Here is a 57671-nt window from a genome sequence, read left to right as displayed (position 1 = left end):
TTCTGATTACAATTGGCGTTACAATCCTTGGAAGTGTAATTCTGGTGCGTACTTTATCGTCTGGCTTCAATGTCATTATAGCTGAGTCAGGAACTGGCACAGTCACCAAAAAGAAAGAAGTTATAGAGGTAAATACAAAGCAACCATGGCTCGAAAAAGTTATTGATCTGTTGTGTGTATCTTCGGTTGAGAAGATGGGCTGGGCATTTACCATGAGCCATATTAAAAGTGATCGGAAGTTGAAGCAGCAGTTATACCCTATGTTTGCCTACAGCATCATTATGGTAATTGTTTTTTTGAAGCCACAGGTAAATAACTTTAGTGAATACATAGCAGAATTGGGGCAAAGCTCTAAGTATGTGATGTTTTTTCTGGCAGGATTTTTTGGAACCATTGGTACATCCATCATACCGTATACTGATACGCCTAAGGCCGCCTGGATTTATGAAGTGGCTTCCACCGATAAAAAATACCATATGCAGTCCGGGGCCATAAAGGCAGTTTTGTTTACCTTCTTTTTGCCTTTGTATGTACTTTACCTGGTGCCTATTATCTGGATTTGGGGGGTAAGTGTATTGCCACACATTGTATTAGGAGCGAGTCTGAGTGCTGCTTTAGCCATTTTACTGGTGAAGTTGCAAAAACAACCGCTACCATTTTCACAGGCTCGTGAAATGGTGAATAAAGGTGATTATACCCTTAAAATGTTGTTAGGTATGGTAATGGTTGGTGTCATCATAGGATTGGTTTACCTGGTGTCTCTGGCACACATTGGCGTATCAATAGGTTTGTGTGTAATGATGCCGTTTATAATAGTACTATGCTACCGGCTGATTCGGTCACAAAAAGTTGCAGTCAGTCACTAATTTCTCGTTGTTAGGTGATTTGATTAGTTCGTTTGTTATCCGCTTAAACCTATCAGTCCATTTTATTTTCACCATTAATGGCGATTGATTGATGAAGTACTTTATCCCATATTCGAAAGAAAAAAGATATGGATAAAGTGCTCAGTCAAACGCCAAACGGACGTGTGTTTATTTGTCCCAATTGCAATAAAATTCATGTAGAGTTTCATAATTTCCTTTTTTCCTTCGATGATGAGGAGTACCGTTATTTTCAACGCTGCTTTGCCCGTATGGATGGGTGTTACTACGAAGCTGTTAACTCTGATATTGTTTATACGCGCAAGATAATTGTACCCATTGGTCATAAGAATGCATCAATGATGTTGAACCGTTATGAGTTGCACGAATTAAAGTCATTGCTCAAAGGTAGTGGAGCATCAAAGTCGCCTTCAGTTTTCTTATCGGTTAAGGAAATTGGTCTCGAGGTGGGGAGTAATTAATGGAGCTACTCATCATCAGTTGTTAACTATTTGTTGGGATTAAACGTTTGTAAGCTAATGAAAAAGAGATTTTTATGGTGATTTTATGAGCAGGTTGCCTTGAAACTATTGGTTGAAAAGCCCCACTAATGGCGATTGATGGGCATGCTTCATCAGGATACATTTGTATCAATCAAAACAATCAGTAAAATGAAGAAAACAGCAATAGTTTACGGCTCCAGTACCGGCAATACGCAGGCTGTAGCCGAAATGATTAATTCGCAATTAGATAACCAGGCTGACCTGATAAATGTAGATGAAGCATCCGCTTCTGATTTGGCAAACTATGATTTTCTGTTTTTAGGGACCAGCACCTGGGGTTTGGGCGATTTGCAGGACGATTGGGAGGGATTTATTACCGAGCTGCAGAGAGTTGACCTGGGTGGTAAACAGATAGCCCTGTTTGGTTTGGGCGATGCCGATGCTTATCCTGATACTTTTGTGGATGGTATGGGAACTATCTATAAGGCCATTGCCGGTAAAGGCTGTGAGGTGGTGGGCATGGTGTCGGTTGATGATTACAGCTACGATGCTTCAACAGCCGAATTGGAAGGACAATTGGTAGGACTGGCCATTGATGAAGATAATGAAAGTGATAAGACCCAAAGCCGTGTTGAGAGCTGGATAGGTGATTTACGGCCTCATCTTGATTAGAGATAAATGATGGTGGTGTCTATTATAGAGTTGACCTTTGACCATTTTTGCTTCTGCCACCAGAGCAAATAAATGAATAAGCCATAAAGCCAGTTGATTCCAATGTTCATTTGTAAAATACCGGATAAACGTATCCGGGTAAGTTTATTAATGGCTTGGCTTATTCATTTTTACTAGATTTTAAACCATCAGATTGCATGAAAGTATTTTGCCATCATATTTATGAATATAAAAAAGGCCTGCGTAACCTGATACTGCATACAATGGCCAGCAGCGATGTGTCGCTTGCTATAAAGAAGTTGGAAGCCAATGACATTCAATACCTCGTTCAGCCAGTGACTAAAAATAAGGTGAATGTGTTTTTTGGCGCGAATGAATGTGTGGAGGTAATCAAGTGCTTTTGCCACAAGCGCCTGAATGAACTATCGGCCGAAGAAGATTTTATTCTGGGGACGTTGCTTGGTTACAATCAGGTTATTCAATGTGCGCGCTATCTGAAAAGAAAAGAAGAAGCCCCTCTATTAAAAGAGGCTTCGTAAAATATTATAGTTTAATCTCGTTCAGATTCAAACCATCGGACTGGATGGAGCGTGCATACTTAACGGCTGGCAAGCCATACACCATGATGTAACCAATACGGTGATCATCTGGTATGCCAAAGGCTGCTTTAAGTTCTGTTGCAATTTGTTCCATCACAGCTTTCAGGAAACCGTTCCAAAGGGTGCCAATGCCCATGGTGTTGGCCAATAGTTCAAAGTAGCTCAGTGAAATAACACAATCGGCCACACCATTGCTGTTCTTTTCTGGTGCAGTGGCTATTATCAGGTGAGGGGCATCTCTGAATATCAAATCAATGCCTTTTGTTTCCCACATTTTCTGAATGGCTGCATACATCGACAGTGAACCTTCCAAAGGTGCTTTCTCATTAGCCTTTTTGATGGCATCATAAACAATGTTGCGCACCTTATCCATCTCCTCGCGGGTGTGAGTGAGCGACAGCAGTACCTGGTTTTTGTTATGGCCTGTTGGGGCGTGTGATGCACTTTTGAGCAGCTGTTCGATTGTTTCAGTCTTAACCTCTTCCTGTTTGAATTTACGAACAGAACGACGTGTGAGAATCAGGCGCTCCATATCATCAGATGATGGTATCTGGCTTGTTACCGGAATACTGTCTTCGGGATTTTTGCCGAAGATAGAGAGAGCTCCGGTTGGGCAGATAGCCAAACAATGCTGACATCTGATACAATTCTTTTCCTTACCCTCTTTAATGGCCGGTATCCCATTCTTACCGTCTATAATTAGAGTAGGACACTCCTTCGAGCAGAGGCCGCACTGGGTGCACTTAGCCTCGTCAATTTTAAAATCTAGCATTTGTCTTTACTTTTTGGGACGACAAATGTAAGCAATCCATTTAGCTTGAAAATATATTTTTATTTAAAGACTGTTTAATTGTGATGCCCTAAGTGTCAGTGTTGACTGTCCAACAAGTATTTGATTATGCTGGTATAACATCCTTCGGACTAACACCTTTAATCTTTTTAAACATCTGGGAAAATTTGGACAGGTTACTATAGCCCAAATCATAGCCTACCTCCATCACACTGTACCGACCGGTTTTTAGTCGACGGTAGGCTTCATCCATTTTGGCATGGGTAAAAAACTGATAGACTGAGCTATTAAACAAGGTTTTAAAGTCGCGCTGCAGTTTGGATACACTAATAGCGAACTGGGACGCCAGCTCTTCAATGCTGATTTTACTTTCTATCTGGGTCTCTATTTCCTTTTTAATAAGTAACAAGCGGTTGTTTTCATAAGGATGATTCAGGGCTGCTGATACAGCATTAATATAATTGAAAACACTGCCTTCTTCGATGTGTAGTTGTAGTTGCTTATTCTTTTCGTTCATTATTTTATAATTGGCTCTTAAAAATAGAAGAATCATTTGGTGTTAGCAACTTCATTCGTATACGCTGGTGCCGTTAGTTGAAGCTTATTTGACCCGATTGGGTATTTTGTTGACTTAATAGGGTTACAGTATCAGCTATACGCAATACAATTTTGTAGCTGTGAATTATTTTTAAAGTTAGAGTCATGAGTTACGAGATTAGAGCCCGTCTGAATTTCAGATATTTGTTTGTGTTATGGTTGCTGTTTGTTTCTGTTACTAAGGCTTTGGGGCAGGAGCCTGTAAATGAATCGCCGACTGTATTCCGGCCATATATTTCACGTGTACATTCCAATATAGAGTTCTACAATTTTAATCCCAATGAAGATGGCTTATACTGGGTAACTAATGCAAAATTAAATCTTAGTCAGCGTGACTTTATCAATATTGAACTCATTGGCGTATATCATCAGCGAGGTGGAGAGACCATCTGGACACCAGGTGACTTCAACCTGACGTATACGCGCGACTTTACACCTGCCAGCAAAACGAATCAAGGATGGCAAGGACTTTCTGCCTCAGCCAAGCTGGTAATGCCCACCGGTAAGCCTGAAAATGCGGGTTTATTTGGTCACTGGATATTGGAGCCTGCCATCCAGTATTCATGGCGTTTGAGTGATGAACGCTTTTTTATAAGTAACAAATGGCGCTATAACTTTCCGTTGGCCAACACGGCTGACTGGCCCGAACCCCCAATATTCATCCGTTTCGAGCCGCAGTTTGGCTATCAGGGTAACAGGTGGTCGGCCTCAGTAACAATGGATAACCGGATGGTGTACAACAGGGATGCTTTTGTCATATTTGCCCGCCTGGATGCCGGCTATAAGCTTAACTCCCAATTGGGAGTGAATGCCTTTTACACCAGGCGTGTCAGGCATACGGAATTGTTCAATACTTATGCTGGTATTGGCATTACCTATAGCTTCTGATAATTATCTATCTACTTGACTTATTGAGGAAAGGTGAGCCTAATTATCCTATTCGACTTCCCTTTTTGATTTTTTTGGATAAGTGCTTGACTAGAATGGGATAAAAGCTGACCTGAAGAAGTCGGATATTTGTATCACAATTTACAATGAAAGTAAAACTATAAAAAATATAATCATGAAGAAGATTCGTTTATCTTTTTTAGCAGCATTGCTAGGCTTTGCTGTTATGGCAGGCGCACAATCGCCTCCAATACAAGACATGCAAGAGGTAACACCTGAAATTGCTGAAGAGCGTGCAGAGCAGGAAAAAGCTAAGGCTGAGGTGCCAGATATAAAAGTGGGAAAGCTGTACTTTACACCTATTCCAGCATTGGCAGCAAACCCTGCATTTGGTTTTGTCTATGGTATGGCAGCATCTGGTAGTATCTTTTTAGGAGATCCTACAACCACTAAAATGTCAAATGCCTTGATGACGGCTACCTACACCACCAAAAATCAGCTGATGCTGGTGATGCGCGGTAATGTATATACCAACCAAAACAATTGGTTACTACAGGGAGACTATCGTTTTTTTGATTCATCGCAGCCAACATTTGGTTTAGGTACCGGAGCAGATGGTAATACGCTCATGCCTGGTGTATCACCGTTTGGCGATGATGAATTATACGAGGGAGAAGGCATGGAGTTTAATTTCTACAGGGCACATCAAACAGCACTAAGACAGGTGAAGCCTTCATTCTATCTGGGTGGTGGAATTCATTATGACCGTTTTTCCAATATCGACGATAACTTGTTGGATATAGAAAACGGCGTTTATACCAATCACTATGTATACAGTATGAAGCATGGATTTGATCCAACAGGTTATAGTCTGGTAGGTGCATCAGCAACAGCATTATATGATACGCGTGATAATATGGCCAATCCGTATACGGGGCGTTTTGCCAATATTTCGTATAAATACAATGCCGACTTTTTAGGGAGCGACCAGAGTTCGTCGACCCTGTGGATGGAATACCGCGATTACTTTAGTGTGAATAAAGAAGTACCACGTAACGTGATTGCTTTCTGGACCTATGCCAATGTAACCACACATGGGAACTTACCATATATGCTGATGCCGGCAACAGCCTGGGACCAGATGGGCCGCTCAGGTCGTGGCTATGCGCAGGGACGCTGGCGAGGTGATGATATGTTCTACGCTGAACTGGAATATCGCTTTCGATTACCACTTCTGGCTAAAAATCCCGACTTCTTAGGAGGGGTAGTATTTGCCAATACGACCTCTGCTTCGGCACGCGATGCAGATGTAAAGCTATTTGATAACTGGGCACATGCATTTGGTGTTGGTTTACGTATTCAAATCCAGAAAGCTACACGCACCAATCTGGGAATTGACTATGCGTGGGATCATAATGGCAATGGAGCATTGTACCTTAACCTAACAGAGTACTTTTAAATAGTATAATTTGTTCATCTAGATAAGTTTTCAATTCGTAAAGAGCCTGTTCAGTATCGTCTGTTCAGGCTTTTTTTGTGGTCGGACATTAAAAAGGATTTGGAATACAAGCATTAAATTAATGGCTACCTATAAAATTTCATTGAACCACCTCATCCCGGCCTTCTCCTCAAGGAGAAGGTGACATCACTTAGAAAAGCAACTGCCTCTAATCTAGAATAATATTATGTTTAAGTAAGGGCCTCCTCTCCTCGAAGGAGAGGACTGAGGTGAGGTGTTTTATTGCGAATTATACGTTTACAATTATCTTTTTAAATATCCGGATTTCCTCTTGAGGTGATGTGTTTTTACGATTTATAAGTTTGCTATTATCCATTATTGATTTACACTGCCCATAGGGGTATTTGATATTAAGTCATTAATAGCTAATTTGTTCTTCAAACATTTAATAATGTCGCAAGAAAATTTTGACAATCTGTTTTATGGTGCTAGTTCTGTTATTAGACAATTCGCTAAAGATATTAGAACTAGAATGACCCCTTCAGAGAAAATACTATGGTCTGAGTTAAGAAACAAAAAACTGGATGGATTAAAATTCCGACGACAGCATCCAATTGAGTATTACATCGCTGATTTTTATTGCCATGAAAAGAAACTGGTTATTGAGATTGATGGAGAAATTCATCTTTATCAGAAGCAGTATGATATTGGACGAACTGCAGAGCTTGAGAGGTTTGGTATTCAGGTAATCCGATTTAAAAATGAGGATGTTCTTTTTCGGGTTTCATCAGTTTTAAGTCAGATTAGTGATTGTTGTAGTCGCATCAACATAGAAGTTTAAGCGTATTACCTCATCTGGTTTTCAATTCGTAAAGAGCCTGTTCAGTATTGTCTGTTCAGGCTTTTTTGTTGTCATGGCAACTGTCATGGTCACACATTCTTAGCTTGTCCAATGTTTTGACTGTTTACGGCTCTCGACTGATAGGATAGGAGCCTTTTTTAGCTGACTTGCAACTTACTTTTGAAATGTAAACACAAGATTATTAATTTATAAAACATACGATGATGAGAGTAAGAAAATCGATTATTATAGGGCTGTTTTGGGCCCTTACATTTGGAGTTGGTATAAATGCGCAAAACTCCTTTTTTAATCCGGAAGTGCCAGATGTCGTTCAATACGAAGTAACCCCCGATGTTAAGTATGGAGAAGGGAAAGTGAATGCAAATGGTAAAGTTGCCATGAAAGACCTGACCATGGATGTTTACTATCCCAAAGGTGAATCAAGTGAACCTCGTCCTGCTGTTATTCTGACTTATGGAGGTAGCTTTCACCGAGGTAATCCCCGTTCTTCATATACTGGTTTTGGCGGACAGACTACATCAATGAGCCAGTACGCCATGCGTTATGCTGCTGAAGGTTTTGTGGTATTTACAGTTAACTATCGGGTAGCTCCCGACAATCCAATTGTAGACGAATATTCAGGATATACAGAAGATGATATCGATGTTAGCATATTCACAAACCCTGCAGCTGTAGCCCAAACAAACATGATCCGTCAGCAAATGGGGCTGGAAGCTTTAACCAACGAAAATGCTGAAGACGTTCTTAAAGCAGCTGTTTTGGCTGCCGGAGAGGACTTACGTACAGCAATTCGCCACATCAAGGCCGAAAGTGATGTTTATCAAATCAATCCTGATAAGATTGCATTGGGAGGTTTTTCAGCAGGAGCTGTTACTTCTATTAATGTGGCATATGGTATGCAGGAAAAGGTTTCTGCGGTTTTTACCAATTCAGGATTTGTAGCCGGATTGAAGATTGATAATAAACTTGCGACCGCTGAGAGTAATCCGCCAATTATGTTGTTTATGAGCGATAATGATTACCCGGTTGTAACTTTCTTAACTCAACCACTAATTCAGATTCTTAAGGCGAATGCCGTTGAATATCATTTTAACTGGGTGCCTGGATTTGGTCACTTCTATCCGGGTGGTGCCGTTACTTTATCAGATACAGGTGATAAAATCCCCTTAATTGAAAGAACCCTGGGTTTTTTGAAAGAAAAGCTCCAATAATAGTTGATTGTAAGGGTTTTGATACATGCCTAATGTGCCGTTATATTTTGACCGCAACGGATATGCAGGTGAACTAAATGGGTTAAAGGTTAAAGGGAATATATCGGTTATTTGTGATAAAAATAACGATAGTAATTCAACCAATTGATTAACCACAAAAAGACCGTTTACATATAATTAAGTCATCGGCTTTTTGTAAAAACAGTTAACACATGAAAAAGTATATTTTACTAGTTGCGACGACCCTATTAGCTTTCACTTCTTTTGCTCAGTCAGATAAAGAAGAGGTAAAAGCAATTAAGCAAGTTATTCAGACTGCATACCTGGATGGGACACAGAATATAGGCGATATGGATAAAATTGATGCCGGCTTTCATCCTGATTTTAGAATGCAGGTGCTTGAAGAGGATGGTAGTTTATCCAATGTCGACCGACAGGGATGGAAACAAATGGCTAAGGATAATTTGGAGAAAGGCATTTTGCCCCGCCCCGAAGGGAAACAGGTGAGTGTTAATATCTTGAATATTGATATAGAGAAGTATGCCGCAAGTGTTAAAATGGAATATATTCTGGAAGGTAAAACTATATATATCGATTATTTGCAATTGTATAAATTCTCTGATGGCTGGAAGATTGTAAATAAGATTTACTATACAGTAGGCCAATAGCGTATTTAAGCATAATGATTAAAAGCAGCTCTCAATAGTGGGAGTTGCTTTTATGGTTTATTGGGTATGCAATTTAAGCTTCTGCTCTATGAAACTACTTCAGGTTCTATTTTGACCAAAATGGGTAAGCAGATGAATGAAATGGGGTATAAACTAAAACCTATATATCGGTTCTTTGTGTATGAAGTAATTAAACCGAATTATAACCACAAAAGGAGGATTGGCCTAAGAAGTGATTGCCATCAGCTTTTTGATAAAACATTTAGACCGATGAAAAAATATATTTTACTGTTTACTGCGGCCCTTATAGGATTTACGTCTTTTGCTCAATCAGATATCAAAGAGGAAATGGCCATTAAGCGTGTTATTGAATCGGCTTATCTCGACGGTGTTCAGAATATTGGCGACATGGCCAAGATAGATGCCGGCTTTCATCCCGATTTTCGCATGCAGGTACTGAATAACAATGGCCGGTTGAGTAACGTGTCACTTACCGAGTTTAAGCAGCGCGTTAAAAATAATATGGTTGATGGCGTTTTGCCCCGCAAAGTAGGTAAGCATGTGAGTGTTGATTATTTGAGTATTGATATCAGCAACAATGCGGCGACAATCAAAATGGATTACATCCTGGAAGGAAAGTCGGTGTATATCGACTATATGCAGCTGTATAAATTTCCCGATGGTTGGAAAATTGTGAATAAGATATACCACACCGTGGAAGGATAGATAGGAAAATTGGTTTCCCAACAGGGCACCGCACTGCTGAATATCAGTTTTAACAATCATGGAGCAGTAGGTGCCCTTATTTAATTGGGAGCAACTGGTGATATAAGTTGCCAGTTCTTGCTCATTAATCAAGTTAATATACTTACTAAATAACAGTTGAACAGTTTAGTGTAACCATAACTAATTAACCATTACCACCAGCTCATGAAGATAAAGCTAGTAATTGCATTGCTTTTAGTGGTAGCCCTTAGCCAGGCACAGCAGTTTAATACACCATCTTCCAGTACTACTGCATTGGAAGAAACCGGTATATGGAATGGCCTGTACTTAAAAGTGCGCCTGAGTGATAAGATAGGCTACTATGGCGAACACCACTACCGGGTGCGCAACTCCCTCGATAATGTGACTTCGTTTTACGGACGTACCAGACAGGTTTATAACCGGGCGGGTATCAACATCTTTTTCAATAAGAACTTTGAGGCAGTGATTGGTCCAACTCTGGTGCTCAACTACACCCCCGAACCAGGTAATGACCAGTATGAAAAAATTACCTATGAGCCACGTATATGGCACCAGTGGCTGTTTAAAACACCCGATATGGGCCGGTTTAACCTGTATCATCAGTTCCGGTTTGAACACCGCTGGAAACGTAATAATAATGTGGGCGATGTGCACGATTATACCAACCGCTATCGCTATAAGTTTTTTGCCTATATCCCCTTAAACAAACCAACTATTACCGAAAAGACCTTGTATTTTTCGCCCAGTGCCGAAATATTTATGCATACCGGTAGTTCCATTGTGTATAATCCGCTGGAGGATTTCAGAACCTACAATGGCTTTGGCTATGTACTTAATAATAACGTCACCTTTTTTGTGGGGCACATGTGGACGCTCGGACAAAAAAGTGACGGAGCCTCTTATCGATCATCGCATATCCTGCGCTTCAATATTCAGCTGGGCTTTGATCTGAGAAAGCTGGAGAAGAAATTACCACGCCCTAACCTGGGCTATTAAACCAGTCAATACGAAGGCATTACCAAACTATCAAAATGATAAAACTAAAAGCATGAAACAATCCCTTAAAAATATTATTGCTGGCTTTGTATTATTAGTGTTTATGGCTCTTTGGCTGAAAAGTCATATGCAGATAAACGGACTAAACACCACCATGTCGCAGTACCGGGATGAACTGGCATTTTATCAATTGAAATCGCTGGCCGATTCCTTACTGAACAGTAAAGAGGATGCAAGGGCGCTGGAGTTGTTCGCCGTTATTGACAGTATGGGCAGTAGTAACCATTATTCAACCAGAGCGCGTGAGATAATTGAGGAGCGAAAGATGAATAATACCAGTTACACAAAGCTCGCTGATAAGTTGCGCAGAAGAAGCAATGCTATCAGGCAACTGCTGGCCAATAAACATGAGCTGAACGATAGCCTGGAGAGCGTTAAATCAAGTCTGGGTACCCTGCAGCATGAGAACGATTCTATGCGGATGTCCAATCAATATATCAGCCAGAAAGTGAATGAGCTGAGTGATAGTATAGGGGCCATTACCCCCATGGATGCCCTGGTACTGCAAAATGCCGATGGAGTGACCATACGCTATATAGGCGGTACTAACGATGGGCAGGCCGAGGGCTTTGGCTATGCCATATTCGACAGTAAAAGTTTTTATGAGGGCTATTGGCATAGCAACCAAAGGTGGGGCACTGGTAAATACCACTGGCCCAATGGCGATTTCTATGAGGGGGAGTACGCCAGCGACTTAAGAAATGGCTATGGTATCTACCACTTCAGCAGTGGTGAACTATACAAAGGGCATTGGAAAAATGACCTAAGGCATGGCCATGGTATTTTACTAAGTAAAGACGGCAAGGTGTTGTTTAGAGGTAAGTGGAAGGATAATGAGCCAGTCAAAAAAACGCCTAACCATTTATTAAACATCAGTCTGCTTGAGTAGCAGTTAAAAGCTCATCCCGGCCTTTCCGCTCTGGCTGAATAGATCCACCTAACAGGAGAAGATAAACGCATTTCAAAAGTTTTAGTATTGTAATCTGCTGTGTTTATGGTGTTGAGTTTGTCCGGCTCAGCCCTGCAAAAGATGCCATAAAAAAAGGAACTTCCGATGATGGAGGTTCCTTTTGTTGCTTTCAATAAACAGGGATTGTTTTTTTAAGCCATTTCTTCCACTTTATCAGTGCGCTTGCCTACCTGTTCGTTGTTGGTGGCAATTAGCTGCTCTACTGTTTGTGCGAAGCTGCTGATGGCTGTTTCATCAATTTTACCCAGCAGTTCAAGGTGTTCTGTTAGCTGGCCGTTGATGATTTTAATGACTTCCTTCTTCAGCAAGGTGGCATTGGCGTAGTTTTTCTCATCGGCCTTGTCCTCCTGGTAGTTGATAAATGATTCACTAAAGTTGGTCTGTGCCTGCTCAAGCGCCAAATAACTGGCTTCGGCTCCTGATAGTTGCTGTATGGCTGCCTGTAAGGCTGCATCTTTCAGGTCTTCAGTCAGCGATGTTGTTTTGGACGACTGTGTGGCGTAGTTATCATGCGTCATTTCCAGGCCGTAGTTCTCAAGTACAGTCATGATGCTTTTGGCTGCTTGTCTGATGGCTGCGTCAGGATGATGCGTAGCCCCCAGTACCAGGTAGTAGAAGCTGCGAAAGGCCTGGTCGCGGGCAGCATCTTTGTCTTCAAGTATTGATTTGGTCTTTAGGCGCTTTATCGCCTCAGTCAGCTGCTGCGAAACCGGTTGCAGGTTGGCCATTATTTTACTTAAATAGGGCATGGTAGCCAGGTTGCTATCCTTTGTGTAAACATCAAGGATATTACGCGCCAATGAGTCAGTTTCTGTGACGCGCGTAGATGGTGAAATCTTTTTCATTAGAATAATTTTAAGTTAATGTTTGGTGCTGTTTATTGAAATGTAGATTGAATATAAGTATAATATATTTATCATCATAATGGCTCAATAAAATTATACAATGATATTATTCATTAATATTATATGCTTGATATGCTGTATATAGTGCTATTTGTTGATTTGCCAGTAATCAGATTGTAAATTTTACCATACAAAATAATTGATGAATAGAATTAATTGAATGCATATGATTACTACTGAACAAAACTCCAAGGTATAATCGAAGTACACGTGCCAGAATGGGCACGTCACCTTTTTTGTTGGGCGGGTCGTGCTAGAGCTTGTAAGCCTTCCCCAACTACTTCGGCATCTCGTACTAGAGCTTGCATGCCTTCCCCAAGTGTTTCGGCAGCTCGTACTAGCGTTAGTAAGCCTTCCCCAAGTGCTTCGGCAACTCGTACTAGAGCTTGTACGCCTTCCCTAAATGCTTCGGCAGCTCTTACTGGAGCTTGTAAGCCTTCCCCAACTGCTTTGGCAGCTCATGCTGGAGCTGGCACGCCTTCCCCACCGGGGAAGATTCTCCACTCGGGGAGACACCCGCAGGGAGGGGGGATTTCAGGATAAAACACATAAGATGACGATAACTGGCATTATACAAGTGGATGACCTAATCGGGATAATGAATGCCCTGTATGGGAAAGTTTAAGGCTCAGTAACTCACCATTTTTGTGACTAAAGTATAATGAGAGTTTCAGGCTTGCAAAAGCCCATGTGCTTCAGAATTATTCATTTAAATATATAGTCATGAAAACAATTAGAAATTACGTATTAGTAGCACTGGCCATGCTTAGTGCCGGCCAACTATATGCCCAATCGGAGCAGGATGAGATTGCCCAGAAGTTACAAAATCCGCTGGCCAGCATTATTGCTCTGCCGGTTCAGTATAATATTGGTACAGGCACACCGGGGCTCGATGGTAATACCTTTACTGCCTCGTTTCAGCCCATTGTAGCTACCGATTTTAACAAATTCAGTATCGTTCACCGCGGGGTATTTGGTACCTCGTATGTGCCGGCAGCTGTTGGGGAGTCGGTAAGTACTACTGGTTTTACCGATTTAAACTACTCGTTCTTTATGGCTCCCAAAACCAAGGGAAAATTAAACTGGGGGGTAGGGCCATCCATTGATCTGCCAACTGCTACCGATCCCCTGTTAGGTAGTGGAAAATGGAGCGCCGGAGCCGGAATTGTAATGGTGTATCAAAACAAAAACTGGACCTTTGATATGGTCTTGCGTCAAACGCATTCGTTTGCCGGTGATAAGGATCGGGCCGATGTGAATCGTTTTGTGGGGCAAACGTTAGTAGCCTACGGACTGGGCAAAGGATGGGTCGTTAATACCTTCCCAACCATTACGGCCAACTGGAATGCTGAAAAGGGACAGAAATGGACCGTACCTGTAGGTGGTGGAGTTAGCAAACTGGTGTTTATGGGTAAGATACCTGTATCACTTGGCGTGCAGTATTACAACAATGTGATTCGTCCCGACTATGCTGGTAAGAGTGAGCTAAGGTTTGTAACAACCTTTGTGTTTGCTAAATAAAGCGGCAATAAATCAGTGATGATGCGATAGCTTATTATTTTAGTAGTTTTATATTGCCCGGTGTACAATGCCATTAAGTGTTGTGCTCCGGGCTTTTTTTATCATTAATAACCGGGTAAATCTATTCAACCTCGCTGAGGTTGATTGGTCATTTACATTGCACTTATCTGCAAATATTTATCTCCGCTGGAGATAATAAAACAACTTCGGAGAAGTTGAATATTTATAGAAATAATAAGCTTACCCTATTAATAACAATCCCGGCGGGATTGCATATCATATAGACGCTTCATTGTTTTTTTACATTTTTAATCGGCCTGTAATGTTTTTTTATATGAAATTACAACGGCACCACATCCTTCGGGTTAATCCCCTTTACTTTTTTAAACATCTCAGAAAACTTCGACAGGCTGTTGTAGCCTAAATCAAATCCCACCTGAGTAACGGTGTATTGTCCCGATTTAAGCCTGCGGTAAGCTTCATCCATTTTAGCATGGGTATAAAATTGGTATACCGATGAATTGAAAAGGGCTTTAAAATCGCGTTTAAGTTTAGAATCGCTTAAGCCAAATTCATTTGTAATATCCTCAATATTCAGTTTTCGGTCAAGATGGCTCAGTATGTAATGCTTAATATCCAAAAGTCTTTGGTAATCGTCATAATGTAAACCGTTTAAGCTATTCTTTTCCTGCTGGTTTTTTATAGTCCCCAGCAGTTGAGTGAATAGTTCCAGGCTACGCCCAATTACCAGTGCTTTACTACCAAATGCTGCCTTCTCAAAAAAGTAAATATCCCTTACCATATTCTCTAGTTCAACCAGAGCATTGGTATGATAGCCACGTGGTTCATCGTCGGGGAAGAGTGATTGTAATAAATCATTTGCTTCGGGGATTATTTGCAATAATGCCTTTCTGGAGAATTTAACAGATAATGAACGCATCTCAAGGTTAGCCGGGTAATGAGATGAAAGAGCAAACAGTCCGTTGTGAATAAATAAGCCTTTGGTCGTATCTGCATCCTCAAGTTCTTTATTTTGGTAGTCGCGTTCAATGTGCCCTTCTTTAATAAAAGTCAGGTGGTAAAAGTCTGTTCGTTCATCGGGTTGTCGATGAACATTCAATGCTTTACTAAGATTAACTTCTAACAGTGCCAATTCCAGGTCATCCAGAATGTTGTAGTGAGAAATATGAATTTTATCAAGCCCTTTCTTATAATCATAGGCATTTGTCGTTCGGGTACCACCGAATGTTTGTTCCAATAATTCTATATAGTTTCTAACACTACCTTCTTTTAGTTCTAAAGTGTATTGGTCTTCCTGCTCCATCAAACGATTAGTTTTAAATGTGAAATTAATAGATTATCGCCTTTTTAACAATTCTCGTAAATAAACAATGGCCGTGGAAGGATACCCTATGGGCGATAAGGGATAATAGCCAGCAGTTTTAGAACCTATATTTGTCATGTGAAAGTTCATAAAGCAATAGTGACTATCACCTTGTAACAGTTATAAGAGCATTTTATGCGATGATTGAAAAATAAAAATTTTTGTGTTATGAAAACGATAATTATAAATGTACGGCTGGCAAGCCTCATCTTAGTGGCTTTACTGATAACGAGCTTGAGTGTTTATGCACAGGAAAGCACTTTACCACAGAGTATTATTAAGCAAATGGAGCAGGCGATAGATAACAATGCGGATTATATCCATAATGTGTATAAGGATTTACATGCGAACCCAGAGCTTCCGTTTCAGGAAACAAGAACAGCAGGCGTTGTGGCTGATGAGCTGAGTAAGCTTGGTTTTGAAGTGCATACTGGCATTGGCAAAACCGGAGTGGCAGGAATCCTCCGAAATGGTGATGGGCCCGTGTTAATGTATCGGGGCGATATGGACGCATTGGCAATTAAAGAGGAAACAGAGTTAGCGTATGCCAGCCGTGAAACAGCCATTGGTCCCAATGGCCTTGAAGTTCCGGTATCGCACATGTGTGGGCACGATGCCAATACAACTTATGTTGTAGCATTGGCTCATACAATGAGCGCCATGAAAGAGCACTGGTCAGGTACCTTGGTATTAATTGCCCAACCCGCCGAAGAATTGGTTCAGGGAGCCCAGGCAATGGTGGACGATGGTTTATACACCAAATACAATGTGCCACAGCCTGATTATTTTTTAGCGCAGCATACAGGCCCTTTCCCAACTGGTACACTGCTTACAACCGATGGTCGTCTGACTACCGGAACCACCCATATGGACGTCACCTTTCATGGTATTGGCGGTCATGGTTCATCGCCTCATCATGCCATCGACCCGGTGGTAATGGCAGGTATGGCCATAGTGCAGTTGCAGACCGTGGTTTCGCGTTACACCGATCCTGAAGAGGTGGCAGTACTAACCATTGGAAGTGTTCAGGCTGGTGTGGAGCACAATGTGATTCCCACCGAATCACACCTGAAATTAAAGCTGCACTTCTCAACTAACGAAGTGATGAATAAGATGATAAAAGGCATCCATGATATTGTTAACGGTATAGCCATGGCAAATGGGGTTTCAGAAGACATGATGCCAACCATTACACAAAGTGGTTTTGGTCCGGCTATTTATAATGACCCTAATTTGATGGCCACCATACGAAATGCAAGCGAACGGGTAGATTTTGTTAATCACCGTCTGGATAATATTAGCCTGCCAGGCTCAGAAGATGCTTTTGCCCTGATTGATGGTTTGGAAAACGTAAAAGGAGCTTATTTATTTATTGGAACAGCAGAGCCTCAGCTTTTTGTCAATGCGCAGTCGCAGGGTAAAGAGTTTCCATTTTCGCCCCACGAGCCAAGCTACCAGGTCGACCTGAATGGGATAACCTTTGGCTCAAAAGTATCGGCTTTAGTGGCATTAGAGATTTTACAGAAGAAATAAGCAATAAAGCTGTTTATAACTTCACTACCTCGTGTTTTTGCACGGGGTAGTGTTGTCTAACTTATAATAGTTCGTTGTCATCTACAACGGCACCACATCCTTCGGGTTAATCCCCTTTACTTTTTTAAACATCTCTGAAAACTTCGACAGGCTGCTGTAGCCCAAATCAAAGCCTACCTCGGTTACCGAATACTGACCGGTTTTTAGCCTGCGGTAAGCTTCATCCATTTTAGCATGGGTGTAAAACTTATAAATAGATACATCATATAAACTTTTAAAATCACGCTTTAACTTCGACAGGCTTATGTGGTGCATCTCTGCTATGTTTTCGACTTTAATTATCTGGTTGAGGTTGGCCAGCAGGTAATCCTTAACTTCCACAATGCGATTGTAATCTTCCAGGTGCAGGCCATTGAGTTCATCCTTATCCAATTGCGTCTTTAACGATTGCATCAAAATGGGGAACAATTTCAGGCCGACAGACATAACATTGGGAGTACGTCCGTAACTGGTGTTTTCGTAATAAAATAAATCCTTTAGCTCCTTAGCCAATTCACTGTTGATGGCGGTGTGGTAGGCAAGTGGTTCTGCATCGGGAAACAGGCTGTTTAACAAGTCGAGTGATTCGGGCATTAGTTGATCAAACGCCTTTTTCGAGAATTTAAAGGCCATGGACTGCGTATTGCCTTTAGCCGGAAAAAATGACTTGAGCGGGAATAAACCATTGTAAATAAAAACACCATTAGAGGCACCTGCTTCGGTATATTGCTCTTTGTTGTCGATGTGTTGTTTTATCTGACCCTGATTCACCATGTTGAAATGAAAATAATCGGCACGGTCATCCGGTTCACGTTCAACTATCAACTTCTGATGGTAGTCCAGCTGGGCGAGTGTTACCTCAAATTCAGGAATTAGATTGTAATAGGAAATACTTAGGCGGCTATTGCCAACATGGTAATCCAGGCGATTTTCGACTCTTGTACCTCCAATTTTAGCTTGCAAAGCATCCAGGTAGTTCGAGGTAATGCCTTCTTTTACCTTCAAATGTAGAGTATTCTCGTTATTCATAATGTTTAAAAGTAGCATATACATTCAAATATACCTACTTTCATATTGTTTTTGTCTTTTTGAATTGATGCCTGAACGTTTTGGAATAGTGCAGGCAGTTATTCAGGTGCATCTTTGTATTAGAATTTTAAGAGTAAACAATCACGAATTAAAATAATGGTATTATGAAAACGAAAAAATTTATACCTGTAGTTGTGGCAACATTGCTTATTAACTTAGTTGCATGTGCAAATAATGATACCTTGAACGATGAAGGTAAAAAAGAGATAAAACAAACAGAGAAGCAAGATAAGGCCACGAAGCCTATTAGCTATTTTGCCGATGATATTGAAGCATCTGAGGCGCAGACATATCGCACAGCCTACCGGGCACTCAACTTTATTAAAGCTGATGATACCGGAACATACTCGTTCCTTAACCTGCCCGAAGTGTCGCCTACCGCCACCCTTTACCGCGAGGGGCAAGTAGCCATGCTCGAAGAGGAGTTGGATGAAAAGCTTTGGGATACCATGACGGATACCAATGCGGGTAAAATGCCATTGAGAGATTTGGTAGAGAATGACAGTGCACGTATGCAGGGGCTGTTAGTGATACACGATGGTAAAATTGCTTTGGAAAAATACATGGGTATGCGCCCAACTGATAAGCATGTGTGGTTTTCGGCTTCTAAAACATTAACCGGTATATTGGTGCACATGCTGGAAGAGGACGGTTTGATAGATTTTGAGAAAAATGTAACACATTATATTCCGGAGTACGATAGTGAAGACTGGCAAAAGGTGAAGGTAAAGCATTTGCTGCACCATGTTTCAGGAATGGATTATGTGGAGACCAACAAGAACTTTAAAACGCCTGGTCACCCACTGGCTGTTGGATTTGCCTATGCCATTGCTACCCGTCATGAAGTTTCAGATAAGTCATTGTTTGACATTATGCGTGATGTAAAGCTATATATAGAGCCGGGCACCGCCTTTGATTATTCTACCATGAATACTCAGATACTTGGAATGATAGTAGAACGCGTAACCGGCCAGCGTTTTGAAGATGCCATGAGTCAGCGTTTATGGACGCAGATAGGTATGGAAAGTGAAGGTGCTTATGCACTGACGCCACAAGGCGAAATTTTAAACGGAGCCATTTTCTCATCACGCTTGCGCGATATGGGGCGTTACGGAATGATTTATACCGATAGCTGGAACAAAGTGGCTGAGCACCAACTGGTAAGCGATACGTATTTTGATAAGGTGTATGATAACACTTATAGCGATGCTTATCTGAAAGGGGAACAAGGAACCAATAATGCCAAATATTTTGGCGAGGTACCATCGCATGCCAGCTACCAGTGGGATGCTGTATTTAACGATGGTGACATGTACAAGGCTGGTCGCTATGGTCAGGGCATATATGTATCACCCGAAACCAATACAGTGGTGGTATGGTTCTCAACAGTATATGAAAACCTGCTTTACTTCCCTGGGTTTGCCCGCCAGATTATTCAGGAGCATTACAGGTAATTGTGAGTAAATAATCGTCAGTGGTCAGTAGTCATTAGTGTGTGGCTACTGACTTTTTTATGTGCAGTTTTTATAAAGGCACTGCATCTGTTGGATTAATTCGGTGGCAATCCCCCATCGCCTTCGGCACTTGCCAATTTGTGTTAGTCTTTTAAAGGTATTAGCGAAACTTTGTTTTCACCAATGTGGTAGATTCGCCCCTTGGGGAGACACCCGCAGGGAGAGGGAGATTTTTTCTGCATCTGCTTCTCCTTTTACTCTGCGATAAAAAAACTCACCGCCGAGAACGCAAAGAGCGCAGAGGTCTGACCACCTCATCAAAACCTCTTTCCACAAAGCAGAATAAGCTAAGAACTCATCTTTTCCAAAGTTTTAAACTTTGGAAAAGGTTTAAGTTGACGGCTTCTTTTCCCTGAGTAGAGGATTGAAGCTGTAATTCCTCCGCGTCCTCCTTCTACTCTGCGGTAAAACTAAAATAAGCGAACAAGCAGTATGCAGCTTCTTACAACGCCACCACATCACTTGGGCTAATCCCTTTTACTTTCTTAAACATCTCCGAGAACTTTGACAGGCTATTGTAGCCCAGGTCGTAGCCTACCTCGGTAACCGAGTATTGCCCCGATTGGAGGCGGCGATAGGCCTCATCCATTTTAGCATGGGTGTAGAACTTGTAGATGGTCGTATTAAACAGCGCTTTAAAGTCGCGGTTGAGCTTAGAGATGCTAATGGCAAATTCTTCAGCAATGGCCTCTACGTTAATGGTGCCGGCGAATGACTCCTGCAGGTGTTTTTTGATGCGCATCAAGCGATTATAATCGTCAATATGCAGGCCGTTCAGCTCATCATCGTCCATTTGCTCCATCACCTTTAAAGTTATGGCAAAAGCTTCTATTGCCCGGGCTTTAATCAAAGCACTGGTGCCAAATCCGCCCTTGTGATAGTGAAATATATCATCAACAAGCTGGTTGACTTCGCTGGTGGTGGGAATATGGTAGGCTAGGCCTCCCTGAGTCTGATACATTTTACTAATCTGCGGCAAGGCTTCTGGTATCAGATGCTTAAGGGCTTCTTTTTTAAACTTATAGGCGATGGATCTGTATGGCATATTGGCCGGAAACTCAGCCACCAAAGGAAACATGCCATTGTAAAAGAAAATGCCTTTTGCACTGTCGGCTTCCAAATGTTGATGCTGATTGTTGTACGATTGGGAAAATTCGCCGGTATGGATGATGATGAGGTGCAGATAATCAGGATTCCCATCTGGAACACGTTCTAAAAGTATTGGTTCATAGTGGATGGCATCCATAATGCCAATCTCAATGCCATCAGCAATATATTGTATGGCAGCATGAATTTGAGTTTTAGTGTTACGAAAATGATAGTGATTATCTTTATACTTTCCACCAAAATGTTCATACAATGCTTTGATATAGTTGTCAAAAGCACCTTCCTTAAACGATAGAGTCAGGGGTGTTGGTTTCATGCCGTGTGATTGTTTAATGCAAAAATAAAGTTTGTCAGAGTGTGTCCCAAGTTAAACATATTTTTAACACGAGTTGTTCGCCACTGGCTAATGTGAATAATGGGATAGTCATTGACGAAAATGGTGCAATAGACTTTAATTAACCTTTATATGTTTGTATCAGAAATTACAAATAATTAAATTATAAGATATGAAGACAAGAAAGCATTCTTTTAGGACTTACCTGTTAGGTATCCTGATGATAGTTGGCTTGACTAGTTGCACTCAAAAAGAGACAACAGTCACTATTTTTCATGGTGGAACCATTCTAACGGTGGATAGTGATTTTTCTGAAGTGGAAGCCATTGCTATTGAAGGTGATAAGATTGTTGCAACCGGTGATTTATCAAATCTACAGAAAGAGTTTGGGAAACAAGCCAGTTTGATTGATTTGGAAGGCAAAACCATGTTGCCTGGTTTTATCGATCCGCATGCCCATGTGGTAGCTGGTGCCTCCGTTGATTACCTGATGGAATATGTTGGTATGTCGCGTTTTAAAACAAGTGATGAAGTGCTGAAGCATTTAAAGGAGATGGCAGACAATGCCGAACCTGGAAAGTGGATTGCAGCCCGTAACTGGGACCCTGCCGTGCAGGATGGCCCTGAAGAATTGACCATTAAGGATCTGGATGCTGTTTCTGTTGAACACCCTGTTTTTATTTTAAACGCATCAGGGCATTTGGCATATGCTAATTCTAAAGCTTTTGAAGTGGCAGGTATTACCAACAAAGTTACAAACCCCGATGGTGCAGAGTTTGTGCGCGATGCCAATGGTGATTTAACAGGAGTAATGAAAAACATGGCCAGTTTTATTCAGGTTTGGATGGCGATGCCCGAAGCACAAACAGTTGATCCGGTTGAAGCTATACTGGCTTTAACCGGTGATTGGAACTCAAAAGGGATTACCACTACTACCGAGCTGGCCTTGGGGGTGGCAAGTAATAGTACCGCCGATTGGGACGTTCTGAAGGCTGTTGGAGCTAATCCTGAATTAACCACACGTATTCGTGCATATCCGTCGTATTTACTTAATGATGAGTGGACAGAGGTTGATATTCAACCCAATGACGGGAATGATTTGGTTCGCCTGGTGGGTTTTAAACTTGTGGCAGATGGCTCAAACCAGGGCTATACCGGTTTACAGCGTGAGCCATATTGTTGTGGTATGCACCAGGGAACCTATGGTAAAGAATATACATCGGTTGAGGCATTAACACGTTTTGCCAGACAAAGAGCAGCCCAAGGCTGGCAACTGGCTGTGCATGGTAATGGAGATGCGGCCATTGATAATATTTTAACAATGGTTGAAAACCTGATTGAGGATGGGATTGATATAGAGCCTTTGCGTATTCGCATTGAGCATGCTTCAATTATACACGATGAACAGTTTGAAAAGATGAAAAACTACGGTATTTCAGCCAGCTTTCTGATTGGTCATGTTCATTACTGGGGCGTTTGGTTGCGCGATATGGTGTTTGGTGAAGAAAAAGTGCAGCTATTGGATCGTGCGCATAGTGCCGAATGCCGTAATATTAGTTATACCCTTCACTCTGATTTTATGGTGACCAATCCGGATCCGTTGGAGATGATTCAGATTGCTGTTAACCGCAACACTTTCAAAGAGCCGAATTATAAAATATCGCCTGAGGAGAGCGTATCTGTAGAATCAGCTATCCGGGCTTTAACCAGTGAAGCAGCCTGGCAGTGTATGTCGGAGCACGAAATAGGCTCAATTGAAGTTGGTAAATATGCCGATTTAGTTATTCTCGAAAATGATCCACGCAAGGTTGATTCTTACAAAATTTCGGAAATAGAAGTTGTAGAGACCTGGATGAATGGAAAGATGGTGTTTCAAAACAATTAGCAGTCTGCTATATTGAATAGTTTTGCTTTATTATCATTACCCCGTTGCTATAGCAGTGGGGTAATGTTGTCTTGTGGCTATAGGTGTGCATTTTAGGTATTTACAAGGCTATTACGTCCTTTGGGTTAATCCCTTTTACTTTCTTAAACATCTCCGAAAACTTAGGAAGACTACTGTAGCCCAGGTCATACCCTACTTCAGCCACCGAGTAGTTACCTGTTTGCAATCGACGGTAGGCTTCATCCATTTTGGCGCGGGTGTAAAACTTATAAATGGTCATATCAAACAAGGCTTTAAAATCCCTGTTAAGCTTCGATACGCTAATGGCAAACTCTTCGGCAATGGCTTCTACATTGATGGTGTCGGTTAATGAATCCAACAGATGCTTTTTGATACGCATCAGTCGGTTGTAGTCGTCAATATGCAAACCATGTAGCTCATCATCCGTCATCTGTTCCATTATCTTCATGATGATAACAAAAGCCTCAAAAGCCCGCGCTTTTATCATGGCTTTTGCTCCGTAAATACCCTTCTGATAGCTCAGAATATCATCAGCTAGCTGATTGACCTTGTTGGTTGTAGGAATGTGGTATGCAATACCTTCATCAGATGGATACATGGTTTTGAACATCGCAGCGGCTTCAGGTATTAAGTCTTCGAGGCATGCTTTATGAAATTTGAACGTTATGGCTTTATAGGGCGTATTAGCTGGAAATTCGGCTTCTAGCGGAAACATGCCGTTGTAGATAAATATCCCTTTTGTACTGTCGGCTTCAAGTTTTAAGAGTTCCTGTTCAAAAGATTGAGTGTATTTGCCGGTATGGATAATTACCAGGTGATAATAGTCCGGATTGTTATCCGGTACTCGAACCATTTTTAGTGCTTCGGTATGTATAGCATCAATAATCGAAAGCTCAATACCTTCGGTTAGCTGAAGAGAAGTACCATGTATTAATGTTGCACCTCTCTTAAAATAGTATGAGTCAGCCTTTAGCTCACCACCAAAATAGTCATGAACGGCCTTAAAGTAGTTCTCTGCTTTGCCTTCTGTGAATTCAAGAATTATAGGCATGGTGTTCTTCATGTTTTCCATCTCGTCTTTCAAATGTAGTTGAATAAGTGGTGCTGGCCAAGACTAATTAAAGTGTTTTGACGATTTTGGATTTTTGCTTGAAGAAAATCAATAGTTCAGGGACCTGCCGCACCTGTATATTTGTGATGTAAGTTGAAACTATTAAAAACGTTATATTATGAAACTAAGAAATTACTTACTAATGGCAACTGTTGTTTTGGCCATGATGCAGAGTGCTGTTGCACAAAATGGCGATACAGCCAAAGAATTAGGATTGATGGTAGGCTATCCGGCGCCCCAGGATAAACGGGTGGATGCCACAAACTGGGCAATGTATCCTTTTAACCGTTGGGGATTTTTAAATGTGCAACGCATTCATAACACAACTAATATTGATAATGGATATGGTCCGTCGATTCCATTTGAGCGCTCAATTCAAAACATGGATAAACTGACCGTTGGCCTTGACGGAGATCAGCAGTTCGATTTGCGCGAGTTGCTGGAAATATATAATACTGATGCTTTTGTAGTATTGCATAAGGGACAGTTAGTGTACGAGCGATTCTGGAATGATATGACACCTCTATCACCACACTGGGCAGCATCTACGTCTAAATCAGTTATTGGAACGGTAGCAGCCATTTTAATTGACCGTGGCACATTGGATCCTGATGCAATGGTAAAAGACATCATTCCTGAATTGTCAAAAAGTGGGTTTGCAAAGGCTACTGTACGTCAACTGTTAGATATGAGTGCAGGAACCGCCTGGGACGAAAGCATTGAAGCCTTGATGAATGAACAATCTTTTGCCCGTCAATATGGAGCAGCAGCCAACTCATGGCAGATTAAAGGCTACGAAGGTGGCGGAATTATGGACTTTTTGCCATCGGTATCGCAGGAACGGAAGCATGGAGAATCCTTCTTATACAACTCTCCAACTGTTGATGTGTTGGGGTGGGTTTTAAATCGCGTTACAGGTAAGACGCTGGAGCAGAATGTATCAGATGAATTATGGCGTCATCTGGGGGCTGAAGGACAGGCAATCTATCTTATTGATGGAGCCGGAATTGCCTGGGCTACTGGCGGTTTGTCAGCGCCGGTGTACGACTTTGCTAAGTTTGGCTTATTAATGCAACAGGGAGGACTAATGAATGGTCAGCGGGTTTTTTCATCATCTGTAACATCAGACATAATCAATAATGGTAACAGAGATGAATTTATTAATGGGTCACATGCTGATTTATACCCAAATGGCACCTACCGAAATTACTGGTGGGTAAAAGGAGATGCCGATAATTCATTTTTAGCCAAAGGTATTTATGGTCAATACATCTATGTTAATCCAACAAAAGAAGTAGTGATTGTACGTTTTGCATCAGAAAAAACAAGTGCCGATCGTGAGCGGATGAAACGCGTGGAAAATGCGTTTCAGCAAATTGCGGACTATTTAAATAAATAACACCATAGAAACTAAAAAATAAACATGGAGGCTGGTTGATATATCAGCCTCCATTTTTTTTTAAGATGCCACTTGAATATGTCTGAATTACAGTTTGGCGATTATGGGGTGATGTATGAGAATATTGGAATAATTAACCTCCACAATACACCGTAGTTTTGGATATCAAATAAGTCACCATTAATATGAGTAAGTTATGAGAGAGCGAATTATAGTATTTATTTTATTTATGTCTGGCTTTGTTTTTATGGCCAGGGCACAGCACGATAATAAAGTAGTAGCCGATAGCCTTTATATAGATAAGGCTACTAAAGTGGATTGGGATATGAGTCTGGCTTTTAAGTCACAAAATGTCTTCCGAGGTCTGTTGCCTTCAGCCTCTCCGGCAATGGCTACACAGGCGGGTGTTATTTGGGGCGATTGGATTTTTGGTATGTATGGAGGAGTTGGTTTAAATGGCGTTTATCAGGAAACAGATTTTATACTGGTCTATCGTCAACCTCGATTTAACGTGCACCTTGAATATTATTACAACTTTACACAGGGTATTACGGATATACCTGATCCAAGCGGCATATTTGATTTCAATAAACAAACAACCCGCGGCCTGCTCGACCTGATAGTGAATGTGCAGCTTGATAAAGCCGGTCATTGGCATTTAAAGTCATCCACTTTGGTTTTTGGTCGCGATAATGAACTGGAATACATTCAGGATGGCGACGAACAGATCAGTTACAGAGGTGCGCAAAGATATACGCAATACCTGGCATTAGAATATGGTTGGTATTGGGGCGAAAATAAAGTAAAGGCACATGTTGGTGGTGCGTTTAGTTTGCACGATCCAACAGGAGCTCATTTCTATGGGGCAAAACCTGGTTTCAATGATATTGGCATTGCCTTTACCCGAAAGCTTAAAGTTGGCGAAAATGCCAAACTTCCTGTTAAGGTGGCAGCCGTGATGAATCCATTGGCTGAGCGCAGTTATCTTACATTTTCCGTTGATCTGATTCAGTTGAGTAAGTTATAAGTCAGATAATGCTTAAGGTTGTAGAATTGAAGTTCACGGCTTTCTCTCCTGTTAGAGCTTGTTCCGCTTCGCAGAAAGAAGGATTAAGGAGGTTACTAACCGCTAAATAGCAGTTTGTCAGTTGTCTGAGTGTTGCTTTCAGACAATTTAATTATCAAATCATACATACATTCACATCATTAGCAACATAGCAGTTATCATTTTAACCCCTATCATTAACAATCGTTTGGGGCAGGCAGGTGCCATTGCGATACTTTTGTGATGAGTCTATTGACAAATGCCAAAGCGCCATGTGACAGCGCAATCGCAGGTGGTATTGGTCAACAAATATTGACTCTCCAAACATGGAAAAATGATAACAGCCATATGAACAGGACAACACAAAAACTAAAGTATCTCGGACAATTATTAGCGTTCAGCTTTTTATTGGTGTCATGCAGTCAACCGACCTACCTGCGCCAAAGCGATGGCGTTATTATATATCCCAAAGAGTGTAGCAAGGCCGATGCGCAGATAGTTCAGATTCAAGCAGTGTCGGAAGGCATCATCAGGGTGGTGGCATCACCCGAAAAGCAATTAAATCCACGCGAGAGTCTTGTGGTCATCCCACAGGGCGAAAACAAGGTGAAATTCACCCTTGAGGAAAAGGAGGACGCACTGTTGCTCAGTACTGCTGATTTAAAGGTGAAAGCATCGTTGCTAACGGGCGAAGTGGCTTTTTTCGATAGTGCTGGCAATGCTTTGCTAAAGGAGCAAGATGGCGGTCATAAAAAGTTTAGCCCCATAAGCGTTGACGGCTATACCGGCTATACCTTTGAGCAAGTGTTTGAATCGCCCGACGATGAGGCCTTTTATGGCTTAGGACAGCACCAGAGCGACGAGTGGAATTATAAAGGCAAGAACGAGGAATTATATCAGTACAACACAAAAGTATCAGTGCCTTTTGTTGTGTCGAATAAGAACTATGGCCTCTTATGGGATAATTACTCGCTCTCCCGCTTTGGTAACCCCAGTGACTATGGGCAGCTTTCGCAGTTTACTTTGTATAACAAGCAGGGCGAAAAAGGTGGACTAAGTGCTACCTACACAACGGCCGATGGTACTGTGTTTGTGCAAAAAGATGAAGCAGACATTGACTATGAACACCTTGATGCTGTTAAGCAATTTCCCGAGGCATTTCCCTTTGAAAATTCCACCATTGAGTGGGAGGGACAGATTGAAGCACCCGTTAGTGGCACCTATCATTTTAAGCTTTACTATGCCGGATACACCAAAGTGGAGATGGCCGGTAAGGAAGTGGTGAAAGAACGCTGGCGAACTGCCTGGAATCCTAATACCTATAAGTTTACTGTTGAGCTGGAGAAAGGGCAGCGTGTACCTCTTAAGCTAAGCTGGAAACCCGATGGCGGAGTGTCGTATATCGGCCTCAAGGCTTTAGCGCCCCGACCAGATGAAGAGCAGGGCAAACTGTCCTTATGGTCGGAGATGGGCCAGCAGCTCGATTACTATTTTGTCCATGGCCAAAACATGGATGAGGTCATAAGTGGTTACCGGCAGCTAACCGGTAAAGCCACCATCTTGCCTCGCTGGGCCTATGGTTTTTGGCAAAGCAGAGAACGCTACAAGACACAGGATGAGATAGTTGGTACTTTGGCCGAATTTCGTAAGCGTCACATTCCCATCGATAATATTGTGCAGGACTGGTCGTACTGGGAGGAGGACCAATGGGGCAGTCATCAGTTTGATGCCAGCCGTTTTCCTGATCCACAAAAAATGATGGATGATATACACGGCATGAATGCCCACTGCATGATTTCTGTGTGGCCTAAGTTTTATAACAATACTAATAATTACAAGGCACTGGATGCGAAAGGCTTCATGTATCAGCAGGCAGTGAAAGACAGTGTGAGAGACTGGATTGGTCAGGGCTATATAGGTTCCTTCTATGATCCATACAGCCAGGGGGCGCGCGAACTTTTCTGGTCGCAAATGCGCGATAACCTGTATCAATACGGGATGGATGCCTGGTGGATGGATGCTTCAGAACCCGATATACTGTCCAATGCCAGCATTGATTACCGCAAAAAGCTTTGCGGACCAACTGCTCTGGGATCATCCACTGAGTATTTTAATACCTACTCCCTGGCCAATGCCGATGCGATATATAACGGACAAAGAAGCGTAGATCCTGATAAGCGTGTGTTCCTGTTGACACGCTCAGGCTTTGCCGGATTACAGCGTTACGCCACAGCTACCTGGAGCGGCGATATTGGCACCCGCTGGGAAGATATGAAAGCACAGATTACAGCCGGAATGAACTTTGCCTTGTCTGGCATTCCATACTGGACCATGGATATTGGCGGTTTTTGTGTGGAGAAACGCTACGAAACTGCCCGTGAAGGCAGTGAGGATATGGAGGAGTGGCGCGAGCTCAATACGCGCTGGTATCAGTTCGGTACTTTTGTGCCACTCTACAGGGCACATGGGCAGTATCCTTATCGCGAGGTATTTCATATTGCACCCGAATCTCATAAAGCCTATCAAAGTATTGTGGCATACAACAAGCTGCGCTATCGCCTGATGCCATACATTTATTCCCTGGCTGGATATGTCTATTTTAATGATTACACCATGATGCGTGCCCTGGTGATGGATTTCGCGAATGACAAGGCTGTTACCAATATTGACGACCAGTATATGTTTGGGCCATCATTCATGGTTTGTCCGGTATACGAGTATGGAACTCGTCAGCGCGAGGTGTATTTACCCGAAGGAACAGCCTGGTACAATGCCCATAACGGAGCTTTTATTGAAGGTGGTCAACGCATTGTGGCGGAAGCACCTTATGAGCAAATCCCACTGTTTATCAAAGCCGGTTCCATTGTACCGGTTGGGCCTCAAATTGAGTACACCGGACAAAAGCCGCATGCGCCAATCAAATTATTGGTATATACCGGTGCCGATGGTGCTTTCACCATATACGAAGATGAAGGACTCAACTATAACTATGAAAAGGGACACTATGCGATGATTCCTGTTTCGTGGTCTGACAAGGAGCAGGTATTAACAATTGGTGAGCGCATTGGAGCATATAATGGCATGCCCGATGAGCGGGAGTTTGAGGTGATTTTCGCTGATAAAAAGAATAAAGTTGATCTCGATTTTGACCGATTAAAAGGGCAGAAAGTAAAATACTTCGGGAAACCAGTACAAATAAGTGCTGAGTAATAAATGGATGAGAGGGCTCGATGGACAAAGGTGCATCGAAGCTCTCTTTTTATTTGTTCAGTATAATGTGATCTACCTGGACCCTTGAATAAGCAGGTGTAGCTATGTTTTATTACAGGCTGTATTGCGTAATAGTAACCAAGAAAATAACACAAAGTATGAAAAATATAATCCTGTTGGCTGCCATTTTATGGTTGGGATTTTGCTCAAATGGCTTGGCACAAAAGCCTGATGAAGTAGAAGAAAAGATTAGTGCCATTATTGTCCGGATGACGCTGGACGAGAAAGTGGCTATGTGTCATGCACAATCTAAATTCAGCTCGCCTGGTGTGCCGCGCCTTGGTATACCTGAGTTGTGGATGTCTGACGGGCCACACGGCGTTCGTGGCGAAATCAACTGGGACAACTGGGGCTATGCCGGCTGGACCAATGATTCCATCACCGCCTTTCCAGCATTAACCTGTCTGGCCGCTACCTTTAACCCGCAGCTTTCCTTCGAATATGGCGTGGCCATTGGCGAGGAAGCACGTTACCGTAAAAAAGACGTGTTGCTGGGGCCGGGTGTTAATATCTATCGTACCCCACTCAATGGCCGTAACTTTGAATACATGGGTGAAGACCCGCTGCTGGCCTCCAAAATGGTGGTGCCATATATTAAAGGGGTACAAAGCAATGGCGTAGCGGCCTGTGTGAAGCATTTCGCACTGAATAACCAGGAAAAGTGGCGCTCACACATTGATGTGCAGGTGAGTGATCGTGCACTTCATGAGGTTTACCTGCCGGCATTTAAAGCCGCTGTTCAAGAGGGAGGTGTTTGGTCGGTGATGGGTGCATATAATCAGTTCAGGGGGCAGTTTACCAGTCATCATGAATTACTGATTAATAAGATACTGAAAGGCGATTGGGCTTATGATGGCGTAGTGATTACCGATTGGGGAAGCGCCCACGATACAAAAGAGGCAGCTCTTAATGGCCTTGATATTGAGATGGGCACCTGGACTAACGGACTAACTTTTTCTGAACGTTTTGCCTACGATAACTATTTTCTGGCCAAGCCATTCAGGGATATAATAAAGAGTGGAGAACTGAACGAAGCTGTTGTGGATGAAAAGGTACGTCGGATATTACGACTCATGTTTCGTACCAATATGAATCGCGAACGTTCTTTAGGTCGCGCCAATAATGTGGAACATAGTCGGGTAGCCCGCAAGGTGGCTGCTGATGGCATCGTCTTACTGAAAAATGATAAGGATTTTCTGCCAATTGATGAGCATACCAGCCTTACTATTGCTGTGATTGGTGAAAATGCCACCCGCACCATGACAAATGGAGGAGGTTCTTCGGAGTTAAAGGCGAGGTACGAGGTGTCGCCCCTGGAAGGGATTAAGCACCGCTTTAAAAATGCCACTATTATTTACTCAATGGGATATGCCTCCGGACCGCCGGCCTATGGGCGCGAATTGCCTTCGGGTTTAGATGCCGATTCGTTAAGCAGAGCGGCGGTTGAAGCAGCAGCTGAAGCGGATATGGTGTTGTTTATCGGAGGGCTTAATAAGAATCACTATCAGGATTGTGAGGGCGGCGACCGTAAACATTATCATTTACCTTTTGGTCAGGATGAGCTAATCAGGAAAATTACTGATGTAAATCCTCAAACAGCCGTTGTGCTGGTCAGTGGAAATGCTGTTGAAATGCCATGGTTACATGATGTAAAGGGACTGATTCAGGCCTGGTACAATGGCAGTGAAGCGGGCAATGCCCTGGCCGATATTCTTTCGGGTGAAGTCAACCCCTCGGGTAAGCTGCCGTTTTCGTATCCGGTGAAATTAAGCGATAACGCTGCGCACTATTTCGGTCAGTTGTCTTATCCGGGCGATAGTATCAGGCAACATTATCAGGAAGATATACTGGTAGGTTACCGCTGGCATGAAACACAACAGATAAAGCCCCGGTTTGCATTTGGCTATGGCTTATCCTATACTCAATTCACTATTTCAGATGCAGGAGTGAATGCCACCTCTTACCTGGCAAGTGATACACTTAAAGTAAGTTGCACCATCAATAATATGGGGCAGAAAGACGGAGCAGAAGTTGTGCAAGTCTACGTTGGTAAAAAAGATTCAAAGGTAAAACGGGCCGTGAAGGAACTCAAAGCCTTTGAGAAAGTTTACATGAAAGCCGGTAGTACCACCACTGTTGAGCTGATAATACCTGTTGAACAATTAGCTTTCTACGATGAAAGCATAGCCGGCTGGCATATCGAGAAGGGACGATACCAGCTTTATGTGGGAAATGCCTCAGATAATTGCGTTTATCAAACACAATTCAGAATAAAATAGTATTTTTTGGGGTGGCATAGGCCATTGGGTCAATAATACAATTGAAAAATTAATGAAGATAATCCTGTTCTGTTTCGTCCTGTTGTTCTTGCTATCATCTGGTGGACAAGCCCAAAAACAGTACTCCTTTATAAGACTAGGCAACGAAGATGGTTTGGTCAATAATCAGGTGAACTGTATTTATAAAGATCATCAGGGCTTTATATGGATCGGCACAGTGGCCGGGTTAAGCCGCTACGATGGTGTTTCATTCGTTAATTTTAAGCACAACACTGCTGATTCCAGTTCTATTGATGACAATTACATCATCAATATTCAGGAGGATTTTAAGCATAATTTATGGCTTGAAACGTCGCAAGGGTATGAGGTATATGATGTTCGTGAGGAGCGTTTTTACAGCGATCCCAACGAATACCTAGAGAAAGATACCTCTATTATCAATATCGATCGGGTGTATTGTGATAACCACCAGCAAATATGGCTCAAAGATTACAATAAAGAGTACTATCAGCTGTTGGACTCCGCCACATATGAATTACGTTCTGTTTTTCCTGATTATAGTGAAACAGGCAGTTATCTGGTTGATTTCAAGCATGCCAACGGTTACCTGTATTGCCTGTTTGGCAATGGCACGCTTGAATGTTATGACGACAGTGATATACAATTAATCTTTAGTGATGATTATCTGGACGATAAGATGGAGGCGGATAGCCTCAATGCTGAATTATTTATTGATGCCGAAAACGATGTTTGGTTTTATGGGAATAACCTGGGCACTCATCATTATAACGCCTTAACACAGCAATGGAGTTATTACTCAATGACCAGCAATAAAACCCAGTTGACCAGTAATATAATCCGGCGCATTGTACAGGATGATAAAGGATTAATTTGGGTAGGAACAGACCATGGCGGGATTGATATCATCAATAAATATTCTGGTGAGATTCAAACAATATACCATCAACCGGATAATGATAAGAGTGTAGCGCAAAACTCCATTACTGATTTGTATATCGATGATAACAATATTGTGTGGGTTGGCTCCTATAAAAATGGATTTAGCTATTACCACGAAAGCATTCATAAATTTCCGCACTTCCGTCATTTGTGGTCCGATCCGCATAGCATACCATTTAGTGATATCAACTGTTTTGTTGAAGATGATAAAGGCAACCTGTGGATTGGGGCTAATGGTGGTGGGCTCATTTATTTTGATCGTCATAATAACAGGTTTACCCAATATCTACACGATAAAAATGATCCTTATTCGCTGAGTGGTAACGTGATTGTAAGTCTTTTTATTGACGTAAAAGGAGATGTATGGGCGGGTACGTACGCCGCTGGTTTAAATCGCTTTGATGGGAAGAAGTTTACCCGCTATCAGTGTGAGATTGATGGAGGCAGGGGGCTAACGAACAATAATATCTGGTCAATCATTGAAGATAATAAACAAAATCTGTGGGTAGGCACTTTGGGCGGAGGCATTGTGACATATGATCGACAGACTGATCAATTTAAACCTTTGCCCAATAATGGCACGATTGAACCGCCAGGCCCTTTCATTAACCAGATCTTCAAACTGTCGGATGGGAATATGTTTATCGCAACTGCTAACGGGGTGGCATTTTACAATGTTGAAGAGCAACGTTTTAAATACCATCCTACCATCAACCGGACAGAACCATTTGATTTAGGCAATAAAGCGGTTAATGCGGTATATGAAGATACGCGCGGCTTCTTATGGATAGCCACACGCGAAGGCCTGATAATGCTCGATTCACAAACTGATTACATTAAGCACTTTACCGACAATGATGGCCTGCCTGAAGACATTATCAATTGCATTGAAGAGGATGAATACCAGGCAATATGGATTAGTAAATCAACCGGTTTGAGTCAGATAGTGGTTAATAAATTGGTCACTAATGAATATGAGTTTCATATTTATGACTTTACCAAGGAAGATGGTTTGCAGGGTAATGAGTTTAACCCCAATGCTAGTTACAAAACAAGCGATAATGAGCTGATATTCGGAGGTGCCAATGGTTTTAACCTGTTCAAGTCTAAAGATATTAAGTACCCCAATGTGCTGCCTAAAGTGGTGTTCACTGATCTGCAGGTGTACAACAAAACGGTTGTACCCGGGCAAAAAGTGCATGGGAGGCCGCTTTTAAATCAATCCATATCATTAACTGATGAGGTGGTGTTAAAACACTCAATGAATGTGTTTTCCATAAGCTTTACAGCGCTTAATTTTTTCATTGCCGACAAAATCAGATATCAGTACCGCCTCCATGGGTTTAACGAGCAATGGTTGCCCCTTGAACCCGCACAAAAGCAGGTAACCTACACCAACCTTAATGCGGGTGATTATGTGTTTCAGGTGAAGGCCAGCAAAGCAGATGGTTCATGGAATAGCCAGTACTCGGAATTGCGAATTGAAGTATTGCCTCCCTTGTATGCTACTACCTGGGCATTTCTGCTTTATTCATTAATCATTCTGCTTGCTATGATTTATTACCGCTATTCCATGCTGCGAAAAGAGCGCTTAAAGTTTGAGATGGAGCAAGAGAAGCTACTAATTAACCGCAACAGAGAGATGGATGAGATGAAACTGAAGTTTCTGACCAATGTCAGTCACGAATTCAGAACACCACTAACGCTGATCTTAACCCCCTTGCACAAGCTGATGAACCAAGCTACTGACAAATCCAACCGCAAGCTGCTGGAAGTGATTGATCGTAATGCCAGGCAGTTGCTTGAGCTGGTTAATCAGCTGCTCGACTTCAGAAAGCTGGAGCTACATGGCCTGAAATACAACCCTTCCTATGGTAATATTGTTGCTTTTCTGCAGGAAGTAAGTACAAATTTTGAGGAGGCTTTCACCAAAAAACGCATAAGCTTTACGTTTACCCACGATGTTGATCAGTTCATGCTCAACTTTGATCGGGATAAGCTTCAAAAGGTATTGATGAATCTGTTGTCCAATGCTTTAAAGTTCACCCCAGAGAATGGATCTGTTGAGCTTTCGCTTCAAATTGATACCAATGAAGAATTGGTGTATATATCGGTAAAAGACAACGGTATCGGTATTAAGCCTTCGGATATGGATAAGATATTTGTTCGCTTCTTCCAATCTGAACATAATAAAAAGTTAGGCCTTTCAGGCAGCGGCATCGGGCTTAATCTGGCACGCGAAATGGTGCAGCTGCATAATGGTACCATTCATGTAGAAAGCAAGGAGGGTAAGGGTGCTACTTTTAAGGTAGTTCTGCCTGTCACCAGGGAGGATGGTAAGTTGGAGGAAACTGCTGTGGAGGTTGGTGTTGATGACCAGGAGCAGCCCGAATTGCACATTGACATGAAAGGTAAGGCTTCAATATTGCTGGTGGAGGATAATCACGATTTTCGCACGTTTATGAAGGAAACCTTGGAGGACAGGTTTAACATCTATGAGGCAGCTGATGGACAGGCCGGTATTGAAATGGTGCACAAGGTTATTCCCGATTTGATTATAAGCGATGTAATGATGCCCCGTGTGGATGGTTTGGAGCTTTGTCAGAATCTGCGTAAAGATATCCGTACGAGTCATATACCAATTATTTTGTTAACAGCCCGAACCGCTGATGAAGATAAAATCAAAGGGCTGGAGATAGGTGCCGATGATTACATTACCAAGCCATTTAATATGGATCTGTTGGTGTTGCGACTCAATAAACTGCTTGAGAAACGGAGTAAGATGCAAAAGCAGTTTCAAAAAAACGTGGAGATACAACCCAGTGAAGTGCAAATCACCTCGATGGATGAAAAGCTAATAAGCAAAGCGGTGGCCGTGGTCGAAACCAATATTGCCGAATCCTCTTTTTCTGTGGAAGACTTGAGCAAGGAGCTGGGCATGAGCCGTGTTTATTTGTATAAAAAGCTGGTGTCAATTACCGGCAAATCGCCCATTGAGTTTATCCGTATCATACGACTGAAGCGTGGTGCGCAATTGTTGCAGAAAAGCCAGATGAATATTTCAGAAATTGCCTATGAGGTAGGTTTTAACAGCCCGCGTTATTTCAGTAAGTACTTTAAGGAAGAGTATGGCATGTTGCCAACAGCGTATATGAAATCGTTTAATAAAGAAGATAATGCATAAAGATTGAAGCCTCAGGCTTCTGCGTTTTTTTACATTAAAATCTGGTGAATTAACATTTATGCGGGTGATAAGAAACAAATGGACACCTGCTGGCAATTGCTGGAACCTACCTTTGTAGCTGAAAACAACAGCAGTTCTGTAATTATGAAAAAAACCTGGCTATTTCTTGTCATTTGTTTAACCAGCTATGTGGCTTTGGGACAAACAGTGCGTGAACGTATAAATTTTGATGATGACTGGTATTTTGCTTACGGTCATCCCTTTGATAAAACAAAAGATTATCATACAGGAACCAGCTACTTTACATACCTGGCCAAGGCGCGCTATGGTGCTGACGGGGCGGCAGCAGCTGACTTCGACCATAGGGCATGGCGACCTGTAAATTTGCCCCATGACTGGGCGGTAGAGGTTCCATTTGATGCCAAAGCCAGTCATAGCCATGGTTACAAAGCTGTTGGTCCCGGTTTTCCGGAAACATCGGTTGGTTGGTATCGCAAAATATTCTTTATTGACAGTACACAACTGGGCCATCAAATCTTCCTCGATTTTGATGGAGTATCACGCGATTCTAAGGTATGGGTCAATGGTCATTACCTGGGCAATGAACCCAGCGGATACCAGAGTTTCAGTTATAATATATCCGACATTATCAACTATGGAGCGGATAATGTGGTAGCTGTTCGTGCCGATGTAAGCATGGAAGAAGGCTGGTATTACGAAGGAGCTGGCATATACCGCCATGTGTGGTTGCGTACAACGCCCGCATTACACATCCCGAAAGATGGACTGTTTGTACACAGTGAGGTCACAGATAGTCATGCGCAGGTATTTATCGAGACAGAAGTGGACAACAAAGGTGATGCTGAGCAGCATTTTAGTGTCAGGCACCGTGTGCTGGATGCGGCAGGTAATATGGTAGTTCAGTCTGCTGACGAAACTGCTGCACTTTTGCCAATGGATAATGCCTTATTGAAGACCAGAGTGCAGGTAGAAGCGCCGCAACTGTGGGGCCTCGATACACCATATATGTACCAGTTGGTGACAGAAATTTGGGCAGATGGGCAATTGATTGATCAGTATCAAACATCCTTTGGTATCCGTACCATTTATTTTGATGCCGATAAGGGCTTCTTCCTAAATGGGAAACATGCTAAACTTAAAGGGACAAATAATCACCAGGATCATGCAGGAGTGGGCTGTGCCATGCCCGATGAATTAATTCGATGGCGTCTGCAGCAACTCAAGAATATGGGCAGCAACGCCATTCGTAGTTCACACAATCCACCAACACCCGAATTACTCGATTTGTGCGATGAAATGGGGATATTGGTCATCAACGAAAATCGCTTGATGGGCACCACCAATAAAGCTTTATACGAACTGGAGCGCTTGATAAAGCGCGATCGGAATCATCCATCGGTTATTGTGTGGTCCATTGGTAACGAGGAGTGGGGCATCGAATGGAACGAAATAGGTGCGCGTATGACCCAAACCATGCAAAACTTTGCCCGGCGTGTTGATCCCACCCGACCGGTAAATGTGGCCATCAGTGGTGGCTGGGGGCAAGGTTCATCCACTACAGTGGAGATAATGGGGTATAATTACCTGGTACATGGCGATACCGATGAGCACCATAAGAATTTTCCGCATCAGCCATCAATAGGTACCGAAGAGGGTTCAACGTTTGCTACGCGTGGTGTTTATTTTGAAGATAATGAGCGTCAATATAAAGTGGCGTACGATGTTAAGCCAAGACCAGGTTGGTTTACCATACAGGAGGGCTGGAAGCATTACGCCGAAAGAGATTACCTGTCGGGTATGTTTATATGGACCGGTTTTGATTATCGTGGAGAATCAACACCATATACCTGGCCATCGGTCACCTCTTATTTTGGCATGATGGATGTGTGTGGTTTTCCAAAGGATAACGTGTTTTACCTTAAATCGTGGTGGCAGGATGAACCAGTGTTACATCTATTGCCGCATTGGAACTGGCAGGGCAAGGAAGGTGATACCATTGATGTGTGGGTATATAGTAATTGCCAGGAGCTTGAACTGCTGCTGAACGAACAATCATTGGGCACAAAGACAATGCCGTTAAATGGCCATTTGTCGTGGAAAGTGCCTTATGCTCCCGGAACCATCAAAGCGATTGGGTATAACAATGGCGAGCATGTGCTGACCAAGGCGCATACAAGCACCGGTGCACCGCAGCAAATCAACTTAAAGGCGCATCAAACGGTCTTAAAGGAACAGAATGATCTGGCTGTTATAACGGTTGAGGTACATGATGAGAAGGGTCTTCATGTACCAACTGCCAATAACCTGATTGAATTTGAGATAGATGGTCCGGGAAAAATAATTGGACTGGGCAATGGCAATCCAACATCGCATGAAAAAGAGGTGTTTATTGATAACTATCAGCAGATAGAACTACCTGAAACAAGCTTGTATAGCCTGACCGATGCTAAGTTGGCCAGGCAGCTGACAGTGTTAGATAAGAAGGAGCAGAAATACATTAAGCAATTGGAAGCTGAGAAGGCCTTGGTGACTGAGTTCGTGTTGGCAGAAATGCCAAACGAAAATCAAATATATACCTGGTATTATATCCATGTTGGCCAAAAGCAGCGTGTCTACCTCAATGGTCACCTCTTGAGCGCTCAGCTAAGTGCCAACGACAAGCATGCCAGTTTTGTAATTGATAACAGTTTATTGAAAAAAGGCACCAATCACGTGCTGTTGATAACCCAGCCATTTGAGCCTCAAAACGAGTGGGATAAGCCCAATCGCAAGGCAGGTGTTATACAGGTGATCACTGAGTCAGAATTGCCCAATCGCCAGCTCTTTAATGGCTTGGCTCAGGTGCTTGTGCAATCAACCGGTGAACCGGGGCAAATTACCTTAAAAGCTAAGTCAGAAGGATTGCAGGAAGGTGCAATATGTTTAGATGTTGTGCCCTAAAGTGAGATGTTTCCTAATAAATGCCTTAGCCTGATTTGTTTCATGACTGCTAAAATCAATTGCTCGATCATATTAATTCTTCATTGATGAAAAAACTCGTCTTAGTTCTATCCTTCATAGTATTTTACAATATAGTGAGTGCTCAGAGTCAGTCAGGTTCGCAACTGGCTGCAAAACGCTCGTTTATGAATCCGATATTTGCGGGAGATTATCCGGATCCCAGTATTCTGGTTGATGGTGAAGACTTTTATGCTGTTCATTCGTCCTTTGAATATTATCCCGGTTTAACGATTTGGCATTCAAGAAATTTAGTGAATTGGACACCGCTTGTCAGCGCTCTGACGGAATATGTAGGATCTGTTTGGGCCCCGGATATAGCCAAACATGATGGGAAATACTATATCTATTTTCCGGCTAATAATACCAATTACGTAGTTGTTTCAGAGTCAGTTGAAGGGCCGTGGAGTGCTCCGGTTGACCTGCAAATTGGTAATATCGATCCGGGACATGTGGTTGATGAAGAGGGTAATCGTTTCTTATACTTTAGCAACGGTGGCTATGTGCCTTTATCAGCCGATGGCTTATCGGTTACAGGTGAGCTTAAACATGCGTATGATGGCTGGCCCATTCCCAGAGACTGGAGTATTGAGTGTTTTTGCATGGAAGGACCAAAGCTATTTAAGCGAGGCGATTACTATTACTTAATAGTGGCGCAAGGTGGTACAGCAGGTCCTGCCACTGGCCATATGGTGGTTGCTGCGCGCTCAAAGTCGGTCACCGGTCCATGGGAAAACTCCCCGTATAATCCCATTATTCGACCTAAGAGTAAAGATGAAAAATGGTGGTCGGTGGGTCATGCAACGGTGTTTGGCGATGTGCAAAATGATTGGTGGATGCTGTTTCATGGTTATGAAAAAGACCATTACAACATGGGACGACAAAGCCTGTTAATGCCTGTTGAGTGGATCACAGATAATTGGTTTAAGGTGCCCGATAATGTGCAAGTTGATGAGCCGATCAAACTACCAGCTTTAGCCGGGAGCGAAAGTACATTTGAATTAAGCGACTCGTTTGATGGTCCACAGTTAAATGCCCAATGGAAATTTTTTAAGGACTATGATACCTTACGATACAAATTAGAAAATGGACTAACCATTGAAGGAAAAGGACAGGATATAGCTGAGAGCGCACCTTTATTATGTGTGCCTCGTCATCACTCATATACTGCTGAGGTAGAGCTGGAAATAGAAGGCGATGCCATTGGAGGTCTTGTTCTTTTTTATAGTCCCAAGATAGCTTCAGGAATTTTGGCCGATAGTTCCAATGTTTTGGCCAATTTAAGGGGCTGGCAATTTGTCACCGAAGAAAATGTACTGAACAGACGGGTCTGGTTAAAGCTAAAGAATTGTGATAATACCGTTGATATGTATTACAGTTATGATGGAACGACCTGGAATAAGATAGAAAACTCAGCTGAAGTTTCGGCTTATCATCATAATGTGTTGAGCGATTTTCTTAGTTTGCGGATTGGTTTGGTGTCAATGGGAGCAGGGCAAGTCACTTTCAAGAATTATAAGTACACACCAATCGAATAATAAATACAAAAGATAATTGATTCACGCGATGAAAGAATTTACTAAATACTTTATAGTTATAAGTTTGATGTTTCTTGGCTTTTGGGCATGTCAGCCACCTACAACCAGTTTGTCTTTTAGCGATGCCGATATCACTTACGAAGGCCGTATACTCATGCGCGATACGGTGGCCGAGTTAATATGGCCTGGCACCAGTGTATCCATCCGTTTTAAAGGCACCGGATTATCAGCAACCTTGCAGGACCTGGATACAGCCAATTATTATAACGTCATTATTGATGATGTGCCGACAGCGGTGATACATACCGATACCACAAAGCGACACTATGTATTGGCTTCTGATTTAAAGAAAGGGGTACATACAGTGCAGCTGTTTAAACGTACCGAATGGGATAAAGGTAAAACCCTGTTTTATGGTTTTAAGCTCCACGAAGGGAGTAAGATTCTTTCGCCACCAAAGCCTAAAAAACGGAAAATTGAGTTTTATGGCAATTCAATAACCTGTGGATATGGCAATGAGGACACTAGCGATCAGGACCGGTGGTTTGGCTATTTTCAGAACAATTATGAAACGTATGCTGCCATCACGGCCCGCCATTTTAATGCACAATACCATTGCATTGCCAAGAGTGGTATTGGCATAACGGTTAGCTGGTTTCCAATGGTTATGCCTGAGATGTATAATCGATTAGATCCCACCGATTCCACATCGGTTTGGGATTTTAATGGCTATGTACCCGATGTGGTAGTCATCAACCTGTTTCAAAATGACTCCTGGATTGTGACTGATCCTAACAACGAACAGTTTATTAATCGTTTTGGCGAACAGGCTCCCGCTGATACAACTATCATTCAAGCATATGAAAATTTTGTAGGCTCAATACGTGGTCAATACCCTCAAGCGGCCATTATCTGTGCCCTTGGTAATATGGATGCCACCAAAAGTGGTTCTGCATGGCCCGGGTATGTTCAATCAGCTGTTCTTCAGCTCAATGATCCGGATATCTATACCTGTTTTTTCCCCTATAAAGATACGGGAGGCCATCCTAAGGTTGATGAGCAGCGGCAGATGGCCAGTCAACTGATTAAATTCATCGAGGCGAATATCGATTGGTGACAAAAAGAATAAGACTGAGATAAAATGCAATGGCAGTGGTAAAAAGTATCACTGCTGTTTTGCTTTAGCAATGTCTAATAAACGTTTTTAGTACCCGTGAAATTTTTACGGAATTCAGAAGGAGTATAACCTTGTTTCTTTTTAAATATTCGGTTAAAATTAGAGATGTTGTTAAATCCACACGAGTAGCATATTTCACCTACGCTTTTATTGGTTTCAATCAGCAGGCGTGTGGCATAACCTAATCGTATTTCATTGGCAAAATCAACAAACGATTTACCGGTTCTTTGTTTAATAAGTCGACTGAAAGAAACAACCGTCATATTAACATGCGCGGCAGCTTCTTCTACTTTAAGCTTTTTTTGATAATTAGCTTTAATAAAGGCATAAATGGATTCAATACGCTCGCTGTTATGAAAATCACTATTGCGCAAAAATGAAATGTTGGTGAGTAACTGCTGATGACGCGAAATGGCTAAATCATAGAGCAATGACTGAAACTCCAAAAAACTATCATAGCCTCGCTTCTCTGTTATGCGCATTATTCTGGGTTCAACCAGAGCTATGGTGTCACTTGAAAAACGAATCCCCCTGTTGGCATTGACAAAGAGCTCTTTAATGGGTTTCATTATGTTACGATCGAGCATGCTCTGGTCAAACAGTTCGCGCGGAAACTGAATAGTAATTTCATGATATACTCCATTATTGATATTCTGATAGTTTTCCCACCCATGGTATAGGTTAGGTCCAACCATTACCAGTTCCTTTTCGTTGATAATACCGATGTGGTCGCCAACAATGCGCTTGCCACCCTGTGCATTTGTAATGAAATTGATCTCAAATTCGGGATGAAAATGAACCGGAAAAGAAAAGGCCTTGCGCTTTCTGTCAAACACCAGAAAACAATCATTATCTTTTAAGGGTGTTATTTCACGATGTATTTGATTTTCCATAGCCTTAGATTTAGATTCGACAAGGTAATTATGTTGGTACTATTATATATGCTCGTTTGATAAAATATTGTGTATGATTTGTTAATTAATCTATTTTGAGTTTGAATAAGTATTATTTAAATAGTTGTAGTATAGGTGTTTTGTGACTATTGTGTTAGTTGGATTTTTGCCCTGTTTACATTGATACAATAATATCAAATAGTGATAGGATAATGGTTGTTCCGGATGAGCACTGCCTATACATTTGTATCGTTGAATGCTAACTTAAATCAGTTGAAATGAACAGGCTTTTCTCAATGATCTTTGTTTTGCTTATGCTTTCCTCTTGCAAAACAAATAATGGAACAAATGATAATACTAAGGACGAATTACGTTCAACCCTAATGGCGCTCAAAGGAAAGGGTATTCTGTTTGGGCATCAGGACACCTATGCGTATGGTTACTACTGGAATGATGTGGAAGGCATGTCGGATGTGAAACGGGTAACGGGTGATTATCCTGCTGTATTCGGATGGGAGTTGGGCGGCATTGAGAAAGGTGTGAAAGCCAATTTGGATACTGTAACCTTCGATAACATCCGGAAATATGCTCTTAAAGCCTATCAGCAAGGAGGTATTAATACCTTTAGTTGGCACCCATTTTCGCCCATTAATCGTGCCGACTCGTGGGATACCAGCACCCGGGTAGTGGAGCATATCATACTTGGCGGTAAGTACCATGAGGCTTTTAAGAAAGATTTAGATGTCCTGGCCGATTTTTTAAACAGCATTACAACCGATGATGGCGCCAAGGTGCCTTTTATTTTCAGACCATGGCACGAAATGGATGGCACCTGGTTTTGGTGGGGAATTAACAGTTGTACGCCCCATGATTTTATTGAACTATTCAGGTTTACGGTCTCTTACTTGCGCGATGCAAAAGGGATGGATCAGATGCTGGTAGCCTACTCGCCCGACCGTAATTTTGATTCGCTCGAAGGATATCTGAAATGGTACCCGGGCGATGAATATGTGGATGTTATCGGCATGGATAATTACTACGACTTATACACCGATGGATTATTGGATGACGCCATTGCCAAGTTGCATATTGTAATCGATTATGCCAATCAAACTGGCAAGCTATCGGCATTAACCGAAACGGGTTATGAAAATATTCCTGATCCAACCTGGTATATCAATAAGTTGGGTACAGTACTTAATGATAGTGTAGTGGCAGCCAATATAAGCTATACACTGGTGTGGCGTAATGATCCCCTGAAACACTTCTTCTTTCCTTATCCTGAGCATCCTTCGGCTAAATACGCGAGGCAGTTGCTGGAACAGAAGAATATCTGGTTGTTAAATGATTTGGTAGAGTTTAAGAAAGATAGATAAGAGGTAAGAATTTGTATCTCCTGAAGAACAGACTATGATGGAACAGAGTTTTGAAAAGCGATTGGATAAGATTAGGAAAACTTACAATAAGAAAATAAAACGACGAAACAAAGCGTTGTTTAGTGTAAATGGATGGTGTCAAAGATACAAAAGGCCGGTGCTAACACGCGAACATGTGCCACTCCATTGGCGATATGATTTAAATAAGGAAACGAATCCGTTTCTAATGGAGCGTATCGGCTTTAATGCCGCTTTTAATGCCGGAGCCATCAAATTAGATGACAAATACCTTCTGGTTGTTCGTGTGGAAGGCAACGACCGAAAGTCTTTCTTTGCAGTGGCTGAAAGTGATAACGGTGTGGAGGGTTTTCGTTTTTGGGACCAACCGATTACATTGCCTCAAACAGATGTTCCTGACACCAATGTATATGACATGCGCCTGACTCAGCATGACGATGGTTGGATATATGGTGTGTTCTGCACCGAGCGCAAAGACCCCAATGCTGCCGAAGGCGATACGAGCAGTGCTATTGCGGCGGCTGGCATAGCGCGCACTAAAGACCTGATTCAGTGGGAACGGCTGCCTGATTTAATTTCCACCTCGGGTCAGCAGCGCAACGTGGTACTTTTTCCTCACCTGATTGACGGACAGTATGCGTTTTACACTCGCCCGCAGGATGGTTTTATTGATACCGGCAAAGGAGGAGGCATTGGTTTTGGTTTGTCAAAAACAATTGAACAACCCGAGGTGAAAGAAGAGGTGATTGTGGATGCAAAAACCTACCATACTATTTACGAGGTTAAAAATGGATTGGGGCCGGCACCTATTAAAACTTCACAGGGCTGGTTGCAGCTGGCACATGGCGTTCGTAACACAGCCGCCGGATTGCGTTATACCTTGTATGTGTTTATGACCGATCTTGAAAAGCCATGGGTGGTTACACATAAACCGCATGGGCATTTTATTGCACCGCAAGAGGCTGAGCGTGTTGGCGATGTATCCAATGTGGTGTTTTCAAATGGCTGGATAGAAGATGAGGATGGTACCGTTTATATTTATTATGCATCATCAGATACGCGGCTGCATGTAGCTACCACCACTATAGACCGATTGGTTGATTACTGTCTGCATACTCCGCAAGATAAATGGTATTCACATTTAAGTGTAGAAACCATCAACGAATTGATTGAGAGTAATATTGGTTTTATGCATTTAATCGATTAGGAAGGTATTAAATTGTAAATTGATATGACTGATAAAGTTACATTAAAGGAGAAAATCGGTTATGGTTTTGGCGATGCAGCCTCTTCCATGTTTTGGAAAATCTTCTCCATCTTCTTGCCCATCTTCTACACCGATGTATTTGGTATATCTGCAGCAGCTGTCGGTACCATGCTGTTGGTTACCCGTATTTGGGACACGGCTAATGATCCCTTGATGGGCATTTTATGTGACCGTACCAATACAAAGTGGGGAAAGTTCAGGCCTTATTTATTGTGGATGGCTGTTCCGTTTGGTGTTGCCGGTTTGTTGATGTTTACAACGCCGGACTTTGGACTGACTGGTAAACTTATATATGCTTACCTGACTTACACGCTAATGATGATGGTTTATACGGCCATTAATGTACCATACGCCAGTCTTCTGGGGGTGATGTCGCCGGTATCTGATGATCGTACCTCCTTTGCATCGTATCGGATGGCCTTTGCTTTTGCAGGCAGTATTTTAGTGGTATTGATTTATCAGCCTTTGGTAGATGGCTTTAAAACTGTCTTTGCTGAAACAACTGCTTATCAGTTAACCATGCTGGTGGTGGGGAGTATTGTTATTGGAATGTTTTTATTGACTTTTAGCTGGACAAGGGAGCGAATTTTGCCGCCCAAAGGACAGAAAAATAACCTGAAAGAGGATTTAAAGAATTTGGCAGGTAATATTCCATGGTTCATCTTATTGGGGGCGGGCGTGGCCACACTGGTATTTAACTCGGTGCGCGATGGTGTGACACTATACTACTTCAAGTATTTTATAAGCGATGATGTGGCCCTTTCATGGACCAATGCAACTTTTACATTCAGTACTTTGTACCTGTTCCTGGGGCAATCAACCAATATGATTGGTGTAATAATGGCCAAGTCGGTTTCATCGCTCTTAGGCAAACGCAGAACCTTTATGTATGCCATGTTTGGTGCCGCTATATTAAGTGCCTGCTTCTTTTTTGCCGGTAAAAACCAGTTGTGGCTGATATACACGCTTCAAGCACTGATAAGTTTCTGTGCCGGTATTGTTTTCCCATTGTTGTGGTCGATGTATGCCGATGCAGCCGATTATTCAGAGTGGAAAACAGGAAGACGAGCAACCGGTTTAGTGTTTTCGGCATCAAGTATGTCGCAAAAGCTAGGCTGGACCATTGGAGGCTCCATCACCTTATGGCTGCTTGCCCTTTATGGCTTTGAAGCCAATGTAGAGCAGTCATCAGAAACACTCCGTGGCATTAAATACATGATGAGCTTCGTTCCCGGTGCAGCAGCGCTTCTGTCCGGCCTGGTTATGATGCTCTATCAGCTTAATGATAAAAAGATGCAGGCCATTAACCTTGAGTTAGAGCAGCGAAGAGCCGCCGAATAGTTTGTCAACCAAATCAAAAAGCTATGAAGAAATTATTAATGATGATATACAGTTGCTTAGCGCTTATGGCCTGTCAGCAACCCAATACTGATAATATGACTGTTCAGTTAATCAATAAGGGATGGACATACCAGGATGTGGATGGTGAGCACAAGGGAAGTGCTACCGTGCCGGGCACTATTCATACCGATTTGTTCAACGAGGGACAAATAGATGATCCATTTTATCGGAATAATGAAGCCGAGCTGCAATGGATTGATAAACAAGACTGGATTTACACAACTCGTTTTGATGTGGATGCTGGTACACTGCGAAAAGATAGAGTAGAACTACATTTTTATGGACTGGATACCTATGCGGATATCTACGTGAATGGGCAACTGTTGAAGGAGACCAATAATATGCATCGTGCATGGTCTGTGGACGTCAAAGAATATATTCACCTGGGAGAAAATAAGCTGGAGGTATATTTTCATTCGCCCATCAAAAAAGGATTGGCCTTATACGATGCAGCTGCCTATGCTTATCCGGCCACTAATGATCAATCTGAGAATGGCGGTTTAGGTGATAAGAAGGTGTCAGTATTTACCCGTAAGGCCGGCTATCACTATGGATGGGATTGGGGACCTCGCTTCGTAACTTCAGGCATTTGGCGACCTGTTGAGCTACGCAGTTGGAATAATTTGCGACTGGAGTCAGTATACATTCAACAGCCTCAAGTGACAGCAGAGCTGGCTAAACTAATTGCGGACGTGAATATCGAATCTGAAAAGCAGATGCAAGTAAAGCTTAGCGTTAAGCATCATGAAAAGGTATTGACCGAACAGGAGGTTGCGGTTGAGCGGGGTATAAACAATGTCACTCTGCCCTTTGAAATAATTAATCCTAAGCTGTGGTGGAGCAAGGGACTTGGCGAAGCCAATATGTATGATTTTAAAATCGAAGTGAAGAACGAAGAAAACAGTATGTTAGCCAGACAAACTCTATCTACTGGTTTGCGTTCTGTGCGATTGGTGCGTGAAAAAGATGAAGCGGGAGAGTCGTTCTTGTTCGAATTGAACGGTGTGCGCGTTTTTGCCAAAGGGGCTAATTACATCCCTAACAATAGCTTTTTACCGCGAGTTACCAAAGCAGACTATGAAAAAGTAGTGGCTGATGCGGTTGACGCCAATATGAATATGTTGCGCATATGGGGTGGTGGCATCTATGAAGATGATTATTTCTATGAGCTGTGCGACCGCAATGGCATCATGGTTTGGCAGGATTTTATGTTTGCCTGTTCTATGTATCCGGGCGATCAGGTGATGCTTGATAATATTAAGCACGAAGCCATTGATAATGTAAAGCGTTTGCGCAATCATCCTGCCATTGTGCTTTGGTGCGGCAATAACGAAATTAATACCGCCTGGCATCACTACAGCCAGGGTGGCTGGGGTTGGAAACAACGCTACACAACAGAGCAGCAGGAGGAAATTCAAAAAGCTTACCTGGATATTTTTCATCAGGTATTGCCAGAAGTAGTGGAAGAATACACGAATAGTATCGATTACTGGCCTTCGTCACCACAGGCGGGTTATGAATCGGATGAACATGCCGGGTATGATACCAGATCGGGCGATATGCATTACTGGGGAGTTTGGCATGGTTTGCACCCATTCAGCGACTTCGAACAATACCAATCACGATTTATGAGCGAATATGGGTTTCAGTCGTTCCCCGATTTTGAAACGGTGAAGACCTATGCCGAGCCCGATGACTATGATATCGAATCGGATGTGATGGCTGCACATCAGCGCAGTGGTATCGGTAATTTGCGCATTAAGGAGTACATGAGCTGGTATTATGAAGTGCCTGATGATTTTGAACAGTTCCTTTATATGAGCCAGGTTTTGCAGGCACACGGAATGCGCATGGGAATTGAAGCCCATCGTCGCGCCATGCCGTATTGCATGGGTTCCTTGTATTGGCAGATTAACGACTGTTGGCCGGTGGCCAGCTGGAGCAGTACCGATTATTATCATAAATGGAAAGGCATGCACTATGCCGTGCGCGATGCCTTTAGTCCGGTCATGATTAGCGCAGTAAATTCAGGCAAAGAGGTGGAGGTATATGTTGTTTCTGACTTGTTGGAGAATAAACAAGCGACCCTTGAAATAAAGATAATGGATTTTGATGGCAATGAGGTCTATAAGGCATTCACAGACATCACCATTAATGCCAATACAAGTACAAAATTGCCAGCCATCAGTCTTAATGATATCGAAGGCTTGAATGTAAACTACAATGTTTTGGTCTTAAAAGTGGTGGATGAAACCAGTATTCTTTGTTCAAAAAATCACTATTTCGAAAGTGCAAAGGACTTGCTTTTGCCCAAAGCAGAGTTAGATATTTCAGTTTTAAAAGAAGGAGATGATACCTATTTAGAAGTACACTCAGATGCCCTTATTCGCAGTTTATACCTGTATGATAATCGCTCAGGATTGGTACTAAACGATAACTATTTTGATGTTTTACCCGGTGAAACAAAGAAAGTAAAGGTTTTAAATTGCAGATATCCAGTCGAATATAAAGAGGTTAACTTTAGGTACATAAAGCATTAACATTTGAACACATCTTTTGGTAAAAAAGAACAGACATTTGATGTTGCAATAGATCAGCTTTAGTTGAAATGGTTAATAATACCATCATCAATTAAATAGATAAGTATAAATAGTTTCATATTAATCAACGCACATTACACTTCGCTCCGAAAATACAAGGTATTGATGGAATAGTACTAACAATGGACCGGTAATGTGTTTAAATTTGTTAAAAATACAAAGTTTAGATAATACAATAAGTAATCTAATCAAGTAACTAAAACAAATTATATGAATTTAAATCTGCGATTAGTTAGTGTTATTGTCATGTTTCTGATGGTGCATATCATGCACTCCCAGGAAAGGACCTTAACAGGAACCGTAAAGGATGATATGAATCAGCCTTTGCCTGGTGTTTCCATCATTATTGAAGGAACAACGCAGGGGACTATTACCGATATAGAGGGGAATTTCTCGCTTAAGGTACCAGATGGTAACGTCAATCTGGTGTTCTCTTTTATCGGTTTTGAAGATCAGGTAATTAATGTCAGTGAAAAAATGACATTAAGCGTGCAAATGGTTCCCGATACTAAAGACTTGGATGAAGTAGTGGTGGTGGGGTATGGTACAATGAAAAAAAGTGACCTCTCCGGTGCCTCTGTTTCTTTGGATGCTGATAAGCTGGTGGCGGCCGGTATTGCTAATATCGACCAAGCACTTAAAGGTCGTGCGGCCGGTGTTACAGCTGTTTCAACAACCGGGCAGCCAGGTGGTGCTGTTAGCATTCGTGTACGAGGACAAAGTACTGTAAATGCAGGTGCTGAGCCTTTATATGTGATTGATGGTGTGCCTATGCAAAATACATCAACAGGTGGACATGATTTAGGATTGGGAGATGCTTTAGGTAATGCACCGACTTCGGGGGTTTCACCACTTTCAAAACTAAACCCAAATGATATTGTGTCGATGGAAATCCTAAAAGATGCCTCGGCAACAGCTATTTATGGTTCGCAAGGTGCCAATGGTGTTATTATCATAACTACCAAACGCGGTAAAGAAGGAGATGCCAAATTTAATTACGAAGGTTTGTATGGTGTGCAGCGTCAAAATTCATTGATTGACATTATGAATCTGCGTGAATTTGCTGAATTCAGTAACTCTGTGGCAGCGCAAACAAACGGACGTGAAGAACGTCCTGAATTTTTGGATCCATCGTTACTGGGGCACGGTACAGATTGGCAGGAATCAATTTTCCAGATTGCCCCAATACAACAACACCAGGTGAATGTGTCGGGTGGTAGCGATAAGCTAAAATATTATGTGTCGGGTGGTTATTTAAACCAGGAAGGAACAGTAATAGGCACCGAGTTTGAGCGTTTTTCATTCCGTACCAACTTGGATGCACAGTTGAAAGATTGGTTAAAAATGGGTGTTAACGTGAATTACTCACAAACTGATGAGCGATTAGGTTTGGCCGATTCAGAAGCAGGTATCATCCGCATTGCACTGCAAACAACGCCTGATATGCCAATTTATAACATGGATGGCAGTTATGCCAGTATTTTCCGCGAAGGACAAACATCACAGCCTAATGCCATTGGAATGGCCATGGATGATGATAACTTCTTGAATAGGAATTCGTTTGGTAGTACAGTTTTCTTTGATGCAACCATTCTTAAAGATCTAGTACTGCACACGGAAGGAACCTTAAACCTCGATTTCTCGAAAGCAGAGGTGTTTCGACCTACCATTGTTTACGGAAACTGGGAGCGCCCAATTAACTCAATGCGTGCTCAAACTAATAAGAATACATTCTGGCAGGTTAAAAACTATCTGACCTATTCTAAAAACTATGGCAAGCATAATGGTACAGTTATGATTGGACAGGACATGTGGGAAAATAGTTTTGAATACCAAAGTGTTTATAATACCAACTTGCCCAGTAACGATATTCAAAACCCGCAATTGGGAGATGGTACGCCGCAAATTACCTATGGATTTGGTAGTGCCGCTAATGCGTCTTATTTCGGGCGTTTGACATACAACTACGATAATCGTTACATGATGACATATACCTATCGTCGTGATGGTTCTTCAAACTTTGGACCCGAGAATCGGTGGGCTGGTTTCCATTCATTCGCTGGTTCGTGGCGCTTTAGCAACGAATCATTTATGGAATGGGCGCAAGAGTTCTTAAGCAATGGTAAGTTACGTGTTGGTTGGGGACAGGTGGGTAACCAAAACATTGGTGGCTATTTATGGGGTGCCAGTATATCAAAAATGGACACAGGTCTTGGTGCCGGCTATCGTCAGTCGAATATAGCCAACCCGTATATTCAATGGGAAAAGCAGGAACAGTTAAATATTGGATTAGATTTGACCTTGTTTAATTTTGCCGATTTAGTCGTTGAAGTATACGACAAAACGTCGAAAGATATGTTGATGCCATTGCAATTACCATCCTACATGGGTACGCGCGGTAATGCCTCCAGTGCCTTGGCAGCACCATGGGGTAACTTCGGTGAAATTAATAACAAAGGTTTAGAGATTTCGGTCACTACGCACAACTTCAAAGGTGCTTTTACCTGGGATACCGATTTCCAGATTTCGGCTAATAAAAACAAGCTTGTTGCTTTAGATGGCACGCCATCAGCGCATATCGAAGGATATGGCCAATGGAGTGATGTGGTATCATTAACTGAAGTGGGGGACCCGCTGTTTAATTTCTATGGATATGTCACTGATGGTGTTTACCAGGATTTGGAAGATTTGCAAAATAGTCCTAAACCAGCTGGTTATCCATCTGACGGGGTCTTCGGCATTAATACAACCACATATGTAGGTGACCTTAAGTTTAAAGACATTAGTGGACCAGATGGCAAACCAGATGGTATCATTGATTCATACGACCGAACAACCATTGGTTCGCCAATGCCTGATTTTACCTTTGGTTTTAACAATACCTTCTCGTATAAGAATTTCGACATGAGTATTTTCATCAATGGTTCCTATGGTAACGATGTGATGAACTACACGGCCATTAGCTTATCAAACATGAAGAGCTTATGGACCAACCAACTTGATGTTGTGAACAACAGAGCAAGGTTAGAGCCTATTGATGGCAATTACGAAGGTGTGTGGTGGGATGATGTGACCAATGTGAGAGTTGCTAATTCAGATACAGATATTCCGCGTGCGGTTGGAACCGATCCGAACGATAATGATCGCATCTCGGATCGTTACATCGAAGATGGTTCATTTATCCGCATTAAAAACATCACCTTGGGCTATACACTGCCTAAGAATTTAATTGAGCGCATTCGCCTGAGCAATGCCAGGGTATACGCCAGTGTGGAAAACGTGGCGACATTTACCAATTATACCGGTTTTGATCCTGAAGTGGGTGCCAGTACACAAAGCGCCAATGTATTTGGCTTGGATAACGGACGATACCCATCGCCACAGGTATTTACATTTGGCTTAAGTGTTTCATTCTAATACGTATTTGCTATGAAAATATATAGTTTTAAAAGATTTATTATAGCTATCCTGGTATTAGGAGCTGTATCATCTTGTGAAGATTTTTTAGAGCGTCCGGCAGAGGACACTTATACGATTGATAGTTTTTATCAGAACGATGAACAACTTTATCAATCGGTTAATACAATTTATAACTCACCCTGGTACGATTTTCAACGTGGTTTTATGAAAATCGGCGATGTAATGGCCGGTAACCTTGTATTTGATATTGGCGATGGCTACACTAACCTGGTACTTAATAATTCAGATGCCGATATTGCCAATGCTTCTGCTTCATTGTGGTCGGTGAATGCTTACTGTAATGGCGTCATTCAAAACGTCGACCTGAAGTCAGGACCACAAGTTTCGCAAGCAGCTAAAAACACCGTCAAGGGTGAAGCCATGGTGTGGAAGGCCATGACCTACTTCTATCTGGTACGTTGTTTTGGTGCAGTGCCTATTATTCACGACAATGCCGCTATTATTGCCGATAATTCATCCGCAACATTGAAGCGTAATAAGATTGAAGATGTGTATAAATACATCACCCTAATCTTACACGATGCTATTGAATTACTACCCGAAGAAAACATGAAAGGGCGCATTGATAAATACAGTGCATATGGTTTATTGGCTAAGGTATATCTGACAAAATCGGGCTACGGCATGAGTGGAACGCGCAACGAAGCCGATTTAGCCGAAGCTGCTAAGTATGCCAAAATGGTGATTGACAACAGTGGACGTACATTGCATCCTGAATATTCAGAGATTTTTCAGCTGAAAGGCAACTTTAGCGAAGAAAGCCTGATAGCCTGGCATTGGACAGTTGGAGCGCAATGGACGAGTCAAAATTCATTGCAGTCGGATTTGTCATTAACTAATTTCTCTGATGCGGTTCAATCGTGGGGCAACTGGGTGTACCCAACCATCGATCTACAAACAGCGTTTGAAGAAAGTGCTACTACCTTATCGCGCAATTACCGCGATGCACGTCGTAAAGCCACTATTATGATGGTGGGCGATACATACGATTATTTCTGGACCGATATGGGAGGTTTTGCCTACAACTGGGACAGCGCCACTGATGGGATGTATGGCGGAGCTATTAGCTTTGTGAGCGGAACCGGTTCTAATGTGACCAAGCACATTGTTGGGCGTTTGGCCGATGCACAGGCTCAGGGTTATGAAACGCTGGATCGTATGCACACACCACTGAGTACGCATATTTTACGCTTGTCAGATGTTTACCTGGTATATGCCGAAGCGGTATTGGGTAACAATGCCACTACGACTGATGCATCGGCATTAGCTGCTTTTAATGCGGTAAGGGCCCGCGCATTAAAAGGCAATCATGTTGATGAAACCAGCCTAACCTTCGATATGATTGATCACGAACGTCGCGTTGAATTTGCATTGGAAGGCGACCGTTGGTATGATTTGGTTCGCCTGCACTACTACAATCCTGCAGCTGCCAAGGCTCAGATTTTGGCACAGGAAAGAGGAACCTGGGAAGGTTTGGAAGACTTTTATACTAATGGCGATGATTCAAACCTGGAAATTACGACTCATAAAGTAACTGGCTTGAGCGATGAAGATTTTACGATACCATTCCCAGAAGTTGATTTGTCATTAAATCCAGGTTTAATGGACGAGCCTGTTGACTTTGACTTTGGTTCTATAGGCTATAATTAATTCAACAAAAGAGTTCAAGTATGAAAACGATAAATAAGCAAAGAATATATACACTGTTTCTGTCGCTATTGGTGTTAACAGGAGCAGGCTTGTTTCAGTCATGTGAAGAATATCCGCATGAATACGAGAAAACAGGAGGTGTTCCCAGTGTGAATTACATTCGAATGACCGATCCGGATAAATCGGACTCACTGATTGTGAGTGCCTCTTTAAATACAACGATTGCTCTTATTGGTGATAACTTAACCAGTATCACCGAAATGTGGTTCAATGATAAAGAAGCGTATTTAAATACCAGTTTTATCACATCTAATTCATTGATTGTTACAGTTCCTAATGAAATACCTGGTGAGGTTTCCAATAAGATTTATATGGTGGCAGGTAAGGATACACTCACACATGATTTTAATGTGATCGTGCCAGCTCCGGCACCCAAATCAATGTTATGTGAGTTTGTGGCCGATGGCGAACAGGCGGTCATCAGAGGTAGCTACTTTATCGATGACCCCAACGTACCAATTCAGGTTATATTCCCCGGCGAATTGCAGGGTGAAGTGGTGGCTGTGAGTGACGACTTTGATGAAATTGTTGTTAATGTGCCTGCTGGCACCACAACCGGTCAGGTAACCGTTAAAAGTATTTATGGTTCTGGTCGTTCATCCTTCTATTTCCGCGATGACCGTAACTACATTTTAGATTGGGATAATCTGGATGCAGCCGGCGGCTGGCGTTCGGGAGTTATTGCCAATTCTGATCCAGCTGGTATCAGTGGTAATTATGTGCGTTTCGATGGCGATATGTCAGGCGAAGTTGGAGCTACCTGGAATGAAGATGCCCACAGTTTTAACTTGTGGAACGCTTCGAATGGTCGTCCGGATGTGCCATTTTACGAAGGTGATTTAAATGAGGCCGTACTTAAATTTGAGTGTTACGTGGTGGAAGAGTGGAAATCAGCTGCTTTGCAAATGATTTTTACCCCTTATTCGGTGAGCGGAACCAATGGTTACATTGCTGATAATGCAACGCAACGTGGATTATGGAATCCATGGGCATCATCAGGCAGCTTTATAACTGATGGCTGGATAACTGTGTCAATTCCAATGAAGGAATTCCATTATTACCACGATGGTAAAGATGCCGGATCAATGGTTACAAATGATATGCTTGGGGGACTTACATTCTTTGTATGGCATGGTGGTGTTGAAGGTCAAGATTGTAGAGTTCACATGTGCATCGATAACATTCGTATCGTACCAATGAAATAATATTGAACAATAAAAAAGATTTGCTATGCAAACCAATTATATAAAATATTTTAAATCATTGTTGTTTCTGTCAGTTGTTGTGAGCCTGGGGTTTATCACTACTTTAAGCTCTTGTAGCGACGACGATGATCAGGGTATCAACGAAGCAACTTTATTTAGCTATGGGCCCATGCCCATAGCTCGGGGAGCCGAATTACGCTTTATTGGCGAAAAACTAAACCAAATTAATACCATCATTTTACCGCCTAATATTGAGATTGGCAGCAGTGAGTTTACCGAGCACACCGATAAGAGTATTAAATTAACTGTGCCTCAGGAAGCTGTTGAAGGTTTTATAACCTTGTTGGGCGATGAATTAAGTATTACTACCAAAACCAAAATCGGTTATTCAGAACCAATTGATATCGATGGCTCTTTTTCACCCAAAAGCATTAAGCCGGGCGAAACATTAACCATTGATGGTGATTACCTGAACCTGGTAGGAGAAGTACTTTTTACTGATCGTGTCGTAGTGGACAGCTCAATGTTTATCACCAAGTCGCGCAAGCAATTAACCCTAAAAGTGCCTGCTGAGGCTCAAACTGGTAAAATTGCTGTATCGAATGGAGCAGAAGATCCGATTATTATTTATTCTGAGGAAGAATTAAATGTTATCACACCAGTCATCTCTGAAGTGACACCAGATCCGGTGAAGCCAGGAACGGCATTAACAATTGCCGGAACGGATTTGGATCTAATAACTGCAATTACTTTGGGCGGCGATGTGGCAGTCACTGAATTTGTTAGTCAAAATGCAACCAGTCTAGTGATGACTGTGCCAACCAATTCGCTGAGTGGTCAAGCCATTTCTGTGTTGCCATCGGGCATTGAAATTGTTGTTGGCGACATTGTTTTAATTGAACCAACCGCTGCCATTGAAGATGTGAAAGATGCTTATGGTGTGGGCGAAACTGTCGTTATCGGAGGTAGCGATTTGGATTTAGTGACTACAGCTACATTCACCGGCGGTGAGGCAACACCCGTTACATTAACTGATGGGAAGCTAAACCTGGAAGTATCGGAAGCTGCTCAGAGCGGTGATATAACTTTGGCTACAGCCAATGGAACTGCTATCGTAGTCGATGGTTTTGTGACGGTCAAGCCAGTAGCTACATTACCATCGGATGCTACGCCACTGGATGAACTGGCGATTGTATCGACGTTAGGAAGTCGTGTAAAAACAGTTTTGTTTGGTGATATAGAAGCCGAAGCAACTGAAACCGTAGATGGATTTAAGGTGGTTGTTCCACTCGAAGCTGAGACCGGTAATGTAACACTAGTGATGGATAATGGTGAAACAGTGGCTGCAGGAAGTATCACCATTAATGCTTTTACATTTTGTGCCATTGCTGAATTCGCTGCTGAATCAACTACTGTTGGAGAGTTATTGGAATGCTCAGTTGTTAATGGCGAAAACCTTACCAATGTAATGATTAATGATCAAGACACGCCTTTTTTATTGGTTGGAACCAAGCTTTATGTGG

Annotated in this window: 40 protein-coding genes (2 of these 40 running past the window's edge); 32 read left to right on the top strand and 8 right to left on the bottom strand. The window is 42.3% G+C overall.

Translation table 11 applies throughout. From position 1 onward, the window contains the following. The 4 genes from KDU71_RS00875 to KDU71_RS00860 all read left to right on the top strand — a co-directional run. Nucleotides 1-866, top strand: the 3' portion of a protein-coding gene (locus tag KDU71_RS00875; protein WP_212188003.1) for a hypothetical protein. Its footprint begins 784 nt before the window's first position; 866 of the gene's 1650 nt are visible here — the last part of the coding sequence; its start codon lies off the left edge, out of view; it ends in the stop codon at nucleotides 864-866. Nucleotides 867-994: 128 nt separating this feature from the next. Continuing rightward, a complete protein-coding gene (locus KDU71_RS00870; protein WP_212188002.1) occupies nucleotides 995-1345 on the top strand; it encodes a DUF6686 family protein in 351 nt (116 codons plus the stop codon). 189 nt (nucleotides 1346-1534) lie between these two features. Beyond that, nucleotides 1535-2038: a flavodoxin gene (locus tag KDU71_RS00865; RefSeq protein ID WP_212188001.1), complete on the top strand. Its 504-nt coding sequence runs from the start codon at nucleotides 1535-1537 to the stop codon at nucleotides 2036-2038. Between the two features lie 197 nt (nucleotides 2039-2235). Further along, on the top strand, nucleotides 2236-2577 hold the full coding sequence (locus KDU71_RS00860) for a DUF2023 family protein (RefSeq protein WP_212188000.1): 342 nt from the start codon (nucleotides 2236-2238) through the stop codon (nucleotides 2575-2577). Between the two features lie 4 nt (nucleotides 2578-2581). Here the strand turns inward: KDU71_RS00860 and KDU71_RS00855 are convergent, their stop codons facing one another. Together KDU71_RS00855 and KDU71_RS00850 are read right to left on the bottom strand one after the other, a co-directional pair. Continuing rightward, the gene (locus KDU71_RS00855; protein ID WP_212187999.1) at nucleotides 2582-3409 is read right to left on the bottom strand and encodes a nitroreductase family protein; all 828 of its coding nucleotides are present in this window, start codon (nucleotides 3407-3409) and stop codon (nucleotides 2582-2584) included. Between the two features lie 124 nt (nucleotides 3410-3533). Further along, on the bottom strand, nucleotides 3534-3944 hold the full coding sequence (locus KDU71_RS00850) for a helix-turn-helix domain-containing protein (RefSeq protein ID WP_212187998.1): 411 nt from the start codon (nucleotides 3942-3944) through the stop codon (nucleotides 3534-3536). Between the two features lie 185 nt (nucleotides 3945-4129). Between KDU71_RS00850 and KDU71_RS00845 the strand changes: the two genes are divergently transcribed. The 8 genes from KDU71_RS00845 to KDU71_RS00810 all read left to right on the top strand — a co-directional run bounded on the left by KDU71_RS00845 (nucleotide 4130) and on the right by KDU71_RS00810 (nucleotide 11804). After that, nucleotides 4130-4912 carry a hypothetical protein gene (locus tag KDU71_RS00845; protein WP_212187997.1) on the top strand — a complete coding sequence of 261 codons (783 nt, stop codon included), beginning with the start codon at nucleotides 4130-4132 and terminating at the stop codon, nucleotides 4910-4912. A 175-nt stretch (nucleotides 4913-5087) separates the two neighbouring features. Next, nucleotides 5088-6371 carry a BamA/TamA family outer membrane protein gene (locus KDU71_RS00840; RefSeq protein WP_212187996.1) on the top strand — a complete coding sequence of 428 codons (1284 nt, stop codon included), beginning with the start codon at nucleotides 5088-5090 and terminating at the stop codon, nucleotides 6369-6371. 451 nt (nucleotides 6372-6822) lie between these two features. Continuing rightward, a complete protein-coding gene (locus tag KDU71_RS00835) occupies nucleotides 6823-7212 on the top strand; it encodes an endonuclease domain-containing protein (RefSeq protein ID WP_212187995.1) in 390 nt (129 codons plus the stop codon). Between the two features lie 224 nt (nucleotides 7213-7436). Next, nucleotides 7437-8444 (top strand): alpha/beta hydrolase, encoded by a 1008-nt coding sequence (locus KDU71_RS00830; protein WP_212187994.1) that lies wholly within the window; start codon nucleotides 7437-7439, stop codon nucleotides 8442-8444. A gap of 212 nt (nucleotides 8445-8656) precedes the next feature. Beyond that, nucleotides 8657-9112, top strand: a complete 456-nt coding sequence (locus tag KDU71_RS00825; protein WP_212187993.1) for a nuclear transport factor 2 family protein — start codon at nucleotides 8657-8659, stop codon at nucleotides 9110-9112. A gap of 270 nt (nucleotides 9113-9382) precedes the next feature. Further along, on the top strand, nucleotides 9383-9838 hold the full coding sequence (locus tag KDU71_RS00820) for a nuclear transport factor 2 family protein (RefSeq protein ID WP_212187992.1): 456 nt from the start codon (nucleotides 9383-9385) through the stop codon (nucleotides 9836-9838). Nucleotides 9839-10042: 204 nt separating this feature from the next. Continuing rightward, on the top strand, nucleotides 10043-10855 hold the full coding sequence (locus KDU71_RS00815; RefSeq protein ID WP_212187991.1) for a DUF2490 domain-containing protein: 813 nt from the start codon (nucleotides 10043-10045) through the stop codon (nucleotides 10853-10855). Between the two features lie 52 nt (nucleotides 10856-10907). Then, on the top strand, nucleotides 10908-11804 hold the full coding sequence (locus tag KDU71_RS00810; RefSeq protein ID WP_212187990.1) for an MORN repeat-containing protein: 897 nt from the start codon (nucleotides 10908-10910) through the stop codon (nucleotides 11802-11804). Nucleotides 11805-12016: 212 nt separating this feature from the next. Here KDU71_RS00810 and KDU71_RS00805 read toward each other — a convergent pair whose 3' ends face one another. Further along, a complete protein-coding gene (locus KDU71_RS00805) occupies nucleotides 12017-12730 on the bottom strand; it encodes a DUF6261 family protein (RefSeq protein WP_212187989.1) in 714 nt (237 codons plus the stop codon). A gap of 783 nt (nucleotides 12731-13513) precedes the next feature. Here KDU71_RS00805 and KDU71_RS00800 point away from each other — a divergent pair. Then, on the top strand, nucleotides 13514-14311 hold the full coding sequence (locus KDU71_RS00800; protein ID WP_212187988.1) for a hypothetical protein: 798 nt from the start codon (nucleotides 13514-13516) through the stop codon (nucleotides 14309-14311). A gap of 340 nt (nucleotides 14312-14651) precedes the next feature. On the opposite strand, the gene KDU71_RS00795 is transcribed toward KDU71_RS00800, so the two are convergent. Beyond that, nucleotides 14652-15635, bottom strand: coding sequence for a helix-turn-helix domain-containing protein (locus KDU71_RS00795; RefSeq protein WP_212187987.1), 984 nt, complete (start codon nucleotides 15633-15635; stop codon nucleotides 14652-14654). Nucleotides 15636-15863: 228 nt separating this feature from the next. Here KDU71_RS00795 and KDU71_RS00790 point away from each other — a divergent pair, with 228 nt between their 5' ends. After that, nucleotides 15864-17228 (top strand): amidohydrolase, encoded by a 1365-nt coding sequence (locus KDU71_RS00790; RefSeq protein ID WP_212187986.1) that lies wholly within the window; start codon nucleotides 15864-15866, stop codon nucleotides 17226-17228. Between the two features lie 81 nt (nucleotides 17229-17309). On the opposite strand, the gene KDU71_RS00785 is transcribed toward KDU71_RS00790, so the two are convergent. After that, the gene (locus tag KDU71_RS00785) at nucleotides 17310-18296 is read right to left on the bottom strand and encodes a helix-turn-helix domain-containing protein (RefSeq protein ID WP_212187985.1); all 987 of its coding nucleotides are present in this window, start codon (nucleotides 18294-18296) and stop codon (nucleotides 17310-17312) included. Nucleotides 18297-18460: 164 nt separating this feature from the next. Between KDU71_RS00785 and KDU71_RS00780 the strand changes: the two genes are divergently transcribed. Beyond that, nucleotides 18461-19810, top strand: coding sequence for a serine hydrolase domain-containing protein (locus KDU71_RS00780; RefSeq protein ID WP_212187984.1), 1350 nt, complete (start codon nucleotides 18461-18463; stop codon nucleotides 19808-19810). A gap of 502 nt (nucleotides 19811-20312) precedes the next feature. Here the strand turns inward: KDU71_RS00780 and KDU71_RS00775 are convergent. Then, nucleotides 20313-21293, bottom strand: coding sequence for a helix-turn-helix domain-containing protein (locus KDU71_RS00775; protein WP_212187983.1), 981 nt, complete (start codon nucleotides 21291-21293; stop codon nucleotides 20313-20315). A gap of 190 nt (nucleotides 21294-21483) precedes the next feature. On the opposite strand from KDU71_RS00775, the gene KDU71_RS00770 reads away from it, so the two are divergent. Then, nucleotides 21484-23196 carry an amidohydrolase gene (locus KDU71_RS00770; protein ID WP_212187982.1) on the top strand — a complete coding sequence of 571 codons (1713 nt, stop codon included), beginning with the start codon at nucleotides 21484-21486 and terminating at the stop codon, nucleotides 23194-23196. Between the two features lie 100 nt (nucleotides 23197-23296). On the opposite strand, the gene KDU71_RS00765 is transcribed toward KDU71_RS00770, so the two are convergent. Further along, on the bottom strand, nucleotides 23297-24301 hold the full coding sequence (locus KDU71_RS00765) for a helix-turn-helix domain-containing protein (RefSeq protein ID WP_212187981.1): 1005 nt from the start codon (nucleotides 24299-24301) through the stop codon (nucleotides 23297-23299). Nucleotides 24302-24446: 145 nt separating this feature from the next. On the opposite strand from KDU71_RS00765, the gene KDU71_RS00760 reads away from it, so the two are divergent. From KDU71_RS00760 to KDU71_RS00725, 8 genes are all read left to right on the top strand, one after another. Continuing rightward, the gene (locus KDU71_RS00760; RefSeq protein ID WP_212187980.1) at nucleotides 24447-25727 is read left to right on the top strand and encodes a serine hydrolase domain-containing protein; all 1281 of its coding nucleotides are present in this window, start codon (nucleotides 24447-24449) and stop codon (nucleotides 25725-25727) included. Between the two features lie 196 nt (nucleotides 25728-25923). Continuing rightward, entirely contained in the window at nucleotides 25924-26754 is an 831-nt protein-coding gene (locus KDU71_RS00755) for a hypothetical protein (protein WP_212187979.1), read from the top strand. 366 nt (nucleotides 26755-27120) lie between these two features. Further along, a complete protein-coding gene (locus KDU71_RS00750; protein WP_212187978.1) occupies nucleotides 27121-29982 on the top strand; it encodes a TIM-barrel domain-containing protein in 2862 nt (953 codons plus the stop codon). 158 nt (nucleotides 29983-30140) lie between these two features. Further along, nucleotides 30141-32321: a beta-glucosidase gene (locus KDU71_RS00745; protein WP_212187977.1), complete on the top strand. Its 2181-nt coding sequence runs from the start codon at nucleotides 30141-30143 to the stop codon at nucleotides 32319-32321. 52 nt (nucleotides 32322-32373) lie between these two features. Then, nucleotides 32374-36465, top strand: coding sequence for a two-component regulator propeller domain-containing protein (locus KDU71_RS00740; RefSeq protein WP_212187976.1), 4092 nt, complete (start codon nucleotides 32374-32376; stop codon nucleotides 36463-36465). A 78-nt stretch (nucleotides 36466-36543) separates the two neighbouring features. Further along, complete coding sequence (galA, locus tag KDU71_RS00735; protein ID WP_244828032.1) at nucleotides 36544-39426, top strand: beta-galactosidase GalA; 2883 nt, start codon at nucleotides 36544-36546, stop codon at nucleotides 39424-39426. Between the two features lie 86 nt (nucleotides 39427-39512). Beyond that, a complete protein-coding gene (locus KDU71_RS00730; RefSeq protein WP_212187975.1) occupies nucleotides 39513-41021 on the top strand; it encodes a family 43 glycosylhydrolase in 1509 nt (502 codons plus the stop codon). A 28-nt stretch (nucleotides 41022-41049) separates the two neighbouring features. Then, on the top strand, nucleotides 41050-42138 hold the full coding sequence (locus KDU71_RS00725) for an SGNH/GDSL hydrolase family protein (RefSeq protein ID WP_212187974.1): 1089 nt from the start codon (nucleotides 41050-41052) through the stop codon (nucleotides 42136-42138). Between the two features lie 74 nt (nucleotides 42139-42212). Here KDU71_RS00725 and KDU71_RS00720 read toward each other — a convergent pair whose 3' ends face one another. Further along, nucleotides 42213-43091 carry an AraC family transcriptional regulator gene (locus KDU71_RS00720; RefSeq protein ID WP_212187973.1) on the bottom strand — a complete coding sequence of 293 codons (879 nt, stop codon included), beginning with the start codon at nucleotides 43089-43091 and terminating at the stop codon, nucleotides 42213-42215. A 278-nt stretch (nucleotides 43092-43369) separates the two neighbouring features. On the opposite strand from KDU71_RS00720, the gene KDU71_RS00715 reads away from it, so the two are divergent. From KDU71_RS00715 to KDU71_RS00680, 8 genes are all read left to right on the top strand, one after another. Then, nucleotides 43370-44467 (top strand): glycoside hydrolase family 26 protein, encoded by a 1098-nt coding sequence (locus tag KDU71_RS00715; RefSeq protein ID WP_212187972.1) that lies wholly within the window; start codon nucleotides 43370-43372, stop codon nucleotides 44465-44467. Nucleotides 44468-44501: 34 nt separating this feature from the next. Then, the gene (locus KDU71_RS00710; protein ID WP_212187971.1) at nucleotides 44502-45692 is read left to right on the top strand and encodes a glycoside hydrolase family 130 protein; all 1191 of its coding nucleotides are present in this window, start codon (nucleotides 44502-44504) and stop codon (nucleotides 45690-45692) included. Between the two features lie 24 nt (nucleotides 45693-45716). Continuing rightward, nucleotides 45717-47093: an MFS transporter gene (locus KDU71_RS00705; protein ID WP_212187970.1), complete on the top strand. Its 1377-nt coding sequence runs from the start codon at nucleotides 45717-45719 to the stop codon at nucleotides 47091-47093. Nucleotides 47094-47116: 23 nt separating this feature from the next. Continuing rightward, on the top strand, nucleotides 47117-49693 hold the full coding sequence (locus KDU71_RS00700; RefSeq protein ID WP_212187969.1) for a beta-mannosidase: 2577 nt from the start codon (nucleotides 47117-47119) through the stop codon (nucleotides 49691-49693). 270 nt (nucleotides 49694-49963) lie between these two features. Further along, the gene (locus KDU71_RS00695; protein ID WP_212187968.1) at nucleotides 49964-53170 is read left to right on the top strand and encodes a SusC/RagA family TonB-linked outer membrane protein; all 3207 of its coding nucleotides are present in this window, start codon (nucleotides 49964-49966) and stop codon (nucleotides 53168-53170) included. A 12-nt stretch (nucleotides 53171-53182) separates the two neighbouring features. Next, nucleotides 53183-54883 carry a RagB/SusD family nutrient uptake outer membrane protein gene (locus tag KDU71_RS00690; protein WP_212187967.1) on the top strand — a complete coding sequence of 567 codons (1701 nt, stop codon included), beginning with the start codon at nucleotides 53183-53185 and terminating at the stop codon, nucleotides 54881-54883. Between the two features lie 20 nt (nucleotides 54884-54903). Beyond that, nucleotides 54904-56148 (top strand): glycan-binding surface protein, encoded by a 1245-nt coding sequence (locus KDU71_RS00685; RefSeq protein WP_212187966.1) that lies wholly within the window; start codon nucleotides 54904-54906, stop codon nucleotides 56146-56148. A 25-nt stretch (nucleotides 56149-56173) separates the two neighbouring features. Continuing rightward, nucleotides 56174-57671 carry the 5' portion of an IPT/TIG domain-containing protein gene (locus tag KDU71_RS00680; protein WP_212187965.1) on the top strand. Its footprint extends 791 nt past the window's final position, so 1498 of the gene's 2289 nt are visible here — the first part of the coding sequence; it begins with the start codon at nucleotides 56174-56176; the stop codon falls past the right edge of the window.

This window comes from Carboxylicivirga sediminis (assembly GCF_018156225.1).
In the GTDB taxonomy this organism is placed as follows: Bacteria; Bacteroidota; Bacteroidia; order Bacteroidales; family Marinilabiliaceae; genus Carboxylicivirga; species Carboxylicivirga sediminis.
This window is presented reverse-complemented; position numbering and strand designations above follow the sequence as displayed.

What these genes read in the sequence shown, in the direction of transcription:
- KDU71_RS00775 (WP_212187983.1), bottom strand. Translation starts at nt 21,293, where the DNA reads ATGAAACCAACACCCCTGACTCTATCGTTTAAGGAAGGTGCTTTTGAC.
- KDU71_RS00770 (WP_212187982.1), top strand. Translation starts at nt 21,484, where the DNA reads ATGAAGACAAGAAAGCATTCTTTTAGGACTTACCTGTTAGGTATCCTG.
- KDU71_RS00855 (WP_212187999.1), bottom strand. Translation starts at nt 3,409, where the DNA reads ATGCTAGATTTTAAAATTGACGAGGCTAAGTGCACCCAGTGCGGCCTC.
- KDU71_RS00845 (WP_212187997.1), top strand. Translation starts at nt 4,130, where the DNA reads ATGAGTTACGAGATTAGAGCCCGTCTGAATTTCAGATATTTGTTTGTG.
- KDU71_RS00835 (WP_212187995.1), top strand. Translation starts at nt 6,823, where the DNA reads ATGTCGCAAGAAAATTTTGACAATCTGTTTTATGGTGCTAGTTCTGTT.
- KDU71_RS00760 (WP_212187980.1), top strand. Translation starts at nt 24,447, where the DNA reads ATGAAACTAAGAAATTACTTACTAATGGCAACTGTTGTTTTGGCCATG.
- KDU71_RS00780 (WP_212187984.1), top strand. Translation starts at nt 18,461, where the DNA reads ATGAAAACGAAAAAATTTATACCTGTAGTTGTGGCAACATTGCTTATT.
- KDU71_RS00800 (WP_212187988.1), top strand. Translation starts at nt 13,514, where the DNA reads ATGAAAACAATTAGAAATTACGTATTAGTAGCACTGGCCATGCTTAGT.
- KDU71_RS00740 (WP_212187976.1), top strand. Translation starts at nt 32,374, where the DNA reads ATGAAGATAATCCTGTTCTGTTTCGTCCTGTTGTTCTTGCTATCATCT.
- KDU71_RS00710 (WP_212187971.1), top strand. Translation starts at nt 44,502, where the DNA reads ATGATGGAACAGAGTTTTGAAAAGCGATTGGATAAGATTAGGAAAACT.
- KDU71_RS00725 (WP_212187974.1), top strand. Translation starts at nt 41,050, where the DNA reads ATGAAAGAATTTACTAAATACTTTATAGTTATAAGTTTGATGTTTCTT.
- KDU71_RS00830 (WP_212187994.1), top strand. Translation starts at nt 7,437, where the DNA reads ATGAGAGTAAGAAAATCGATTATTATAGGGCTGTTTTGGGCCCTTACA.
- KDU71_RS00685 (WP_212187966.1), top strand. Translation starts at nt 54,904, where the DNA reads ATGAAAACGATAAATAAGCAAAGAATATATACACTGTTTCTGTCGCTA.
- KDU71_RS00840 (WP_212187996.1), top strand. Translation starts at nt 5,088, where the DNA reads ATGAAGAAGATTCGTTTATCTTTTTTAGCAGCATTGCTAGGCTTTGCT.
- KDU71_RS00790 (WP_212187986.1), top strand. Translation starts at nt 15,864, where the DNA reads ATGAAAACGATAATTATAAATGTACGGCTGGCAAGCCTCATCTTAGTG.
- KDU71_RS00810 (WP_212187990.1), top strand. Translation starts at nt 10,908, where the DNA reads ATGAAACAATCCCTTAAAAATATTATTGCTGGCTTTGTATTATTAGTG.
- KDU71_RS00870 (WP_212188002.1), top strand. Translation starts at nt 995, where the DNA reads ATGGATAAAGTGCTCAGTCAAACGCCAAACGGACGTGTGTTTATTTGT.
- KDU71_RS00715 (WP_212187972.1), top strand. Translation starts at nt 43,370, where the DNA reads ATGAACAGGCTTTTCTCAATGATCTTTGTTTTGCTTATGCTTTCCTCT.
- KDU71_RS00825 (WP_212187993.1), top strand. Translation starts at nt 8,657, where the DNA reads ATGAAAAAGTATATTTTACTAGTTGCGACGACCCTATTAGCTTTCACT.
- KDU71_RS00805 (WP_212187989.1), bottom strand. Translation starts at nt 12,730, where the DNA reads ATGAAAAAGATTTCACCATCTACGCGCGTCACAGAAACTGACTCATTG.
- KDU71_RS00700 (WP_212187969.1), top strand. Translation starts at nt 47,117, where the DNA reads ATGAAGAAATTATTAATGATGATATACAGTTGCTTAGCGCTTATGGCC.
- KDU71_RS00820 (WP_212187992.1), top strand. Translation starts at nt 9,383, where the DNA reads ATGAAAAAATATATTTTACTGTTTACTGCGGCCCTTATAGGATTTACG.
- KDU71_RS00745 (WP_212187977.1), top strand. Translation starts at nt 30,141, where the DNA reads ATGAAAAATATAATCCTGTTGGCTGCCATTTTATGGTTGGGATTTTGC.
- KDU71_RS00705 (WP_212187970.1), top strand. Translation starts at nt 45,717, where the DNA reads ATGACTGATAAAGTTACATTAAAGGAGAAAATCGGTTATGGTTTTGGC.
- KDU71_RS00720 (WP_212187973.1), bottom strand. Translation starts at nt 43,091, where the DNA reads ATGGAAAATCAAATACATCGTGAAATAACACCCTTAAAAGATAATGAT.
- KDU71_RS00860 (WP_212188000.1), top strand. Translation starts at nt 2,236, where the DNA reads ATGAAAGTATTTTGCCATCATATTTATGAATATAAAAAAGGCCTGCGT.
- KDU71_RS00785 (WP_212187985.1), bottom strand. Translation starts at nt 18,296, where the DNA reads ATGAATAACGAGAATACTCTACATTTGAAGGTAAAAGAAGGCATTACC.
- KDU71_RS00850 (WP_212187998.1), bottom strand. Translation starts at nt 3,944, where the DNA reads ATGAACGAAAAGAATAAGCAACTACAACTACACATCGAAGAAGGCAGT.
- KDU71_RS00695 (WP_212187968.1), top strand. Translation starts at nt 49,964, where the DNA reads ATGAATTTAAATCTGCGATTAGTTAGTGTTATTGTCATGTTTCTGATG.
- KDU71_RS00730 (WP_212187975.1), top strand. Translation starts at nt 39,513, where the DNA reads ATGAAAAAACTCGTCTTAGTTCTATCCTTCATAGTATTTTACAATATA.
- KDU71_RS00795 (WP_212187987.1), bottom strand. Translation starts at nt 15,635, where the DNA reads ATGGAGCAGGAAGACCAATACACTTTAGAACTAAAAGAAGGTAGTGTT.
- KDU71_RS00815 (WP_212187991.1), top strand. Translation starts at nt 10,043, where the DNA reads ATGAAGATAAAGCTAGTAATTGCATTGCTTTTAGTGGTAGCCCTTAGC.
- KDU71_RS00690 (WP_212187967.1), top strand. Translation starts at nt 53,183, where the DNA reads ATGAAAATATATAGTTTTAAAAGATTTATTATAGCTATCCTGGTATTA.
- galA (WP_244828032.1), top strand. Translation starts at nt 36,544, where the DNA reads ATGGACACCTGCTGGCAATTGCTGGAACCTACCTTTGTAGCTGAAAAC.
- KDU71_RS00750 (WP_212187978.1), top strand. Translation starts at nt 27,121, where the DNA reads ATGAACAGGACAACACAAAAACTAAAGTATCTCGGACAATTATTAGCG.
- KDU71_RS00755 (WP_212187979.1), top strand. Translation starts at nt 25,924, where the DNA reads ATGAGAGAGCGAATTATAGTATTTATTTTATTTATGTCTGGCTTTGTT.
- KDU71_RS00865 (WP_212188001.1), top strand. Translation starts at nt 1,535, where the DNA reads ATGAAGAAAACAGCAATAGTTTACGGCTCCAGTACCGGCAATACGCAG.